The organism is Enterococcus sp. 2G9_DIV0600, assembly GCF_002140615.1.
Lineage (GTDB): Bacteria > Bacillota > Bacilli > Lactobacillales > Enterococcaceae > Enterococcus_D > Enterococcus_D innesii.
In genome coordinates this window covers 115344-173014 of record NZ_NGLL01000002.1, presented here as the reverse complement: position 1 = coordinate 173014, position 57671 = coordinate 115344, and the positions used below count along the sequence as shown (strand labels likewise).

Genomic DNA, 57671 nt, shown 5'->3' with positions numbered 1-57671 from the left:
GATGATGGAGCAGACCACCATCGCCCCACCCCAAGCAAAAATCGCAGATACCTGCTTCGTGGGAATCACAGAATCGATGATATACGCCAAAATCCAAGGCAATAGCAAGTCCATCAATGACCCGAAGAATTTGATGCTGACGCCAAGGGAGATGCGGCCGATATAGGGTTTTAAATATTGAGTCAAAAGATTCATTCCATCACCTCAGCTTTCGCTAAAAGCCGCTGGGAATTTCCTTTGACGATTTCCAGATCGGCGATCAACTGCTGCTGTTGGGCAGCAGAAAAACCTGCTACGACTTGTTCATTCCAGCTTTGAAGCAGCTGTTGGATCGCTGGTTGGACGGCGAGTGCTTTTTCGGTTGGATAAACCAGTAATTGTCGTTTGTCGGTGGGACTGCTGGTTCTAGTGATAAATCCTCGTTCTTCTAGGATCGCAAGTTGACGGGCAACATTGCTTTTATTCACAAAAATCTTCTTGGCTAAGGCTTCTTGACTGATCCCCGGTTGGCGGCAAATGTTTAAGATATAGGTATGATGCATCCCGCCTAAACCAAATTTTTTCAGTTCTTTTTCCCGATAAAGGGTGGCGAGACGGGCAATATGATTGATTGAGCGGATAATGGCTTCCATGAGCACTCCTGCCTTTCTTAGTTCTTCAAAGTGTCTTATCTATTATACGGAATAATCGTTGCGTGCGCAACGATTATTGTTTCTCTCGGAAAAAATAGGTACACTGTTGCTGATCAACAAAAAAAAGAACTTCAGCCCTCTCGCTGAAGTTCTTTTTTGATTCATTTTATTCAGATTCTTTCAATAAAGCTTGTACGACCTTACGACGACGATACAGCTGTCTTGTTTTCCAGCTGATAAAGCCGATGAGTAAAGCGAGCCAAGAAATGATCGTCAGCCATAAAGCTCCGTCGAAAAACCAAGGTGCGTCATAGTCAACGACTAAGACATTCTCCCCTGCTTGCTGTTGGACAGAAACGGCACCAATAGCACTCAAAGAGACATCTTTCTCAGTTAGTGGCTGCTGATTGAGGGTCAATTCAGTATATCGGTAATTGATGATCGGTAACGCCTTCCACGCCTCTTGATCACCTTGCCAACGTAAAGTAAGTTTCCCGTTTTCCACGGTTTTTGCCACGGTATCATTTTTTTCAATGATTTCTTCCCCGTACAAATTGTACTTGTTCTTCTTGGTCTCTTGATAGAGGGGCAGATAATCTGGGGTAGAACGTTGATACAGCGCTAAGGCTAAGGACTTGTCTTTACTAAAATAGGCTTCCTTCAATTGCGCTTCAGATTCCGCCGAGAGATAGGTGTGGTTTCGCAGTGAAACCGCCGCTTCATCGGAGTGCCAATCCTGCATTTTGACCGTGTTTTGGATCAGGATTTGACCAACACTCAAGACTAAAACGAGGACGAACCAACGCGGATTTGCCAATGGCTTGCCCCGATAATAAGGAACTAGCAGGCACAAACCGACTAAGATCAAAATCGTGGCCGGAACAAAGAACCGAAAAGGAAATTGCAGTAAATTGATCACACCATTGTCCAGACTGCCTAGCCATTGCCAAGGAACAGCGTTCGATGATAAAACGAAAAAGACTCCTGCAGCTACCGTCATTAATTTGAAGCCACCAGATAGTCGAGGCCATACACGGATCGCACCGCAAAAGAACAGGGCACATAAGATGGGTAGCAGGTACGGAGTCGTCCACCAATAGCTACTGGTTCCAGTAATGGTATTGTTCTGCATGTTGCGATTCACAAAAGGCGCGATCAACGTGTTACTCGTATAAAGATCCAACATCCCTAACCAAATATTGGCGGTCAGCAGCAAGAAGATCCCGATCGCTCCTGCTAAGCGCAGCACCAATTGTCGTTTTTCTTCGCCGGAAGTCCCAACAAAAAAGGCGCGTAAGAAAAAGGGCACATATAAGAGCACTAACAAGATGCTTGAAAACACATGGATTTGAAATAAGACCGCCACGGAAACTCCTACCGCAAAAGGCCGCAACCGTTTATGTTCCCCTAGTGCGATCAGTGGAATCAGGCACAGCGGCAGCACAGCCGCCCCCCAAGCAGAAAAGCCCTGCCGCTCAATCCAATACTGGACAGAATAGGTCGCCATAAACAGGATGCTCATCCCCACTGACAGCCAGCCATTGACTCGTAATTTCTTTAATAAGCCAAACATCGAAAACCCTGCTAGCAGATAGAGCAGCCCATTAGCGAGCAGCTGGTAAGAAAACCACGAAGGACTCAGCAAGACCAGCAGTCCTTGGAAGTAGGCAAAAAAGGGACCATATAATGCATTGACGATACGAGCAGATTGCTGAAACCCGTAGATAGAAAGAAAATATTGAAAATTGCCCTCTTTGATCTGCTGGCTAGTCTCATAAAAACGATTGAAGTGAAAGACCACATCAGAGCCCAAAATCATGCCTTGGCCTAAGATCTGCGGTAATAAAAAAACACCACTCATTGTAATCAGAATCACCACTTGCCAGAAAAGCGGCTTTTGTACTATTTTTTGTTTCAAAAAAAAACCTCCTTGCACCTTTTCGGTACGCTCATAAAAAGAGTACCAGATAGGGACGAGGAGGGGAAAAAGAAAGCTTAGTGAAAAGGGATACATGGTAAAAATTTAACCAATTACTAAACTTTTCTAGGTTTTAGGTGGTCGTTTCTTTGCTTTTTCTCAAATTTATTGGGTGATCGTTTGCCAGCTTTCCAGTAGTTCGCTTAAAAGCGGGACGACCGTCTCTGCAGGGGCTGCCTCTTTTTGGACATTGGCACTGACCAGCTGATCGTACATATAGCCATACAGCTGATCGAGATCTTCAGCAATAGCGCCGCCTTGCTCACGGTCTAAAGAGACCCGTAATTCCAATAAAATATTCTGCGCCTTGACAAATTGCTGATGGGCTTGGCTCAACTCTTCTTTTTCCAATGCGATCACTGCTAATTTGATATTTTTGATGGCTGCTTGCAACAGCATTTCAATCAGCTTGTTGGGGGAGGCACTCATTACTTGGTTCTGCAGATAGTTGTTTTGCATTTTTTGATAATTCATCTTTTTTTCCTCACTATAAATCAAATTCGACGAAGGCGGCACTGTCTTCTTGCTGCAAATACGTTTTGACAAGATTGTTTTTGCGGTTCAAACGCCCCAATTCTTGTTTGATCTCTTGCTGCTGGGCTTTGACCTGGTCTAAGAACGCTTGATACGCTTGGATCACTTGTTGCGCCAACGCACTGGTTTGTGGACTATGGCTCTGTTCTTCTGCTTGCATGGCTGCTATGACCGCTGCATTGGCTGCCATCAAACGACTGGCTTCCTCGCTGTCGCCGCGCCATTGGGCAAAACCAGTTAAGATCTGATTCAAACGTTCATCTAATGATACGTGTGGCTCCATAGGTTGTTTCCTTTCATGTTGACGAGGGTCTCTTATGCGAATGAAAAAAATGACTGCTTTAATCGGCTATCCTGCCTAGTTTGACGTATTGGCAAACTGATTGCTTAGGTAGCTCAGCTGATTTTCAGCCTCCATCATCACGGAGTCTAATTTGGTGAACATTGTGATGTAACGTTCTTTTTTCATTGCTAAAATATCATCAAACCGTGTGATCTGCTTGTTTAAATCCTTGATGGTACTGTCATAGGTCGCAGATTTGGTGGCAATGATCCCTTTATTGGCTGAAGTATTGACGACATAGCTGTTGGCTAATTCTTTTAGGGCTAGTGTATAGCCAGTCTCTTTCGTGCTCGCAGTGCCATCAGCTTCTTTGGTTTTCGTACTTGCATAAAAGAAAGACTTCACAGCAGCGGGGTCTTCCGCTAAGGCTTCTTTTAGCTTTGTCGTATCCAGTCCCAATGTACCATCATTATCGACGGTGGAGATGCCTAGCTTATTGGCGGTCAGCTTTGAGCCGCTGACGGCTGGAATGGTGATCAAATTTCGCAATTGGGTCTGTAGACGGGTCAACGCACTGTCTCCCACCAAGGTCCCCGTCTTGTTGTTTTCACTACTAGGATCTCCCACGGTCAAATTGTCGCCGATAAAACTCATCAAGCTATTGTATTGATCGACTAATCCTTGCACTGCATCAACGACTTTCGAGGTATCATTGGCTAAAGAAAGCGTCACATGCTCCTCGCTTTTTTTCGCTAACGTCAGCGTGACACCATCGATAACATCCGTCACACTGTTGCTGTCGCGAGTGATCTTCATGCCGTCTAGCTCAAAAATAGCCGGTTGGCCTTGCGTCGTTGCCGCAGTTGAACCGATCCCTAACCCTTCGGCGGCATTGCCGTCGATCAAAAAGTTCTTGTCGCCCATTTTGGTATTCGTTAAAATCAAACGGTTATCCACGATGCTCGCCGCGACGAAGGTCGTCTTGCTTTGGCTATTGATCTTGGCTGCCACATCTTTTAAGCTGTCTTCGGCCGTGATCTCGATCGAAGCGGTGATCGGTTTGCCATCTTCATCGACTTCCGAACTGGTCAATGACAGCTGACCACTGACATTTAGGGCCGTTTTGCTGCTTTGAGCTACTTGACTCCCCGTCACCTTCGTGGCGGTTGCTAGTTGGTTGACTTTTAGATCATAGGTGCCTTCTGGAGCTTCCGTTGTTCCTGCAATTGAAGCGATGCTGCTATTGGTGGTCGTCGCTTTTTTCGTTTGATAAGCATCATCTTTTTGTAATGCATCGACTTTTGACAAAAAGTTAGACAAGCGAGTGCTGATATCACTCCACGCCGTTTTTTGTGCTTTTAGCGACGTGATTTTATTCTCAGCGCGGGTCTTGTTGATCGCATCTGCCGCCAATAATTTTTCAATATCTTCTGAAGTCACGCCAGAATAACTCCCTAGCGTTGTACTGATTCCTGAACTGCTGGTTACACTTGCCATGTTTTCATCCCTTTCGATCGACCGCGATGCCCATGTCATCCCATATTTTTCCAATCACATCTAGCATGTTGGCGGGCGGGATCTCTTTGATCACTTCGTTGGTCTGCATATCCACTAAACGCACCATCGTACGCCCTGTGCGCTCATGTACTTCATAAGCTAATTTCATATCTTTGCCAAGTAGTCGCTGATTCACTTCCGCCACGGAGGCTGCGATCTTGTGCTGATCGGCTACTGAAAAATAGTGGATCGGTGGTTCGGTTGCCACTGTCCGTTCCTTTTTCTCCGCCAGTTTCCCCTCTTGCTGTTGCGGCTGAAGGTTAGCGGTCTCTTGATCTAGGGATTCGATCGGACGTGTTTTAGCGACCGACGCAACGGCTTCGATCGGGTGTATTCCTGACATTGGCTGAATATCCATCAGAGCTTCCTCATTTCTAAACGTTTTTGTGCTGCTATGTAAAACACAAGAACTGCGCTTCCCCTAGGCAGTCCTTGTGTCAGTGGTTCACTTGATCAAAAATTATCCTTGTAACAAGCTCAATACGCTGTTAGGCATTGAGTTTGCTTGTGCCAACATTGAAGTTGCTGCTTGAGAAAGGATGTTGCTCTTCGTAAAGCTCATCATTTCTTGCGCCATATCAACGTCACGGATACGTGAGTTTGCTTCAGATAGGTTTTCTTGTGTTGTACCTAAGTTGTTGATTGTGTGTTCTAGACGGTTTTGCGCCGCACCAAGATCCGCACGTTGTGCAGAAACTGCTTTGATCGCTTCATCGATTTTTGTGATTGGGTTGTTTTCAACGCTGACAGTTGCCGCTGCTGCTTTGCCTTCATCAGAAGCGGTAAATGTTGCTAAAGCATCATCGTATGTTTTTTGAGCTGTTGCTTTTGCTGTATCATCCGCTGCTGTATCGATGGCTGTTTGTAATTCAGCAACTGTTTTACCAGCTGCCGCATCAACTGTGCCGTCCGCTGCATATTTTGTTGTAGCATCTGCTTTGAAGGCAGTCGCTACTGCTTTATCTTTTGCTGCAGCAACAGCTTTAGCATCGCTTGTGTCAATGGCTTGTGTTAAATCTAAGCCTTTTACTTTCAAGGCAGATGAGCTCATGTTGTTGATTGAAACGCTCATTGTTTGGTTTGCGTTGGCACCGATTTGGAAAGTGAATGATTTCGCATCATCGCCTTCACCAGTTAACAAGCTTTTTGTATTGAATTCAGTGGTATTGCTGATACGGTCGATTTCATCAGACAATGCAGTGTATTCTTTGTTGATCGCACTGCGGTCGTCATCACTTAACGTACCGTTTGAACTTTGAACCGCAAGATCACGCATACGGCCTAAGATGCTGTGGGTTTCATTTAATGCACCTTCTGCTGTTTGGATCAATGAAATACCATCTTGTGCATTGCTTTTTGCTTGTGACAAACCGCCGATTTGGCCTTTCATTTTTTCAGAAATTGCTAAGCCAGCTGCGTCGTCGCCAGCTTTGTTGATGCGTAAGCCTGAAGATAATTTAGACAAAGAATTGCTTTTAGAAGCATTTGCTGCCGTTAGGCGTGAGTAAGTATTCAATGCTGAAACGTTTGTATTGATTCTCATGTGTAGTTCCTCCTAATTTTTATTCGCTAAGGTTTCCCTCTGCTACTATTTATCGGAAGAAACCGTTCAGGGTTAAGCCTTTTTTCTAAAAAAAATAAAAAACTTTTGCTCTCAGCAAAGAACAAAAGTTTTTGGGTTAATTTAAATAATCTAGAATGGACATCTGCATGATCTTTGTTCCCATCGCTAATGTTGAACGGTAGGCAGTCATTTGATTTTGATATTCCATATACTTTTCCGCAATATCGACGTCTTGTTTGTTAGACAGTGTTTCGGTCAAGTTCAGCTTTTCCGTCTCATTTCGACCAGCTGCCGCCTCCAAGCGATTGTAGAGGGTGCCGATCTGCGCCCGTACATTCACCACATTAGTGGCATGCTGGTCATGAGCGGTTAAAAGCTCGCCCCCTAAGGCATCTTTATCATCACTGCGCAACGCAGACAATAAATCATTGAAGTAGGTGCTTAAATTTTGGGGATCCGTAGCGGTGCCCGTCTCGTTCATCAGTCGATCACCGCTGGCTAACAGATCCACCGAGACCCCGTTTGCGATTTCTCGCGGCAAGTCTTCGCTGGTGCCATTGTATTTGATACCGACGATGGCGTCATTTTCTTTGACGATCTCAAAAGGCGCCGTCGTCGTATTCGTTCCGCTAAATAGATAGCGGCCATCAAAGTTGGTATTTAATGATTCAACGATGCCTTCGATCTCTTGCTCAATCTCTGAACGATTTGCCCCTAATTCCTCACTGCCGGCTGTCGCATTGGCAGAAGATTGAACCAATGAGCGAATCCGTAGCATCGAGGTACTGACGCTTTCTAAAGCAGAATCTTGGGCTTTTGTCCAAGAAATACTGTCTTTGATCGTATTATTGTAAGTTTTGTTTTGATTTAACGACACATTGAGATCCATGATTTTTGAAACCAGCAGTGGATTATCCGAGGACTTGCTGACTTCTTTCAAGCTCGATAGCTGATTCAACGTGGATTGGACTTTGGAGGCGTTGGTTCCTAGATTTCGTAAAAAATCATTGTAGGTGATTGAATTGGAAATACGCATGGTCTACACTCCTGTTCGATTGATCAATGTGTCTAACATTTCAGAAACGACCGATAATATGCGGGCATTGGCCTGAAATCCTTGTTGGAAACGAATCACATCTGACATTTCTTCATTTAATGAAACCCCAGACACCGATTGATTTTTGTATTCTAGTTGATTCAGCAGCGACAATTGGGCACTGACTGTATTGTCGGCTTGCTGTTTTGAGATCCCGTTTTTGGTGACGATGCTGTTAAAATAGCTGCTGACACTCATGCCAGATGCTGCATTGGCAAACGTCAATGTCTCAGAATCAAAAGAAGCGATCGTCTTTTCTGACAACGGGAAATCCAATTTGGCACTGCTGAGTTTCGCCATTGCAGCAGCTCTTGAACCATCTCCTGCTGCATTGCTCGTTCCGCCGGTCACCAGACTTGGGTTATCTAACAGTGCTTGGCTGACCCGAATCGTCGTCGCTGTGCCGGTATCATCTTGGCCGATCTCAAATAGTCCGCTTGTACGAGAAGCGCCGCCGGTAAAGACCATGTTCATGGCTTGCGCGATCGTCGTCGTAAAGTTGTTCAATTCCGTCAAGCGGCTGCCGATTTCACTAGATGATGCTTGCAGGCCACCAATCGCGCCTTCTTTGATCGGCAATTCTGTATAGGCGGTGTCGCCATTGTCGGTGGTTTTCGTCAACAAGACGGTTCCTGCTGGATAAGACCCTGTGATGGTTTCGGCAGGATTCAAGGCGTTGCCGTCTTTGGAAACCAAGGCGCCTGTGTCGCTTTGTCCCACCACCACACTAAGGGTATTGCGTTCCTCCGCACTTAAGATCGTCTGTCCGCTCATGGATACAAACCCACGGCCATATTGATCGGTCTTGGTTTCGATCCCTGCTAGACCCGAGAGATCTTTCAACAGACTGTCTCGACGATCTAAAAGATCATTGGGTGTCTCACCACTCGTCGTCAACCCATAGATCTGTTCATTCAAGGATTGTAGCTGTTTGACCTTCTCATTGAAGTCCAGCGCGGATTTTTCGATGGTATCCAGCGTATCGCTTTGCAACTGCGTCATTTGTTTGCCCATTTGGTTGATGGTATCGGCAAACGTACTGCTGTTTTCCAGCACGAGGGTCTTAGACGTATCCAGTTCAGGATTGTTGGCTAATGCGGTCCAAGAATCAAACATCGTTGCCAGCTGTTTGGACAGTCCGTTGTCAGAAGGCTCATTCATTAAACTTTCCAGCTGTCCTAATATGTCTGCTTTTTGTTCATAATATGTATAGGTAGAATTGGCATTGCGTACTTGTCCAATGACAAAATCATCGACGATCCGTTCGACACTGCCGACTTTCACACCCATACCGATGCTGCCGACACCCGCTAGATGGTAAGACGCTTCAGCTTGCAAGTTGACTCGTTGTCTTGAGTAGCCGTCTGTATTGGTATTTGCAATGTTGTGGCTGCTGGTTTGCAACGCTGCTTGATTGGCGGTCATGCCCCGGGTTGCGGTGCCTAATGAACCAAATAGTCCTGTCATAGAAGTACTCCTTACATTTTTTGATCGATGATCGCTGTTGAGACTGCTTGTTTTTCTTGATATTTCGAATAAGTATTTGCCGGTGTCTTGATATTTTCTTTGACTGCATCCATCAAAACAGTTTGGAAACTAATGGCTTGTTCCGTCAGCAGGAGATTCTCGGCTTGCTGCACTTGGATCTGGCGGATGAGTTCTTTGATCGCCACTGAAAGAGTTCCTTCATACGTGGAAAAAACGGGTACGAAGGCGGTTTTTTTCTCGACGAGTTCTGGTAATTTTTCTGCTTGATTTTTGATCAAGCAGGTCTTTTCTTTTTGCAGCAACCGCAAGAACTGCTGTAGCTGACGCTCAAATTCCCGTTCTGTCATCTAGTCGACCTGCTTTTCATCTTGTTGCAGCATTTTATCGGCGATTGTTTCGGCAGATACTTGGTAGGTGCCTTCTTTGATCGCTCGTTTCAATTCTGCCACTCGTTCACTGCGACTGGCTATTTGATTGGCACTCTTTTGAATGGCTTGAGCTGTTTCGGACAATTGAACATCGACGGTTTTTTCTGTCTGAGCAGCAGTTGGCTTTTCTTGTTTGACCGCTTCACGTTTGATGGCCTTGTCGCTGTATTCTGCGTACCCTCTTTCGATTTTCATAGGTTCTCCTCCGTTCTCATTCTTCTACCCTCTACTATCGGTCAAATCACAAAAAAGTTAAACCCATATGTTTAACTTTTTGCGATTTCTTCAAATTAATGCAAATTGTGGATGCGTTGTTTTTGCGAAAGAATGTTGGTGATCCGCACACCGAAGTTTTCATTGATGACCACGACTTCCCCAGTGGCGATCAGTTTGCCGTTCAACAAAATCTCTAGCGGTTCATCCGTCAGTTTTTCCAGTTCGATGACGGACCCTGTATTGAAAGATAAAATGTCCTTAATGGTTTTTTTGCTGCGGCCTAACACGACACTTAGATCCAATGGCACATCAAGGATCAAGTCCAAATTATCCCCATCGCTCACTCCGCTGGAGGTCAATGTTTGAAACGCCGGTTTGCTGACTTCTACGGGCTTTGATGCAGCCGCTGGTTCTGGCGTAGGTGCAGCAACGGGTGCCGTTGGCTGCGGTGTTGGTGTTTCCCGAGTAACGACAGTCGCTTCATCGGACAGCATCGCACTGGCGATATCGTTGACCACAGGATCCGTAAAAATCTGCATGATTTTGCTTTCGATCAGACCTTCGACGCGCAAAGAAAACGAGATACAGTAAATCTCTTCCTCTGCCTCGATCCCGCTATACTCAATGTTTTCTGGTGTCTCCCATAGTTTGACGATCGGCGGCAAGATATCCACTTTGCGGCTGATCATCGTTGCCATCGAAGTCGAGGCAGTCCCAATCATTTGGTTCATGGCTTCTGCCACAGCACTTAGCTCTAATTCCGTAAATTGAGTGTTGCTGGTTTCACCAGTTCCACCCATCATTAAATCGGCGATCACGATGGCATCTTTGACTTCTAACAGCATCAAATTACTGCCTAAAAGGCCTTCTTTAAATTCAACTGTCGTCGCTACTTTTGGTGCAACGAGGTCGTTTAAGATCTCACCAAATTTGATTTTAGACACCCGGGGAGTCGTGATGCTGACCCGACGATCAAGAATGGAAGACAACGTCGTCGCCGCTTGCGACATGGAGATATTGCCAACTTCGCCGATAATATCGACTTTGACTTGCTCTTCTAATCCTTGCGGCTGGGTTGGGGCACTTTGATTCAACAATGCATCGATTTCTGCTTGGGATAAACGTTCACTCATAGTTCTTGCTCCTCTTCTAACTTGTCTAATAATTCAATGGCTAAACGGTCCTCTTGCTTCCCAGGTTTTGCTCGGAAGTAAGGTTTTCCATCGATGAAGGTCTCTAATGGTTCAGTGATTTTTTTGTCTAGTTTGATGACATCGCCTTCTTCTAAGTGGAGAAACTCAGAAAGACTCATTTGAGCATGGCCCAGCAGAACTTCTAGATTCAATCCGACGCCATTCAAACTTTTTTGCAACTCGCGGCTATCGTCTTGGTTGACGGGCTGATTGCTATCAAACCAATTGCGGAAACTTAATTTATCAATGATCCCTTCAAAAAAGACATAGGGGATACATAGATTGATGAAATGTTTCACTTCAAAAATTTTGATAGTAAAGGTCACTAATACGACGGGTTCGTTGGGCGACATGTTTTGCATCAATTGCGGATTCGTATCGATTCCATCCAAAACTGAATCCAAGGCAACGATGTCCTTCCAAACATTTTGGTAGACCCGTACAAATTGTGCTACTACTTCTTCCAAGATCGCTGTTTCAATATCAGTAAAACTTTTTTTCTCGCTAAAATCCATTTCGATCGGCTTGTTTTGATAAACATCCAAGCCGCCGCACAACAACTCCACCAACATCATACACAGTTGTGGGTTCATCTCGATCATCTGGATCCCGCTCAAAGGCTGAGAATGAAAGAGCCCCAACAAAGTAAATTTTGGTATCGAATGGATAAATTCGTCATAACTGACTTGTTCGATAGCTGCCAACTGCAAAGAAACATTGGTTCGCAGTTGGGTAGAAAGCATGCTGCTGCTCATCTTCGAGAAATCCTCGAAGATCATGTGCAGGGTATTGACGTATTCTTTCGACAGCTTTGTTGGTCGGCGAAAATCGTAGGCTTTCACTTTGGCTTGTTTGTCTTCTATCTCAATAATTTCTTGATCGATCTCTCCGCTGCTCATCGCATTCAACAATAAATCAATCTCTTGCTGCGTCAATACCTGATCCACACTAATCCCCCATTTTTTAAAAAATCATGTGATCGATTTGAATCACACTGGCTACTTTTTCACCGATCGTCACGACCCCAACGGCATGTTCTGTCTCTTGATTGCCCAGTTGGATATCGTCTTCAGTGATATCAAGTACTTCAATTACTTCTTCTACGAGGACCCCTTTGGTCTCCTCTTGCTTCTTCATGATCAATATGTTTTTTTCGTAGGCTGGTTCCATGATGGGAATCAATTTTGCCAAACGAATCACCGTTACGACAGACCCCCGCAGATTGATCAACCCTTCCACCCACTCCGGTGCTAATGGCACCTTCGTAAAGGAAGGGGCATCAATGACCTCGTCCACCGAGTCCGCCGAGATCAAATAGTACTGCTGGGCCATTTTGAAAAGAATCATCTGCATGTCGCTATCCTCCTAGGCATTAGGCAAAGGCTTTGTCGATGGCAGTGATTACGCGGTCCGTGTCAAAGGGCTTCACGATAAAGTCCACCGCACCGGCGCGAATCGCATCCATCACCATTCCTTGTTGTCCCATAGCACTGCACATCACGACTTTGGCCTGCGCATCAAATGTGCGGATCATTTTTAATGCCTCTAAGCCGTCCACTTCTGGCATCGTGATATCCATAGTCACTAAGTCTGGTGTCGTTGCTTGGTATTTTTCAAAAGCCTCTTGGCCATTTTGGGCTTCCCCCACGACTTCATAGCCGTTTTTTTCTAAAATATCCTTTAATTTCATGCGCATAAATACCGCATCATCCACGATCAATACTTTTTTTGACATTGTATTTGCCCCTTTCAAATTCCTAATGAATCAAATATGTTTTCTAGTACACCGATTTCTGGAATCAAAAATAACGATGCCTCTAATGTTTCTTTGGCGTAGACGAACTCATTACGAATCACCATCACCTGCTCATCATACTGAGCCATCGCCAAATAGATGGAGCTGATCGCTGCGCCAAAGAAATCATAGCTGGCGCTTGGTAAAGACGCACTCAGCTGGGTTTCCAACAGTTGCCCGATCGCGATCAAAAAAGAATTGGTAAGGATGTTGGTCAACTCATTGATGACCGATTGCTTCAACTCTTCTGACGGATCGCTTTCTTGGATCATCAACTGACGCAATTTTGCGGCGGATTCATCCGTTAAGACAAACAAGAAGATCCCTCGAAACGCCCCTTCGATCTGGCTCATCACCACATGGACTTCTTTGTCTTCCGCCATGATCTGCTGATACAGGTCCTCATACGCTAGAATCTCGACTTCCGGTACCCGCATGTCGATCGGTTGTTGGACGAGCTTTGATAAACTCGTCGCAGCGTGACCACCGCCGATATTGATCAGTTCTTTTAGGCCATCGATCTGCAGCGCTGTATAGCTCATAAGCGGTCATCCTTTTTTTCCTGACAGATGGCATGAATGTCTAGGATCAGTGCGATCGAGCCGTTGCCCATAATCGTTGCTCCTTGATAGCGATTCAGCTTTTGCAGCAATGGATCGATTTTCTTGATGACGATTTCTTGTTGACCGATCAGCTCATCTGCCAAAATGCCGTGAAACTGCTGGTCATTGTTGACAATGATGGCGAATTTTTTCTCAGATGGATCGCCTTCGATCGCTAAGAGTTGATCGGTCCGAACCAAGGGAATCAACTCCTCTTGAAAACGATAGACTTCATCTGAGACCGTCTGGATGATCTCTTCTTCTTTGACCATCACCACGCGTTCGACGAGATTTAATGGGATCGCAAAGGTTTCTGCTCCGACGCGAACCATCAACGCTTGAATGATCGACAGAGTCAATGGCAATTTGATCACAAACTGCGTGCCTTTATTTGGCTGACTCTTCATTTCGATCGTGCCCCCTAATTGGGTGATCTTCGATTGCACAGCATCCATCCCGACACCGCGCCCAGAAATATTGGTCACTTCTTGCGCCGTTGAAAAACCAGGATGGAAAATCAGCTGCTGCAACGCTTCATCGGAAAGGCCTTCCGTTGCTAAGCCTTTCTTTTCAGCACTTGCTTTGATTACTTGCGGATCAAGGCCTTTGCCATCATCCTCTAAAGTAATGATCACGCGATTGCCTTCTTGATAGGCCGCCAAGCGAATCGTGCCCTTGCGCGGTTTGCCCAGTTTTTCCCGAACATCGGGTGCTTCGATGCCGTGATCGACAGAATTACGTAACAGATGGACCAGAGGTTCGCTCAACTCAGAAACCACTGTTTTATCCAATTCCGTTTCTTCCCCAAAAATGACAAGTTCCATTTCCTTTTGCAGTTCATTGGATAAGTCCCGAACCATTCGTGGAAAGCGACTAAAGACGACATTGACTTGCTGCATGCGGATCCGCAAGACCAAATCTTGCAGCTCAGAGGTCAATCGCGAAACTTGCTCTAAGGGGTCTTTGACTGCTTCGATGTTTTCCCGCTCACTGACATCTTCCAATTGATTGCGATAGACCACCAATTCGGACACGAGATCCAAGAATGAATCTAAGCGATTCAAGTCGACTCGGATCGATTGATTTTGGGCGGACGCATGATGCGCGGGCGCCGGCGATTTTTCTTTCGTTTCTGTTGTCGCTTGTTGAAGAGCAGAAGTCTCTGACTCTGGGGTCGGCACTGGTTGAAGCAGCTCTTCTGCCTCCTCCAACACAGCGGCTGATGGATCAAACGGTGCCACCACGAAGGCTTCGATCTCACTATTGCTGGCGATGTTTTGCTCGACATCAGCCAGTGTTTGCTGCGTCAAATACAGCAGTGAAAAATCTGATTCAAAGGTGCCTTCTTCGAGTGTTTGGGCATCTGGTTCTGTATAAAGAACATCCCCTGCTTGGCCAAGCTTTTCCATGATCAAGAAGGCACGAGCACCTTTTAACATGGATTGGGCATCTAAGCGAACAGCAATTTGGACCGCTTGATAGCCATCTCCAGCCGCTTGCTCGATCACATACAGATCAGAAGGATCGATCTGTTGAAGCTGTGGGGTTAACGCGCCCACTGCGGTGGGGTTTTGGCTTACTTCTGTCTCGGTTGATATACCGCCAGAATGTTCCGTTTGGTCAAGTTCGGCCAATAAATCGGCAATTTGAGCTGGCTGCAGGTCGCGTTCTTCCCGCAAGTCCTCCACAAGTTCTGACAGGCGATCCAGACATTTGAAAATCAATGAGATCGATTGCTGGGTCACTTGCAAGGTCCCAGTTTTAAATAACTCAAAAATATTTTCCATTTTATGGGTCAGCTGCGTCATGACGTCATAGCCCATCGTTGCCGCCATCCCTTTAAGGGTATGGGCAGAACGGAAAATATCATTCAGCAAGGCGCTATCTTTTGGATCGTTTTCCAATTGCAAGACATGATCATTCAACTGTGCTAAATGATCGTCTGTTTCTTCAAAGAAAAGGGTACGATAGACACTATTGTCATCCAAATGGGTCCCTCCTTTACAAAATTATACTTTTTGATAGATAAACGAATCGATTTTCTTGAGGCCGAATTGTTCCGCAAAATTGATCGTTTCTGTCGCTCCCGTAAACAAAATGCCCCCTGGGACCAATGCATCGCTGAATTTTTGATAGACGGCATCCCGAGCATCACTTTTGAAATAAATCGTCACATTGCGGCAAACGATCACATCAAAAGGCCCATTGTACGGGTCTTTCAAAAGATCGTGTTGCTTAAAATGAACCCGCCGTTTGATTTCTGGTTTGATCTGAAACTGGTTCTTTTCTTTTGCATCAAAAAAACGGGTACGTTCTGCCGCTGAGACATTCCGCAATTCGTGGTCTCGATAGAGTCCTTGCTTGGCTTTTGCCAAAATTTGCGTATCGATATCGGTAGCCAAAACATTGGCTGCGGCAATTTGGTTTTTTTCTAGCAGCATCGCGATCGTATAGGGTTCTGCCCCAATCGAACATGCGGCACTCCAAATTTTGGGCAGCGTGGTTTTCGGGAGAACAATGGTTTTCAAGACGCGTTCAAAAGCGTCAAACAGTTCTTTGTTGCGATAAAATTCCGTTACGTTAATGGTGATATGGGCTAAAAAAGCCGCCCGCACCCCGTCATCGCCTTCGATCAATTGCTGGTATTCCCTCAACGTTTTTGCCCCGCTGTTTTCCATGATCGTAAGGATGCGGCGCTGCATTTGATTTTCTTTGTATGCGGCTAAGGGAATCCCTAATCGGCGATCCACCCACGCATTAAATAAGGCAAATTCTTCTTCCATCTTCTTCACCTGACCATCTGTGCAATTTTTGCTTCAATGCCCTGCAATGGCAGGACTTCATCCACGACTCCTTGTTCAATGGCATACCGCGGCATCCCAAAGACTGTACACGTTTCTTTGTCTTGAACGATCGTATAGCCCCCAGCCGCTTGGATCTGTCGTAAGCCAGCGGTGCCGTCTTTTCCCATCCCCGTCAAAACCACTGCCGCTAGTTGCGGGCCATAGTAGTCAGCTGCTGAGGAAAAAAGATAATCGACGGTTGGCCGCGTCCCATGCCGTTTTTCTCGCTGGTCCAGCTGCAGGTGCCCTTGTTGGACCGTCATGTGGTAATCCCCTGGACAGAGATACACTTGATTTTCGATCCGCATGCCGTCGACTGCTTCTTGTACTCGGACGGTTGTCTCTGTGTCTAAGCGTTTTGCAAAGGAAGCCGTGAAGCCCGCTGGCATATGCTGAACGATCAAAATCGGGCAACGCAAACGTGCAGGCAGACGGCGAATAATTCCCAGCAAAGCACGTGGTCCGCCTGTTGAAGCACCAATGACTAGCGCATCAAGTGATACCGGCAAGCTGTTTTGTGTCAGCTTAGTGGGCTGGGCAATCGTTGGTACTGGCGGGTGAACCGTACCGACTTCATGATCCATCGCCAAAATCTTTTGATGAAATTCAGCGATCCATTCTTTTTCGATCATCGATAGACTGACGGGTTTTTCCACAAAATCTCGGGCGCCAAGCGCCAAAGCCTCAATCGTGGTTTCTTGATTGGTTAATGAACTAAGCATGATGACGGGAATGGCTGATTGCTGTTTCATCCTCCGCAAGGTCTCTAATCCGTTCATCACTGGCATCTCCACATCCATTACTACCAAATCGATCGCTTCTTTGGTCAGATAGTCCAATGCTTGTTTGCCATTGCGGGCAGCGACGGTCACCTCGATATCAGGCAGCTGATTCAATAAATCTGTCACTACTTTCCGCATGAATGCCGAATCATCGACGATCATTACTTTTTTCATGTCCCTGTACTCCTTTTACAAATAAACGATTTCTTGTTTGACTTGCCGAACCATGGTCTTGAAATCCTGAAGATCTACGATCATCGTTCGACCAGCGCTGCCGCCAACATGTTTGGCTACGATCGGAATGTTTAGCCGAGCCAAGACTTCCTCGACGGCTTCAATATTGCGCTGACCAATATTGCTGGCAGCGTTAAGCGTCTGGAACTGAAACATATTGGCGCCGCCAACGATTTTCGCTTGAAAGCGAGGCCGACGGATCTTTTGTTCCAGCTCAGCCACCATCGCTGGCAATGCCAAATCCGCAAACTTCTCGGGCTTGATTTCCCGCTTGTGCAAAAAAGGCTGACTATCTGGCAGCATAATATGACTCAAGCCGCCGATATGACTGGCTTCATCGTAAATGATCGTGCCGATGCAAGAACCTAAACCCACCGTGATCAAACGCGTTGGCGCTTGGGCGATCTTATACTCCGAGATCCCCACATGCAGTTCCTCATTCACGGTCATCATTGTCATGGTCTTTGGCGGCTGCCAATTCCTCTGTCTGATAGGCGTCTAACTCCGCCGTCATCTCAGCGGCTTGTTCATAGCTGAAGAGAAACGGCAGCTCCAATGCCAACACAAGTTCATCGTCTTTTTTCAGAAAGGCTTCGATATAGTTTTGCTTGAGTCCTGATGTATTTAGTTCCGCATTGCTAGGACTTTCAACTAGCGGTAAAATGCCGACGATCTCTTCCACGTAAAGGCCGATCGCCTGCTCTTGCCAGTGACACAACAAGACCACATTTTGCCCAGTTTCCGGTGTAAATTCATCAAACAGCTTTTTGCGGATGTCAATGATCGGCACCATCGCCTCTTCAAAAGGCTGGATCCCCAGCACGAAATCCGCCACTTCTGGCAGCTGGGTAAAAGGAGCAGCCTCAATGACTCGTACCACATAGTCGATACGCAAGGCAAAGAGTTGTTGATGACTTTTAAATACAACGTATTGTTCCATTGGCGTCACTGCTCCTTTTTAGAATTTGAAACTATCCACTTGGAATTTAAGGATAGTGGCGATCGTTTCGATCTCTTGCACATTCCGCTCAAAGTCTTCGATGACTAAGTAGAAGTCCTCTAAGTTTGCCGTTACTTCTTGGGTGCCGGCAGAGGTTTCCGAAACAGCAGCCGAAATGTTGCTGACGGAAACTTGAACCATGTCTTTTTTCTCAACGATCCCGGTAATATGGGCTTCCACGGCTTGAATACTTGAAACCAATTTTTCGACAATATCAGAGATCTCATTGGCTGACTCGATCGCTTTGTTGATATTGTTGGTTTGTTTTTCGCCGCTTTCAAAGGAATCCGTCACTGCAGAGACCACTTTTTCCGATTTTTTGCGGATCGTTTCAATGATCGAACGAATGCTTTTCGTTGATTGACTGCTTTGTTCCGCCAAGCTACGGACTTCTTCCGCAACGATGGCAAACCCTCGGCCCGCTTCTCCAGCTCGAGCTGCTTCAATAGATGCATTCAATGCCAGTAAGTTGGTCTGATCAGAAATGTCATTGATCAGCTGAACGATCTTACCGATGCTTTGGACATCTTCGTTCATGTCGTTCATGCTTTCCACTAATTCCGCTTGGTTTTGCCGTTCGATCTCCCAGCTTTCAAATACATGGAACATCATTTCTGAATTGTGGACATTGCTGCTTTGGGATTGACCGACATAGCCATTCATCAATTCGATCTCTTTGTGGATCTCTTCGATACTTAAGGCTAGCTCGTCCATATCAAAGGAGGTTTGTTCCGCTTCGGAGGCTTGTGAACTAGTGGCATCTGCGATGGCATTCATCGTCTGACGCACATTTTCAATTGAATTTTTGGCATTTTTTGAGGTTGTCGTTAGGCCGCCTACCATTTTTTCCATTCGGCTGCTTTCTTCGTGCATGCCAACGATCACCGCTTTGAAGGTGTTTAAAACCCCTTGAAAACGATTTTGAACTTGCCCAAAAAGGGAAGTTTGGTCGCTGCTGCCGATCTCATCGATATGCGACAGATCGCCAGAACCGACTGCTTCTAGTTCTGTCAACAACGTATCCATGCCCGAGTGGGTCTCTTTTTTTACCAAATAGGTCATTCCTACTAACACTGCGATTTCTAGCAGCAATACGATCACTGAAAAAATAAAGAAACTTTTTGCTGCTTGTCCGTCTCCGTGGGTGCGGATCACGAAGAAATAGCATCCTAATAATACGATCAGGGTAAACCCTAGCGGAATCAACGCCGCCAAACGGATTTTTTTGATGATAGCTTGTACCTTCTTCTTCATAACAGTATCCTTTCCTATGCAAAATGATCAGTCGTGCTGTTTATCAAGATTCGCTCTTCACTTGATAATCGTTGGGTCACTCCTTCTTTATCCGATTATGAAAACAATCTTCTAGTTCTTTAATCGGATCTTTTGCTAGAAAAGTTAAGCATCTTCACCAGACATATGTATCTTTTGGATCAGCAAAGCGCGTATAGCCGCCTTGGTATTCATCACGAACCAGACGACCGTTTTGCAGCTCGACTACCCGATTACGGACCGTATTGACCATCGTGCTGTCGTGGGTCGCCAAGAGGATCGTGGCACCGACTTGATTGATCCGCAAGAGTAGTTTCATGACTTCAACGGCTGATTTCGCATCCAGATTGGCGGTGGGCTCATCGGCGATCAAGACTGCTGGCTCTGTGACGATCGCCCGCGCGATCGCTACTTTTTTGCGCTGTCCCACGGAAAGCTCCTCGGGATAATGATCCTTTTGAGGAAACATGCCTACCAGTTGCAGTGCTTTGGCGGTTTTTTCCTGACGCATCTTGCGGGGAGTGCCTAGTACTTGCAGCGCATAGTCGACGTTTTTGGCAACCGTCAGATAAGGAAGCAAAAGGTCTTCTTGTCCGACGATACCGACTTGTCGTCGAACCATATAGAGATGACGGTCTTTGAGTTGTTCCAACAAGACATTGCCGACTTGGATAGAACCAGCCGAAAGCTCTTCTTCTTTCAAGAGCAATTTGAATAAGGTCGATTTGCCCGCACCGCTAGGACCCACCACATAGATAAATTCTCCTTGAGGGATCGCAACAGAAATATCGGCCAATGCCAACGTACCATTGCTGAATTTTTTACTGACCCTGGTTAAGCGAATCATGTTCTTTCTCCTCTAATCTGTAAAACGATTGATCACAGACCACATCTCATCGGCTGTCTGCATGGCTTTCGTATTCAATCCATACGCACGCTGAGTCGTTAACAAGTCTGTCATGGACGTCGCTAGATCCACCGTCGACTGTTCTAACTGTCCTTGCAAGACGCTGCCAAAGGCTGCCGGATTGGTTTGCGAAGTAAGCAACGCTTGATCACCGGCACGGTACAGTTGGTTGCCCACTGGTGTGATGTTTTCTGTATTCGTCGGCTGATAAAGGGTCAGCTGTCCCAACACGCGAGTCTGACCATTTTCTTCCGTCGTCAACTGACCGCTGGCATCTATTGCGATTTGCTGCGCATCTGGCCACTGCGCGGTTGGTACGTTTGTGGTCATTGCCACAGGGTACCCTTCACTATTGACTAATTGCTTGTTCTCACTTAAATGAAAATTGCCTGCTCGACTCAGCAGTAATTGACCAGTTTGGTCCCGAACCCCGAAAAAGCCATTGCCTTGAATCGCGAGATCTAATGGCTGAGCAGTGCCCGCCAGATTGCCTTGGGCAAAACTGGTAGTCGTAGTCGCTTTTGCCCCCATTGACGCACCATATTGGGCGGCGTTGCCATTAAATAGCGTTTCTTCTGCACCGATGGCATTTTCCATCAATGCTTGAAAGTGCGTCGTTTGTGCTTGGTAGCCATTGGTATTGACGTTGGCGATGTTGTTGGCTGTCGTGTCTAAGTTTGTCTGCAAATGATTCAACCCAGAACGGCTGATTCCTAATAATCCACTGATATTCATTGACTCATCCTCAAATCTTTCCTAATTCGTTGACCGCTTTTTGCAATGTTTGATTCGTTGAACTCAAGACTTTCTGATTGGCTTCAAATTCCCGAGAAGTCTGGATCATCGCCACCATTTCATCGGCAACCGCTACATTGGCTTGTTCTAAGGCACCTTGCTGGATCACGGGTGCATTCACCGTGGTTCCTGCTGCGTTGCTAGTCACGTAGTTTTGACCAGCTGTAGTCAATGCTTCTGGGGGGAATGTTTGGATCTGAAAGTTCGCTGGTCCTAAGGCGCTGACTGCTTGTCCATTGGCACCTAAGACAAGATAGCCTTCTTGTGTTACGTATTGATTCTGCTGATTGACGGTAAAGTCGCCATTTCTCGTATACAACCGCTGCCCCGCATTGTTTTGAACGACAAAGTAGCCTTCGGAAAGCAGTGCAAAATCGCTGGCTTGTCCCGTCTGTTTGACGGCGCCTTGATCTTGACTGATGGTACTGCCTGCCAATTGGGTCCCTAAAGACAATCCACCAATGTCACGGCGGGTATCCGCATTGGGCCCGCTTTGGTAATTATGCAATGCCACTTCATCTAGCGCCGACTGGAATAAGGTTTTTGCTTGATATCCTGTTGTATTGACATTAGCAATATTGCCGCTCGTCGTCTCTTGTCGCTTTTGTAATAATGAAATGTTCCGTGATAAGACATCCAATCCTCGAATCATGCCAGTTCCTCCTCAATCAATGTGCGCAATTTGGCAATCGTTTTGCCATGAATTTGTGAAACTCGTGGAATCGAGACTTCTAAGATTTCAGCGATTTCTTTTAACGTCAGTTCCTCGGTATAATACAAACTTAAAATCAATTGTTCCCGTTCCCCTAATTTTTTGATACACGCCACCAAAGCGGTGCGTTTTTCTTCGGCGACCAAGGTATCTTCGACATTCTCGGCAGGATCTCGAACCATATCTTTTAAGGTCATGCCTTCTTCTTGGTAAGCAAACAAGGTATCTTCCAAAGAGACGCTGGCTAAGTAGTGCAGACTCTCATAAATATCCGCTAGTTGACTTTGGTTGATTCCCAGCTGTTTGCAGATCTCGGTGTCGGTCGCTTCTCTTTTGAGGCTTTGCTCCAACTCTTGCCGTGCTTGATAAAACTGATTGACTGCCGCCATTTTGTATCGGGAGATTTTGGCGTGCTTGCGTACTTCATCAATGATAGCCCCTTTGATGCGAATCGCTGCATAGCTTTCAAAAGGAACTTTTTTTGAGGGATCGAATTTCCGCAAGGCATCCATCAACCCAATCACTCCAATATTGTAGAGATCGCCTGATTCATAATCGGCGGTTTTGATAGACAGGCGCTGAACCACCCGTTCCACTAGCGGCAGATACTTGATGATCTCCGCTTCTCGATCGACTTCATACATCGGCGATGCCCCTTCCTAAGAAAATTCTGCTTAAATGTCAATACTGCCCACCGTTTCGATCGCAATTTCATTGGGAATCTCATTTAGAGAAAGAACGGCGATATCTGGAAAATTAAAAACGATCATTTTTTTAAATGCTAACCGGATCTTAGGCGATGCCAGAATCACGAAATTGATATTTTGAGCGATCGCTGCATGTTGGATCCCACTGATGGCATCCAACAGCTTGGTCACGGTATCTGGTTTTAAGACCGGGTACGAGCCAGTTGCGGTTTTTTGGATACTTTGAGCGATGATTTCTTCTAGTTTCGGCTGGATCACCGCCACTTGCAGCTCGTGGTTCTCATTGGCATACTTGGCAGCGATCGTCCGTTTCAGTGCTTGGCGAACATATTCTGTCAAAACTTCTACGTCTTTCGTGACAACACCGTAATCGGCTAAAGTTTCTAAGATCGTTGCTAAGTCATTGATGGGAATTTGTTCATCCAATAAATTTTGCAAAACTTTTTGGACCTCGCCGAGCCGCAAGATATCGGGGATCAATTCATCGATCACGACATTGTACTGCTCTTTGATGCCCTCCAATAATTTCTTGACTTCTTGGCGACCTAACAGCTCTGGTGCATGGGCATAGATGATTTCTTTTAAGTGTGTTGCGATCACGGTCAACGGCTCGATAATCGTAAACCCTTGCAGATCCGCCATTTCCTTATCGGATTCATCGATCCACATAGCATCCAGATGAAAGGCTGGTTCTTTTGTTGCGATTCCTTGAAAAGGAAACGGCTCTTCATTCGGACTGATCACCATGACTTTATTCGGGTAAATATCGCCGCGGCCGACTTCGTTGCCGCGGATCTTGATCACGTAATCGTTGGCATCCAAATAGAGATTGTCGCGAATACGAACGGGACTGACTAAGATCCCTAATTCTCTAGCACTCTGTTTACGGATCGCCACGATGCGGTTCATCAAGCTGTTGTCGATCGAACGATCCACGATAGGGATCAGACCATAACCGATTTCCACTGAGATTGGTTCCACTTGGAAGGAAGCCACGGAATCGTCTTCTTCCTGTGCTTCTTTTTTGCGTTCCAGTGCCAATTTTTGTTCCCATTGTTTTTGTTCCACTCGCTGCTTTTCTTCTTTTTGCGTAACCAGAAAGCTGGCTGCGAAAAGACCTAAGCCAATCAACACAAAAGGCACAAAAGGAAACCCAGGAACTAAGGCTAAGACGAAAAGAATCGCCCCCACGATCCGAAAAAGTTGGGGATTACGCATCACATCTGCCGCAATATCCAAACCAAAGGAACTATCGTTATCGGAACGAGTCACGATCACCCCAGAAGCAATCGAAATCAATAAAGAGGGAATCGAGCTGACCAAGCCATCCCCGATCGCCAGTTTCCCGAATTGGGCGAAGGCTTCCATGACGGTCATTTGTCCGCCCATGGAGAAAATGATCGCCCCACCGACTAAATTGATGACAGTGATCAAAATCCCTGCGATCGCATCCCCTTTGACAAACTTGCTGGCACCATCCATCGAACCAAAGAAATCAGCTTCTCGCTGCAGATCTTTTCGTCGTCTGCGGGCATCCGCTTCCGTGATCAATCCGGCATTTAGGTCGGAATCGATCGCCATTTGCTTGCCGGGCATCGCATCTAATGTGAAGCGAGCAGTTACCTCGGAGACACGCCCTGCACCATTGGTCACGACGACTAGCTGAACCACCATGATGATCACGAACAAAATGATCCCCACGATGTAATTGCTGCCGGCAACGACATTGGCGAAGGCATCGATCACGTGTCCGCCATTTCCTTGGGTCAAGATCAACCGAGTGGAAGATAGGTTCAAACCTAAACGAAACATCGTTGTGATCAGCAGCAAGGTTGGAAACGTAGTGAATTCCAATACTGATTTGGTAAACAGGGTGATCAGTAAAATGTTGATCGCAATCGTCAAATTGATAATGATCAGAATATCTAATAGTGCACTCGGTAATGGAATAATAATCAAACCAATAATAGCTAGGACGATCACCGAGATTAAGATATCCGCCAGACCAATGCCTTTTTTCGGTTTTGAGGCAGCCTCATTCATTTTTGTTCCTCCTGTTTCCTTAAATCTTGCCGCGTTGGCTTTCTTCTAACTGATAGACCAAAGCGATGATTTCGGCAATGGCTTCATACATCTCAACAGGGATCAGATCCCCGGGTTCTACTTGGCGATAAAGGGCTCGTGCCACTTCACGATTTTCGATCTGTGGAATATTTTCTTTCAGGGCTTCTGCTTTCATCCGCTGCGCCAGCTGATCTGCTCCTTTGGCTAGGACCCGCGGCACCCCTTCACTGCTGGCATCGTACCGAATCGCAATGGCGAAATGGGTAGGATTGGTGATCAAAACCGTCGCTTCTTTGACGTTGGCGATGGCATTTTGGGTCATCGCACGGTACTTCGCTTTGCGCTGTGCTTTGACTTGCGGATCACCTTCCATTTGCTTGAACTCTTCTTTGACTTCCTGCTTGCTCATCATCAAGTTCTTACGATGGCTATAGCGTTGGTAGCCGTAGTCGACTACGGCCAATATGATCAAGAAAATCGAGATCTGTAAAAACAATTCTTTGGCTCGCAGCAGCATGAACAGGATCGTTTTTTCCAACCCCACTTCACTCAAACCCAGTAAAACAGGGAAGGCGGCTAAAAATTGTTGGTAGCACAAGTAGACGATCACGCCGAATTTCGCCAATGTTTTGCCTAAATTCATCAACGAGCGCAAACTGAATTGCTGCTTGATCCCGCTGATAGGGTTCAGTTTTTTAAAGTCTGGTTTGACGGCCTTGCCAGAAAACAACAGACCAACTTGGGCATAATTCGTGATAAGCCCGACTCCGAGCGCGACCAGAAAGACGGGCGCACACAACAAAAGCAGCAGCAAGATACTCTGCACCCCCAGTTTCGGCAGATCCGCCAAACTGGTTTGATAATCAGCCAGCTGCGCCAAACTTCGGGAAAAATAAGGCAAAAAAGAAGCGGCGAAAAACTGCCATAAAGACAGGATCAAAAACGAGAAGACCAATAGCGAAACAGCTGCTGCTAATTCCTGGGTCTTAGGGACCTCCCCGCGTTTGCGGGCATCCCGCAGCCGCTTGGCACTAGGTAGTTCGGTTTTGCCATCTTTTTCTGCCATCTTCTCACCTCCTGCTGGCTACCTGTTACTTTATTGAAAGGACTCGATAAACTCCTGCAAATAGCGGACCGTATCTGGCAAGTGTTTGCCTAAGTACGAAAGAACATTGGGTAGTAGCAAGAGAAACACCACAAAACTGATGGCGGTTTTCATCGAAAGACTCATCATCAAAATATTGATCTGGGGAATCGACCGAGAAATCACACCTAGCACCAGGTCCACCAACAGCAGCGCAATGATCATTGGTGCCGCAAGATTGACTGCCATCACCATCATTTGGCTGAAAAGTTTGACGATGCCTTCAACCGTCGTTCCTTGGATCACCACAGAGCCTAAGGGCACGATCCGAAAAGACAACAGCAATGCTGTGATCAGTCGATGATGCAGATCAAGTCCAAAAAACACAGCGATCGTCAGCCAATAGTACGTTTTGCCATACTGGGAAGAGGCGATTTGCAACGTCGGATCATAGGCTTGCGCCATCGAAAAGCCTACTTGAAAGTCGATCAGTTGACCCGCAATTTCCACACCAGTAAAGACCAGCTGACTCAAATAGCCCATCGCCATCCCAAACAGTACTTCCTTGATGACGAAAACCGTCAGCATAAAGAGGGAAAGCTCGGGAATCGCAGGTGTCGTCGGCAGACATAGGACCGTCAACGCCATGCCGATCACGATTTTTGCCAGTGACGGAAAATTTTGCTGTGAGAAGATCGGACAAAGGACGACAAACGCCAATATTCGACAAAAAATCAACACCGTCGCTTGAATCGGCGCCATCAGGTTTCCTCCTTACATTGCCGCAATCATCTTGAAAATCATTTTGGTAAAATTCAACAAGAGATTCAGCATAAAATTCCCCGCCAAGATCAAGGTCAAAAAAATCGCTAATAGTTTCGGCACAAAGCTCAACGTTTGTTCTTGGATTTGGGTAGTGGCTTGAAAAATACTGATCACCAATCCAACGAGCATGCCGACCAATAAGGCGGGGCCAGATATCGCTAGAATTCGAAGAAAGGCTTCCCTTAGCACATCAAGTACCATTTCTACTGTCATTTCCTCTTGGCTCCTTTCTTAGCGGCTATTGAAAGCTCTTGATCAGCGACTCCACGATCAGATACCAGCCATCCACTAAAACAAAAAGTAAGATCTTGAAGGGCAGTGAGATCATGATCGGCGACAGCATCATCATCCCCATCGACATCAAGATACTAGAGACGACCAGATCAATGATCAAAAAGGGGATAAAAATCAAAAAGCCGATACTGAAAGCCGTTCGTAACTCACTGATAATAAACGCCGGTACCATAACGGTCAGAGGAACATCGTCAGAAGAATGATACTTTTCGGTCTCCCCATCAGCTTCCGCAAACAAGGCAATGTCTTTTTCCCGTGTCTGTACCATCATAAAGGCCTTGATCCGTTTTTCTGAGCGGTCAAAGGCTTCGGCTTGGCTGATCTCTTGTCGATCAAACGGTTCAATCGCTTGCTGGTAGACGTCGGTATACACAGGTTTCATAATAAAAAATGTCAAGAATAAGGCCAACCCGATCAACACTTGATTGGGCGGGTTTTGCTGTGTACCTAACGAACTGCGCACAAAGGACAAAACCATGATGATACGAGTAAAAGAAGTCATCATGATCAGCAAGACTGGTAAAAGGGAAAGCAGCGTCAGCAACAAGAAAGTATTGATCGTATCACTTGAGCCATTCCCATTCGACAATAAATTGTTGATGGTGGAACTGACGTCTTCCGTGTCTAAGGCAAACGCCGTCTGCGGAAGCATCAGACTGCTGAAAAGGACCGCAGCCATGATCTTGATATTTCTGCCTTTGCTCTTCATTTTTGCTTGCCTCGTTTTCCAGCAATTTCCGCCTTGGCTTTGTTTAGCCATTCAGAAAAGTCTTTGCCAGCTTGCACTTGGGTGCTTTCTAGGCTTTGCTGTAAAAAAGCGGCCGTTTCTTCTGGCGTCAACTCTTTGATGATTTGGTTTTGCTGTTCAGAAAAGCTCATGACATAACATTTGTCCATGATTTGGACGATCCCGATCGAAGACGACTTGCTGACGGCGATTTTTTGCAAAATACGCAGCTGGTGATTGTGCTGGTTCGTGTAACGATTCAAATATTTCAAACTGATGTTGATCAAATAAAGAATAAGCAGCAAAAACCCAATCATTTTGACCAGCGATAAAAATGTTTCCATCAACATGCCTCTTTCTATTGGATCACTAAATCCGTCACATAAACATCCTTGGCGATTTCTGATCCGTATTCCTGATTAATTGTTTCTTTCAATGCTTTTTTTAAGTTCGGTACACTTTCGGCGGAGCTCAAAATACCGCTGGCCTTTTGTTGGCGCAATAAATTTACGACGCTGTCACGAATGACGGCCACATTTTTCGTGGCTTCCGCGCTTTTTTCCTCATCCGCCACTAAAATCGATAAATTGACCTTCATGTATTGCTGCTCTTGGTTGCCTTCTTTGGCCAGATTGACTAAAAATTCATCCAATGCCACGATCGCTTCGTCTGAGGAGATTTTGCTGCTGTCTTTTGCTGTTTCAGCAGCTGCTGTTTTTTCCCCCGTCAAAAAGTGATTCGTCACTAAGGTCCCGCCGATACTGCCGCCGACTACCACGATCAAGAGGATCGGCAGTAAAACAACCATACTCAAGCCTTTTTTCTCTTTTTCTGCTTTTGGTGCTTTTTCTTCTTTTGCCATCTTTCCCACCCTTACGTTTTCACTTGGTTCGAATGGATCACCGTATGATACTCGATCACCCGCTGCGCAACTTCTTGCGCAGCTTCCGTCACCACTAATGTTTTGCCGTCTGTCAGTGTGATCAATGTATCCGGCATTTCTTCGATCCGATAAATCAATGTTGGATTTAAATAGAATGGCTTGCCATTCAATGCTGTCACTAGAATCATGGTCAAACTCCTCTCAATGGTGAAGCGTCACGTTCTTAACGTTTTAGATTCAATAATTCTTGCAGCATTTCATCAGAAGTCGTAATACTTCTTGAATTTGCTTGATAGGCACGGCTCGCAATGATCATTTCGGTAAATTCTGTCGAAAGATCGACATTGGACATTTCCAAGGCACCTGCTTGCAGCGTTCCTGCGCCATTGTTGCCAGGTCCTGCAACGATCGGATTCCCTGAGTTGCTGGTTTGGATATAGTTGTTGCCGCCGACTTTTTCTAAGCCTTCTGGGTTATTGAAGGTTGCGACACCGACTTTTCCCATCACAAAGGTTTGATTGCCGTATTTTGCCAACACTAAGCCATTGGCATCGATCGCCATGGAGTTATAGGTCAAGGTTTCCCCATTGACTGTCAGTGTGCTTGGGATCGACAAGGGAGATACCGCATCTTGTCCGCTCAATGCCGTGTTTTCATCAAAGTTGTCATCATAGACAACTGGTTGACCGCCATTGACTGAACGACCTAAGACTTGCATCCCATCACTATTGGTCAAGGTTCCGTTGCTGTCGCGCACGAATGCGCCATCTCGTGTGTAATAGGTTTCGCCATTTGCTCCTGGTCCTTGTACCATAAAGTAGCCCTGTCCGCTGATATAAAAATCCATGCTGCGACCTGTCGATTGCGGGGCACCGACTGTATTGATAGTATCGATGGAGCCCGTCTGAACCCCTAAACCGATCTGCGTTGCGTTGATCCCGCCTAAGCCATTGCCTGGCGCAGTTGCGTTAGACATCGTTTGGCTCATCATGTCTTGGAAAAGGACTCGACTTGATTTGAATCCAACCGTATTGACGTTGGCGATATTATTGGAAACCACGTCCATTTTCGTTTGAAGATTTTTCATTCCACTGACACCTGAATATAATGATCGTAACATGCTTGTTTTCCTCCTTATGGTTGGCGTATTTTCCTCTGTCATTCAGAAAATACTTGCAGCCCCTTTTCAGTCCAGCTGCTATTTGATAAATGTGGCGCTGTCAATATTGGTGACGGTGTGAAGCTCATTCATCCCCATCGCCGTAATGATGGTTCGTGAATGGACATCGGCGATCAAGCCCATATCTTTGTACACGAGCAGTGATTCTTTGCTGCCTTTTTCCGCGAGCTCACTAAGCGCCGTTGAAAGGGATTGATAATCATCGTCTTGTAAGGTCAATTCTCTTGCGGTCAAACGCTTTTGCGCATGATGGGAGACTTTGATGTCGCTTTGTTTTTGTTCAAGCATTGCAGAAAAGGCTTGTTTGTCCACGCCTTTGCGGGGATGTTGATAAGGCTCCCCGGCAACTTTTTGCAGCCCCTGTTGAATCGTCAAACTCATTTTGCTTCGCCACCAATCTCTTGGATCGCACTCATACTGTATTCTTTGCCATTTACGACGATCGTGGCGTAGCCATTGGCAAAGCGGACTTTTTCGATGGTTCCTGACAATGTTTCTGTGCCGTCCATCAGAGTGACTTGTTTATTGATCAAGCTAAAGGCTTGCTGCTGTTGCTGTAAAATCACCGAGGTCGTCAACGTTTCGCTCAATTCATTCAAGCTCTCTAAGGTCGTAAATTGAACCAGTTGCGAGATATAGTCGGTGCTACCACCACCAGAAGAATCGCTGCCTCCCATCGATGGGTTGCTCATAGATGCGGCTAAGATCTTCAAAAAATCATCCATGGAGATATCTGAAGATTTTTTTGTTTGCGTTAATGCCGATGTATTGGCAATACCGGCCGCAGCTGCTGTAATTTCATCTGCCATAGGTCTCCTCCTTTACACTAAAATACTGATCGCATGATCGATCGGTGCTAATTGCTGCTCTTCTTCAGCCGTATTGCTTTGATGAAACGGCTTTTTACTTTGTCCTTTTTGGGCCTGTAAAAAACGTTGTTGGCTTAACTGACTGTCACTTGCCATCATACTGCCGGCAAAGGATTGATTTGCCAGCGAACTAGCCTGCTGGACAGAAGCTAACGTAGGTTCTTTGATCGCTAGGATCGGCTGCTCTTGCTTTTGCAAAACTTGCTCTAGCTCATGCTTGATGGACAGCAATAATTCTTTGGCTTGTGGCTGCTGAACGGTCAGTTCTAAGCGGCTGCCTTGGGCATTCGTTTCTAGGGAAAGCTGGATCGTGCCTAATTTTTCGGGAACGAATTGCAGCGTGATTTTTTTCTCGCTTGCCGTGCTGCTCGTTTGGACGAGTTGGGCAGTCGCTTTTGCTAAGGGTAGGACCGCTTGTTCCATATTCGCTTTTGTTGGCGTTGGTCCTTGCTTGGTCAAAAGGGGAGAAACATCAAGCAGCTGCAGTGCTGGTGCCGCCATTTCATTGTCAGTTACTGCTGAAGAAGCAATGGCTTGTGCAGAAACAGCTTCCGCTTTTTTGGCGACTGTTTTATTCGTGCGTTGCAAGGTGCTAGTCGTATCCGTCGCTTGGTTGGTCACTGGCGACACTTGATTTAATGGTCCCGTTTGGCCCAATTGCGCGGTCCCTTCGGTGGACTGTTTCCGCTGTGCTTCTGTCGTCTGCGCAATCGCGGCTTTTGTTACTGAATCGATTTCCTTGAAAGTCGCGATCCCTTTTGCCGTGGACTGCTCTTCGCTTACTAAGTCTTCTGGCAAAGGCGTTTCAAGCGTTGGTGCTGCGGCTTCACTTCTGTCATTTGTCATCAAATCCAGACCTTCAAGCGTAGACTCGGAGGGGTCGATGACTGTGGTGGCTACGTCTATTGGTGCTAAAGTTGCTGTGGCGCTCGTTTGGTTCTGCTCCGTCGTTGCCATTGATGCCTGTGGCGCTTCTTGAACCAAGCCTGCAAAAGGTGCCTGGCTGATCTGGCTCATTCCTGGCGCTTGTGTCGTTGCAGGTTGTTCGACTGCTGGAGTGATTTCTGGCTCCTGCGGCAGATGTTCCATACTGCTGGCAACCCCCATTTCTGGTGCGGCGGCGGTTTGCTCCGTCATCCCTGATGGTTCGATAGGGGCTGGCAGGTTGCTGTCTGCTTGAGCTGTCAGCTGTTGCATCAGCAAACTGAAGACTTCTGGTGACGCATCCGTCTTTTTTGATTTGCTACCGACAGGTACAGCGGTTACGGCACTTGTTGTGATCTCTTTCATTGTTCACCTCCTCTCAGCTGATGCTTTGAAACCAAGGTCGTCTCATCACTAAAACCATTAGTGCTTTAAGAAAATAAGGCGCGATTGCCGAACTCATCCAATTGTTTTTGCTCTTCCAATTGCTGTTCATAGGTGTATTCAGCAAATTGTTTTTCTCGCAGCTTTTCCACGATCTTGCGTTCCTGCTGCGCTTCTACCACCACCGATAAAGACTCTGCCAATTCTTGCTTCACGTGAAACATTTTGTTCTGAACCTCATCGATGGTGGCATTCAACGCAAGCAAATAGCGTTGCTGCACTTGCATCCGCCCAATGGTCATCTCATTGACATCAAAAAGCTGGGCTTTTTCCTGTGTCAGCGTATTCAGGTGCTGTTCTTGCTGAATCAACAATTGTTGTTTTTGGGCGTAAGCGCGTTTGGCTTCTTGCTCAATAGTTTTTCGGTGATCCAATACTTTTTCTAAGGAAAAGTGAAATGCTTGCATAGCTGCTCCTTTATGATCTGTTTTACATGGTCGAACGCTGGCGCTCGATCAGCGCTTCTTCACTGAACAAATGCGCCAGTTCAAAAATCGTTTGTTCAAATGGGATCCGCTCATCCACTTTTTGCTGTAAAAACCGTAGGATGGGGTGATGCAACGCGATCGCTTGGTCGGTCAACGCATTACTGCCACTCTTGTAAGCACCAATATCGATCAAATCCTTGGCCTCTGCATAAACGGCCATGTTTTCTTTTAGTTCCCCCGCATGTTCATGCTGTTCCTCAGAAACGAGGGTCTTCATCAAACGGCTGAGGCTGTTTTGAATATCGATGGCAGGATAATGATTTTGAGCGGCGATTTTTCGGGACAACAGAATATGACCGTCAAGAATCCCCCGCACCGCATCAGCGATCGGTTCATTCATGTCATCCCCTTCTACCAAGACGGTATAAAAGGCCGTGATCGAACCTTTGTCCGACATCCCACTGCGTTCTAACAACTTCGGTAAAGCTGTAAACACAGAAGGGGTATAACCTTTGGTCGTCGGTGGTTCACCTGTCGATAGACCGATCTCCCGCTGCGCCATCGCAAAACGGGTCACCGAATCCATCATCAATACGACTTTCTTACCTTGATCGCGGTAATACTCAGCGATCGCTGTTGCCACATGAGCCCCTTTTAATCGTACGAGAGGCGGCATATCGGAGGTGGCACAGACAACGACCGACTTGCGGTAACCTTCTGGGCCTAGATCATTTTCAATAAATTCTTTGACTTCTCGTCCCCGCTCGCCGATCAAGCCGATCACGATGACATCGGCTTCGCAATAACGAGCCAACATCCCCAATAAAGTACTCTTACCGACCCCGCTGCCGGCAAAAATGCCGATCCGTTGGCCAAGGCCGACGGTCAAGAGACCATCGATCGCCCGGACACCTGTCGGCATGATCTCAGCGATTTTCTGACGGCGAAAGGGGTCAGGAGAATCTTGACTAACTGGATATTCTGGCGCACTTTCCAGCTCCAGCGCCATATCTAACGGTCGCCCTAGTCCATCTAAGGTGTGCCCTAGCAGCGTATCATCGATTTTTACCGTCAATGATTTGCCAGTTGGCCGCACCAAACAGCCGGGTCCGATGCCTTCTAGCTGATCAAGAGGCATCAGGAGCACGGTTTTTTTCACAAAGCCCACGACTTCGGCTAAGGCTGTATGCGTCTTGTTTTGCAATGCGACTTCACAGATTTCCCCTATGAAAACCGCCAGCCCTTCGACTTTGATCAGCAGACCTACGACTTCGCTGACTTTGCCGTAAGTGGTAAAAAACGGCTGTGCTTGCGCTGTTTTGCGCAGCGCTGTGATCGGTAATTCAAACGTCATTCCTTCACACTGCTTTCTAGAAATTGGCTCAAAAAGCGCGCGATTTCTTTCCTCAGTTCAAAAACCACCAAAGCATTTTCAGATTCGATACAAAAATCATGTTCCGCCAAGCTGTCATCTGCCATGAGTAAATAGCGAAACCCGCTGATCGTCTGCTTTTTGGTTTCCAACAATTCTCGCAACCCTGCGAGATGCTGCTCTTGGCTGCGAACAGTCACAAATTGATCGGGTTGTTCAAATTGCCATAGCACAGACTCCACAAAAGGCAGGAAGCCTGCTTGTTCGTCTGTAAAACGTTGATTGATCAAGGCTTCGGCGATTGCCGTGCCGTAAGCGATCATTTCTTGCTTTTTCTCTGAGCGAAAGGTGTTGATTTCAGAAACGGCTTCAGCGACATTGGCTTGGGCTTGTGTCATCAATGCTTGCGCGGCTTCTTTGCTGGCATTGAGTCCTTCTTGATAGCCTTGTTGAAAGCCATCTGCTTGTCCTGCTTGAAAGCCTTCCGTTCTCGCTTCTGCTAGAATTTGCGCCGCTTGCGCTTGTGCATCGGTCAAGATCTGCTGCTTCAAGGCTTCCATTTGCTGCAGATGCCGTTCCTGCTCCAACTGGCGTGCACGTCTAGCCGCTTGCAGTTCTGGATCCAAGCTCGGTTTCTCAATCGGCGCTTTGATGGTCGTATCCGTCAAAATACTGCGCGCAGCTTCAGTCGTTTTGACCGCCTGCTGCTTCAATAAACTGCTATTTGACCACTGCATCTTGGTCGCCCCTTCCGATGTAGATCTCACCGGTTTCATCTAGCCGTCGAATCACAGCCACCACACTTTGTTGGGCTTCTTCTACAGCAGACAAGCGGGTAGGACCCATAAATTGAATTTCTTCTTGCAGATTTTCCACCGCCCGTGATGAGAGGTTGGAGAAAATAAAGTTCTTGATGTCATCGGTCGTGCCTTTAAGCGCTAAGACTAACACATCGTTTTGAACATCTCGTAAGACTTTTTGAACATCCAAGCGATCGAGGGTCACGATATCCTCGAAAGTAAACAAGCTGGATTTCACTTCGTTGGATAGTTCTGGTTGCCGCTTTTCTAAGTCGTTCAAAATGTTCTTTTCGGTGCTGCGGCTGACTGAGTTCAAGATTTCTACCAGTGTGTGCACACCACCGACATTTTCCGTATCGTTCTCAATGTAATTCGAGAATTTGTTCTCGATCACTTTTTCGATCCGTTCGATCACCAAAGGCGACGTACTGGAGATCGTCCCGATCCGTTCAGCGATCTCCACTTGCAAATGATCGGGAAACTGCGACAAGACGCTGGCCGCTTTGTCCGGCTGCATGTAGCACAAAATCAACGCTACCGTTTGTGGATGTTCGCCGATCAATAGATTGGTCAACTGTTGAACATCGGCTTTGCGAGCGATATTAAAGGGCCGCTCCCGCAGCTGGATCTGAGTCAATACGTCAATGACTTCTTTGGCTTTTTGAGGGCCTAATGCTTGGTTCAGCAAATTTTTGGCATAATCGATCCCGCCGTCTAAGACATATTTGCGGGCCGTTGCGGTATGAGAAAATTCCTCCAATACTTGATCCCGCTCTTCGGGACTGACAAAGTCGATGTTGGCGATCTCATAGCTCACTTTTTGTATAAATGATTCTGGCAGCAGCTTCATGATCTTTGCAGAGGTATCTGATCCTAGAGAGATCAGAAGAATCGCTGCTTTTTTTACCCCGTCTATTGTATCCATGGCTGCCCCCTTATTTTTCTTTCATCCAAGCTTTGATCAATTCCGCCGCTACTTCAGGATTGCTTTCGGCATAATTTCTAGCCGTTTGATCCAATGTTGGTTCTCCTGAATGTTCTGCTGCGGCTTCTTGTGTGGATGCTTCTGGCACCGCTGGTTTCGTTTCAGCAGACCGATTGCCGACACCGCCAAAAACGACTTCTTGTGCAACTGACGGACTTGTACCAGTGCTAACTGCGGACGGTTGTGCAAAAGTGACCATTTCCTCCGTCACATCGACTTCCAGCTCGTCTTCTTTACGACGACGTCGGATCACGCCAACGATCATTAAAATCACTAAGAACAAGGTCAACACGATGCCGCCGATGATGGCATACTTGAGATAACCTTTGGCAGCTGCAATCGGTTCATTCCCTTGCGGATCAACGGCTGGATCAACCTCTGCTTGGGCAAAGTCAAATCCTTGGATCGCGATTTGATCACCACGGTCATTGTCATAGCCGACGGCACTAGCAATCAACTGCTGCAATTCTGCTTGATCCGCTTGCGAAAGGTTCGCATTGATCACGATCGAGCTGGTCATTCGTTCGATCATGCCAGGGGCCGTAATGGTCGTGGTGGTCTCGGTATCCAATTCGTTTTCCACCGAACGGCTGTAGGAATTGTTTCCCTCTCCATCTGTGCCCGTCACATTGGAGACATTGTCATCTACCGTCCCTGTTTGGGCTTCTTGGACGGTCCCTTGCGAACCAGCAGCCTGCACTGTCTCACTCTTGATCTCTGGGTCATCATAAGTGACTTTCTTCCGCTCGATCGAGTCAAAATTCAAGTCTAAATTGATCGACACTTGGAATTTGTCTGCGCCATAGATCGGTGTCAGCAGCTTCGTTACTTTTTCTTCTAGCGTTTTTTCATAGGAATCTTTGATGGCAATGTATTTATTGTTCAGGCCACTTAATTGACTGGCTTCATCTTCGGTTCTCGTCAAGGTATTGCCCGCGCTATCAACGACTTTTACATTTTCAGGCTTCAGCTTTTCCACTGCCCCTGAAGTCAAGGTAACGATTCCTTGCACGGACTCGTCTGAGATCTGCTGATTTTTCAAGGTCAACACGATGGAGGCGGTTGGCGCACTTTCCTCCGAAGAAAAGACACTTTCTTCTGGCATCACGAGTAAAACTTTGGCGGATTTGACCGCATCGATCGACTCGATTGCTCGCTGTAGTTCGCCCGTTACTGCCCGCTGATACATGATCTTGCGGTCTTCGTCCGTTGTCATCATGTTGGCATCATCAAATAATTCAAATCCTGTACTGGTATTTGGTAACTTATTGTCCACGGCAAGATTGATGCGGTATTCATCGACTTGGTCTTTATCGATCAAAATCGTCGTCCCATTGTCGGCTAATTTGTAGGCGATCTGCTGTTCGTCTAAATCCTTGCTGATCGTTCCCGCATCGGCATCGCTTAGATCCGTAAACAAGATACCGTATTCAATTCGCGTATTTAAATAATACACAGCTGCTGTGATTCCGAGAACGCTGATAACGGAAAGAACAACGATCATTTTCTTTAAAGAGCTTTGCATTTGCCAACGGTCTTTGAGTTGTTCTGTCCATTCTTTCACTTTATCCATCATTTATCCTTATTCCCTCACCCACTGCTAAAACTGCATATTTTTCACGTCATTGTAAGCTTCTAAACACTTGTTTCGTACTTGAACGGCTGTTTGTAGCGCCAGTTGCGCCTCTGTCATACGAATCATCACATTGCCTAGATCGCTTTCATCGCCGGTGATCAAATTTACAGTATCTTGATCCATGACCGCCGTTTTTTGATTCAACTGATCGACCGCATGGGTCAAGTAAGAAGAAAACTGATTTTCCTTGGCGCCTGCAACACTGGTCTCGTTTGAAGCAGCCCCCGTGCCTAGTGTCCGCAAAACGTTTTGGTAGTCTGTTAATTCTGTCGTTAAAAGTCCATCCATTTTCTCGTTACCCCTTTGATATTTCTAATGCTTTTTTCAAGATCGTTTTGTTCATTTCTGAAGCAGAAACATTGGCTTCGTACGTTCGAACCGCTTGCAACATTGCCACCATTTCATCGGCAATATCCACATTTGATTGACCGACATATCCCTCGTCGTTGGCAGCGGGATTTGTAGGATCATAGGTCAGCTTTTCTGTCTCATCGGCAGCGATCCCCGTCACTTTGACACCGTATGTAGCCGGTGTACCTTCACGGCTATTTTTTAAATTTTCTGAAAAAAGAATACTCTTTTTTTGATAAGCCGCGGTTGTTTGTGTTTGATTCGTATTTACATTTGCGATATTGCTGGAGATCGTATCTAGTTTTAACCGTTCCAATGCTAAACCGCTCGCGTTGATCGTTAGTCCGTTAAACATACCCATTTGTTTTTCCTGCGCTTTCTATCAATTACTCAATACAAGGTTCATCATTTGCAAGCGTCCGTTGACTTGTGCGGTCAATGCACTGTAATATAACCCATTGGCTGCTTGATCCAACATCTCCACTTCAAGATCCACGTTATTGCCGTTGTCTTTGATGCTGGTAGTTGCATTTTCAGTGATTTTCGGTTTTACTTGAGAAACTGACGCTTCGGTTGCAGCATCGGTCCCTGACGAAGCGAGTGCCTGCTTTAATTCGCTTTCAAACACGATGCGTTTTGCTTTGTACCCATCCGTGTTGACATTGGCGATATTAGACGAAATCAATTCTGCGCGTTGTGCAGAAACGTTCATGGCTGTTTTTAATAAATCATAGGTATCCAACAATAATTGCTCCTTCCACCTTCTGTACCAAACGTTTTTTTCATCGATGGAACAGAAACAAATATATTTATTGATTTTTTTGTTATAGATTAAAAAAACAAGAAGACGTGATGTCATTATAGTAGAATTGTTTTTATTTTACAATTTGATTTTTGCAACTTTACGGATATGACATTTAAGTTACAGGTATGTTATGTTATTTGTTAAACACTGTTTCATCGCAATTTCGTTCCCAGTTATAAAAAGTAAACGATCGATATAAAGCGTTTTACAAGCATATCTATACTTTTTGATCAAAATCATTTTTTTGATAAAAAAACAAGCATTATTCGAAAAATTGATTAAAACATTTTCATTTGTGTTTGATGGTATGACAAACCCTGAGAAATACTTCACGAAAAAAAACGGTACCATCTATAAATATTCACAAAAATTGCAAGCTGTACCATTTTAAAAATTTGACGAAACTTGTCAAAAAAAGAACAAAAAAAAAGAGAAGCAAAAAATTTATTTTAGTTATTTTTTGGATTATTTTTTTTTGCTATTAAGAATGATTTTAATTCACCGATAAAATAAATGAGGGTTTAAAACCTGGAAATAGAATTTAGGAGGACGCAACAAATGGATTTTTTCTTGCTGATCGGTATTATTTTAGGATTGATATCTGTGGTGGTTGGGATGATTGTAAAAGGTGCCAATGTGGCCGTTTTGATTAATCCGGCAGCCGCGATTATCATTTTCGTCGGTGTGATCGCAGCCGTTATCAATTCATTTCCCAGCAGTGATATCAAAAAAATCCCGAAGATCTTCGGCGTTCTGCTGAAAAATAAAGAATACGACTTAAAAACAACCATCAATACCATCGTTGAATTAGCCAACCAAGCTCGGCGCGATGGCCTACTATCTCTTGAAGGTGCTATCCAAAACTTAGAAGATCCTTTTTTAAAAAAGGGCTTGGAAATGGTGGTGGATGGCATCGCTGCCGAACAGATCCAAGAAATCATGGAGAATGAGATCTATGGGATCGAAGAACGACATCGCATCGGCTCGGCTATTTTTAAAACCGCCGGCACGAGTTCCCCGACCTTAGGGGTGTTAGGAGCCGTGATCGGGCTGATTGGGGCGCTAGGTAATTTAGAGGATGTAGAGGCACTGGGTCATATGATCTCGGCGGCTTTCGTGGCGACCCTTTACGGTATTTTCTTCGGCTATGTCCTGTTCATTCCCTTTAGTTCACGACTGACCTTAAAATCGGAGCAAGAGGTCCAAATGATGTCGATCATCGTTGAAGGGGTCTTAGCGATCCAAGCCGGACAATCACCGAAAAGCATTGAGAAAAAATTATACAGCTTGATCGATCCGAAAAAACGGCAAGAACAATTATAAAGGGTGAAGCGACATGAAACGAAAAAAGAAACATGAAGAACATGTAGACGAAGCGTGGCTTTTGCCTTACTCGGATATGTTGACCTTACTGCTGGCTTTGTTCATCGTCATGTTTGCCATGGCGAAAGTCGATGATGAGAAGTTCCAAGAAATCCGAAGCGAATTCGGCACCATCCTTTCCAGCCACCACAGCAATGCCTCCGTCATCGGGTCAGTGATCGATATGGGCGAGACCACGCCGCGAAAAAAAGCCGCCACTTCTGCCGAAGCACAAGCGCAAGAAGCAGCAGTTCGGACCCAACTGGAAAATCAACAGCTAGAAAAAATCAGCGACCAGCTGTCACAAGAACTCGCCGCTTCTGGCTTAAAAGACCAGACAGAAGTTCGCTTGGAATCTGATGGCTTGCATATCACGTTAGCTAGCAGTATTTTGTTTGCCTCTGGCAGCGCCGAGATCACGGACACCACTCGTCAGTCACTGGATCTACTCTCGGACTCACTGAAAAAACTAAAAGCTAACAAAATCGTGATCGCCGGGCATACCGATAACGTACCGGAAAAAGGCAATGGCCGCTACCAATCTAACTGGGATCTTAGTTCCGCTCGTGCCATTACCGTTATGGAATACTTCATCAGCAAAGGCGCTGTTTTAGAAAAAAATGCTGCCATTCAAGCCTTTGCCGATACCGAACCGAAAGCCGATAACAACACCCCCCAAGGCCGCTCGGAAAACCGCCGCGTGGAGATGATCATTCAGCGGACTGAAACGGCACAATAGTCCGTAATAAGGTTTTATAAATATCATTATGAATAGCCAAGACGACCAATATCCGTCTTGGCTTTTTTGTAGTCTCCTATTCACTAAACAAAAATCACCCACGAGCCATTCTTGCGAATAGCTGATGAGTGATTTTTTTGCTTGGTTTATTTTTCCACTTCAAAACGATTGGTCAATCGCTTCAACTCTTCTGCAATGTCTCTGAGGTCTGCCACATGGTTGGTAAATTCATCCATGGTTGCCAAGACTTCTTCTGCATTTGCGGAAACTTCTTGTGTACCAGCGGCATTTTCTTCCGTTGATGCGGAAATGTTTTCTAAGTTTTCCAGTACACTGTTTTGAATATTTTCGATACGGGCACTGGCTGCTTCAATATGATGGATGCCTTCGATCATATAGCTGCTGCGTTGGAAAACTTCTTTTGAAGACGAGATCGCTTCTTTGATCAAGTTGGTTTGGCGAACGCCACCTTTGACAGACGCCGACGTTTGTTTAACCATTTGACTAGATTGCTCACGAATTTCTTCAATGATCGCTTCGATCTCTTTGGTAGAGGCTTTGCTTTGTTCCGCCAATTTTCGGATCTCAGCAGCCACGACGGCAAAGCCTTTGCCCGACTCACCTGCACTTGCGGCTTCGATCGATGCATTCAAGGCTAGCAAGTTGGTTTGGTAAGAAATATCGTTGATGACCCCAATGATCGAGTTGATGTTTTGGATACTATCATTCATTCCCGTCATGTTCGACATCAAGCGCTCCATCTGTGCCAACTCTTGTCGCCAGCTGTCATCGACTTGATCCATGATCGTTAAGTTTTCTTGATTGATCTTCGTAGATTCTTGCGACTTGCTGCTCATGCCGCCAACATTTTCTCGTAATTCTTTCACGACCTGCGACAGATTTTGCATTTGGGACACGCTGTATTCTGTTTCTTGGGCTTGAGCACCGGTCACTTCAGCAATACCCGTAATGGTTTGAGAGACTTCTTCTGTCGCAATATTGGTTTGTTTTGACAATTCTAATAAAGAATCCGACATTCCTGCGACACTGTTGCTTTCTTTTTGTACTTTTTGGATCAATGCACCCGTGCCTTCGATCATCACATTGTAATTGTCCGCCATTTGCTGGATCTCATTGCCTGCTTTGTCTGGATAAACAACTCGGCGTGCCAGTTGATCCCATGTCCATTTTTCGCCTTTGGCTCGTTTGGTTTTGCTCATCTTCTCTAGTTTGCCTTCACCGACTTTTCTAAAGTAACGATTGAAGCAATCGATGATTGCTGCGACTACTTTGATCGCGGCATAAGAAACCAGTCCTACAAAGAGCAGCATCAAGATCGTAACGATAATGGTGGTGCGGACTAACGCCCCTAACTCTTTGTCTAGATCACTAGCTTTGACTTCGGAGTACGCCCAAACATTGGAATCAGCAGACTTGTCATACAACACATCGTTGACTTTATTCGAGTCGCCTAAACCAACCATGCCTGTCGGGTTTTTAGCTTCTTTGATTTTTTGGAACACTTCTTCTTCTTTGATATTCTTACCGATTTGTTTGGTGTTTTTTGAGGTCACGATGACCCCAGATTCTGAAACTAAGGTGACATTCCCAGTCCGCCCTACGGTAAAGGAAGACAAGATATTTTGAATGCTTTCATAGGAAACATCGACGCTTAAAACCCCCACTTGATTATGGGAATTTTTGACCCTGATCGAAGCCGACGTCACAAATTGATTCGACACTGTATCTAAATAAGGTGCTGTCCAATACACTTCTCCTTCGGCTTTTACGGCCCCTTTGTACCATGGCCGAATCGTAGGCTTATAATCATCTGGTAAGGGATTGAAGGTCACATACTCATCATCTTCTGTTCCAAAAGTCACCGCTAAGAAGCTGTTGCTCCCAGCAATCGCTAAAGAAAGATCTGAACGGATGCGCCCCATGCTGAATTCTGTTTTCATCGCTGGCAGTTCAGCCATTGACTTCAATTTGCTTTCCGTCGATCGGCGCAAACTCTTTTCTTCCGCCAAGATCAAATTGACGGCACTTTCTTTGTTCAAATCATTTCGTTCAATCAATAAGTTCTTGGTGGTTAAATAGGAACTTGTCAGCATGACAATGATCGGGATCCCCGCAACCAGCATCAAGGTGATCATCACATAAATTCCTATCGTCTTTTTTCTTTTTTTCACAACTGTGCCACTCCTTCATTTCCAATTTCACACGATCCAATGAAGACTCGTCCGTAGACGACCCTTAGTAAGGATAATCGGTTATTTCTTTGAATGATTAAGAGGGTTCATTGGCAGAAACGGCTGCAAGCGCATTTTATTTTTTGCTAAGGCTTACGGTTGCTGTTGTAACGAATAGAAAAGCTCCTCAGTCATAAAGGAGCGTTGCGACTGCATAAAAATAGCCAGCACGGAAGTTTCCGCACTGGCTGTAGGGTCACATTTAATGGGACTGCTTTTTATTATCTATAACTCTTTGATGACAGCTTTTTCTTCCGCCGTCAAAGCGAAATCAAAGAGCGCTAAATTTTCGGCTTGATGTTTTTCTGAATGGGATTTCGGAATCACGATCACCCCACGCTCGATTTGGTAACGCAAGACCACTTGGCTCCAGGTTTTTTGATATGCTTCACCGATTTGGGTCAAGGTTTCCCGTGCCGCTTCCGAAATCCCGGAAAGCGGACCCCAGGCTTCTGGCACTACCTGATTGGCTAAGGAATAGGCGATGATCGCATCATTCCACTTGCCTGGATGCGATTCGATCTGATTGACCGCTGGTTTGATCCGACTGTTTGCCAATAAATAGCTAAGTTCTTCTTCTTGGAAATTGGACACCCCGATCGCTTTTAAGACTCCTTTATCGACATAAGCCTCAAGAACCGCCCAGACAGCGGCGATCTCTGCCAAGTTGTCCCACGGATGATGGATTAAATAAAGATCGATCGATTCCGTCTGCAAGGCTGCTAAACTCGCTTCGACAGACGCTTTCACGGCAGCTGCATCTTGCGTATGCTGTGGTTTGCCAGGAATCTTAGAAGTCAGGAAAAATTCGCTGCGGTCGATCCCGCTTTCCTTGATGGCTTTGCCTACCACGGCTTCGTTGCGATAAGAAATCGCCGTATCAAAATGCCGATACCCAAGCTTGATGGCAGTCAATAGCTCTGTCGTATCATCATTGATCGCACCTTGGTATTCTCGGTTTTCTTTCCCAAATGTATTCGTCCCACTGCCGATCACTGGAATCTGAATGCCGGTATTCAATTCAATCGTTTCCATGTTGCTCCCCCCTTTGTGTTGTTTCTAGTCTATCAAAAAAGCAGGAGTAAGGGGAAGAAAAACTCTTATTGCCGCTAAAAAACGGGGAAAAGCACAAAACGCATGTTCAAGCTGCCCCTCCTCCGTTATACTGAGGGTAAGACACGAAACACCCAAATAAGGAGGGTTACTTTTGAAAAAAACACTATTTTTTCTTTGTGGATCACTGACATTCGGTTTAGGTACGTTAGGAATCTTTTTGCCTTTCTTACCTACAACCGTCTTTTACTTGCTGACGGCTTATTTCTGGCTGCGGAGTTCCGATACCTATTATCAACGCTTGGTTCAATCAGAAAATTATCAAAAATACATTGAAAAACCACTCGTACAAAAACAGCTGAGCACCAAAGGAATGCTCCGGATGTTTGCCATGATGCTGATAGTCTTTGCAATTCCTGCACTATTGATCTCCAATCTGCTGGTACGTTTCGTCCTCGCTGCCATCTACCTCGCCCATGTCATTGGGATCACTTGGTATTTAAAAGGACGCAAACCTGCGATCCAAAAAACGGATCAGCCCCTGTAAGTACGACGCTAAACGAACACGCCGTAATCCACCAAGCAAGCGAACCTTGCTAGTGGACTGCGGTGTATTTTTTTCTCCTATTTTAGCGGGTGCTCACTGACGCCTCTTCGATGATGGGGGCCGATTGGGCGATCGCTAACCAGGCAGCAGGGATTCGGTATGGGGAGCAAGAAACATAGTCGATGCCGATCTCTCGCAAAAATGCAATGGAATAGGGATCGCTGCCGACTTCGCCACAAACACCGATCGAGTGCTCTGGCTGACGATCTCTTACGCCGGCGATCGCTTGACGCATCAACGCGCCAACACCTACCTGATCTAAGTGCTGGTAAGGGTCTTCTTGTAAGATCCCCGACTGCAAATAGGCTTGAATAAAGCTGCCGGCATCATCCCGCGAAAAGCCAAAGGTCATTTGGGTCAAGTCATTGGTACCAAAACTAAAGAACGCCGCCTCTTCAGCACACTCCCCAGCAATCAAGCACGCTCTAGGTGTCTCGATCATCATGCCGATCTCGATGCGCAACGGTTGCTGCAGGGTGGCTTCTGCTTGAGCGATCACCTGTGTCAACGTCTCTTTCAACACCTGCAACTCTGCAGGCAAACTGATCAGGGGCAATAAGATCGCCGCCTCTACCTCGACTCCTTGCTGCCGCAACTCCACAGCCGCTTCACAAATCGACGCTGTTTGCATTTCATAAATTTCTGGATAGCTCAGTCCTAAGCGGCTGCCGCGATGCCCCATCATGGGATTGACCTCTTGCAGTTCGTCAATTCGCCGCTCGATCTCCGCCAATGATTTTTGACTACGGCGGGCCATCTCAAGACGTTCATGCTCATGGGGCAAGAATTCATGGAGTGGCGGATCTAATAAACGGATCGTGCACTTCTTTCCTTGCGCGGCCTGCAGCATTTCTTTGAAATCGGCTTTTTGATACGCCTTGATCTCAGCCAACGCCGCCAATCGTTCCGCCTTCGTTTCTGCCAAGATGACTTCCCGCATTTTCCACAAACGCGCTTCCCCAAAAAACATATGCTCCGTCCGTGCTAAGCCGATGCCCGCTGCACCAAAGGCCAGCGCCGCCTCAATGTCATTTTTCGTTTCCGCATTTGCGTAAACCTTTAGATCTGCCTGGGCTTGCGCCCACGTCAAAAGCTGATCCAATAAGACCCGTTCCTGCACACTGGTCATAGGCAGCTGCCCTTGATACAGTTTGCCAGTACTGCCGTCTACCGAAAGCACGTCACCTTCTTCAATCAGCAACTCACCACAGCGAGCCTGCTTCAAAAATACATCGACACTTAATGCCTCGCATCCTACCACACAGCAGACCCCCAGACCACGGGCGACCACCGCCGCATGCGAAGTCATCCCCCCACGAGCGGTAATGATCGCTTCACTCACCACCATACCTTCAATATCTTCAGGTGAGGTTTCCTGCCGCAGCAGCAGGACTTTTTCTCCTGTGCGGCTGGCTTTTTCTGCTGCCTCTGCAGTGAAATAGACATGTCCTGAAGCTGCCCCTGGACTAGCCGGCAAGCCTTGCGCAAAGGCTTCGGCTTGCTGCAAGGCTTCGGGGGCAAATAACGGGTGCAACAATTGATCGATCATTTCTGGTGTAATGCGATCTAGTGCCTGTCTGATAGTGATCCGACCTTCTGCGACCATATCCGTTGCGATTTGCGCTGCGGCAGCGGCGGTTCGTTTGCCGTTTCTTGTTTGCAAGACAAACAACTGACCGTCATCGATGGTAAATTCAATGTCTTGCATGTCTTGATAGTGATCCTCCAAACCCTCAGCCAGTTGCTTTAGTTCCTGATAGATCATGGGATGCTGCTGTGCCAACGCTTGGATCGGTTGTGGTGTACGAATGCCAGCAACCACATCTTCCCCTTGGGCACACACTAGAAATTCGCCGAAAAGTCCCGGTTCCCCGGTTGCTGGATTGCGGGTAAAGGCGACACCCGTCCCACTATTTATCCCACTGTTGCCAAAAACCATTTCTTGAATCGTTACGGCAGTCCCTAGATCGTCAGGGATCCGATGGAGGGAACGGTAGGTCTTGGCCCGTGGGTTGTTCCATGAACGAAAAACCGCCGTGATGGCTGCCAACAATTGCTGAAACGGGTCTTGCGGAAACGCTTCTTGAGTATGTTCCATATAAATACTTTGAAACACGCGGCAGATCATTTGCCAATCATTGCCGGTCATCATTTGGTCTGACGCATAATTCTGCTGTTTCTTATAATCTGTCAAGTAGGCTTCAAAGTGCTCTTTTGCTACACCTTTCACCACATCCCCATACATCTGGATCAAGCGGCGGTAACAATCATAAGCAAAGACGGGGTCCCCTGTCTGCTGAGCCAACCCTTGGACGGTTTCATCATTCAACCCAAGGTTTAAGATCGTATCCATCATCCCTGGCATGGAAAACTTGGCACCACTGCGGACAGAAACCAACAACGGCGACTGCAGTCCGCCAAATGTTTTGTTCCTGCGGACTGCCAATTCTTCGATGGCAGCTTTGACTTGCTTGATGATCGCCTCAGGAAGAACCTGTTCTTCTAAATAGGTCAGGCAAATGGTGGCCGGGACGATAAATCCTTGAGGAACAGGCAAACCCAAATTGGTCATCTCCGCAAGATTTGCCCCTTTCCCGCCTAATAGTGCTTTTTGCTCTTTCGTGCCTTCTGAAAACCATACGACTGCTTTTTCCATCATGTTCCTCCTTTTAAATGTTATATACTATTTCGATTAATTAGCAGTATATAGTATGACACATTTAATCGTCAAGCCAAAAAAAGAAAACTTTTAAGGGATTTATCCTTTTTAAAAGAGAAGGATTGCCTTTTCATTCGGAAAATCATATAATCAATAGCATAGCACATAAAAGAAAGAAGGTGACACATTGAAATTAAGCCAAAGACAAATGAAAATCATTGAGATCGTCAAAGAGCATCAGCCAATCAGTGGGGAGACCATTGCGAAGCAGTTAGGTTTGAGCCGCGCAACCTTGCGGAATGACTTATCGATTTTAACCATGACCGGTTTATTAGACGCCCGACCGAAAGTCGGCTATTTCTACACAGGACAAACCGTTGAGCCTTTGCTTTTCGAAAAACTCTACCATACCAAAGTTGCAGAAGTCATGATCCCACCGTTGCTGATCTCACAAACGGTCTCCGTTTATGAAGCAGTCACGACTTTGTTTATGTACGATGTCGGTTCCCTCTATGTCAAAAATGACCAAGACGAACTGATCGGGGTACTCTCCCGCAAAGATTTGCTGCGCTTTGCGATCAGCAATGCCGCACCAGAAAAAACACCCGTAGCGATGATCATGACTCGCATGCCAAACATCGTGACCATCACACCGGCAGAAACGATCTTGACGGCTGGTACGTTGTTAGGACGACATGAAGTCGATACCTTGCCTGTGGTCGATCCGCAGGAACCAAAAAAAGTCATCGGCAAAATCACGAAGACACGGCTGATGAATTACTTTATTCAAGCAGGTAATGACAGTGACAACACACACTTTTAGGGGGCAAAAACAATGAAGAACGTTCGAATATATTTGATTTCAGATTCCGTAGGCGAAACGGCACAAAAGCTGATCGCCGCCGTTTCCGCGCAGTTTCCCACGATCGACCTTTCAGATATCCAGCTCTTTCCCTTTACTAATGATGAAGAGAGCTTAGGCGAGATCCTCAAAGATGCCTTGCTAGACAAATCGATCGTCGTTACCACCTTAGTCAATAAAGAATTAGTCGCTTTTGTTGATGCCTTTGCCAAACGGACTGGTTTGCAGTATGTCGATTTTATGTCGCCTTTGACCACGATGCTAGAAAAAACATTCGGTGTAGAAGCCGTCCAAGAGCCTGGTGCCTTGCATCGCTTGAACCAAGCATATTTCAGCCGGGTGGCAGCGATGGAATTTGCCGTAAAATACGACGACGGCAAAGACCCACGGGGATTTCTCGATGCTGACTTTGTCCTCTTAGGGGTTTCGCGAACCTCAAAGACCCCATTGAGCCTATACATGGCAAATCGTGGCTACAAAGTGGCGAATCTGCCTTTGATTCCTGAAGTCGCTTTGCCAGCCGAAGTGCACCAAGTAGACCCACGGAAAATGGTCGGTTTGACTACGAATCCAGAATCCCTTACGGAAATCCGGCGGTCCCGGATGCATTCATTGGGCTTGAAAGAAGAGACCCATTACACCAATTGTGAACGAATCGAAGCAGAATTAGCCTACGCGAATGAATGGTTCAAAAAGCTGAACATTCCGGTGATCGATGTCAGCAAACGCTCCATTGAAGAAAGCGCGATGCTGATTGAAGAACAAGCCAAAGAACAGGCCCATGTTCAATAAAGACACCTTGGCAAACCTGACCGAGATCATCAACTTGGAAGCCATCCAGCAGCTGCCGAAAGCTACCGAGCATTTTGTCAGCGATCTGCATGGCGAATACGATGCCTTTGACCATATTTTGCGGAATGGTTCTGGCAGTATTCGAGAAAAAGTCGAGACTTTGTTTACCGGTGTCTTGACGAAAGAAGAACAGACTGAACTCTGTTTTGTCATTTATTATCCAGAGGAGCTATTACAAGAACAGGCCTGGACCCCTGCCGATTGGCGCTTGAAGATGGCACAGCTAGTGAAAGTTGCCCGCTTTACTTCCAGTAAATACACACGCTCCAAGGTACGCAAAGCATTGCCGACTTCTTTTGCTTACATCTTAGAAGAACTGTTGTACCAATATGATGCCGACTTCAATAAAGAAGCTTACTATCAGGCGATTTTTGATAAGATCATTGAATTAGAGGCAGCCCCGCTTTTTTGCCAAGAACTGGCGTACTTGATTCAGCGTTTCGTAGTGGACCATCTCCATGTCTTAGGCGATATCTATGATCGAGGACCGGCGCCAGACAAAATCGTCGATCGCTTGATGACTTTGCCTTCACTGGATATTCAGCTAGGCAACCATGATATCTTGTGGATCGGTAGCTTTTGCGGCTCGCTGCCCTGTTTGGCCAATACGATCCGCATCGCTGCTCGCTACGGCAATCTGGCATTATTACAAGATGGTTATGGGATCGATTTATCAAAAGCACTGGCTTTTAGCCAAAAATATTACACAGAAAATGCCGGCTTTTATCCGCAAAAAACAGTGGACCCTTTATCAAGCCAGCAAAAAAAAGCCGCCATGCTTTTGCAGCAGGCATTTGCCATCATCCAATTCAAAGTCGAAGCAGCCGTGATCCAGCGGCGACCGGCATTTGCGATGGCAGAGCGCTGCTTATTGCATCGCTTGTCTCAAGATCGGCAACAAATCCAGCTAGACCAGACCTATCCTTTGATCAACGGCTGTTTTCAACTAGTAGATCCCGATGATCCTTACCGTTTGACAGCCGAAGAACATGAAGTATTGCAAGATTTGCTGCGCCAATTTCAACGCTCGCCCCGCTTAGCTGCGCATATGCGCTTTTTGGTCGAGCATGGCACATTGTACCAGCGCTTCAACGACAACCTACTGTATCACGGCTGCCTGCCTTGTCGGGAAAACGGCGATTTCCTGGCCTTTACTTTCCAGCAGCAGCCCTTAGCAGGCAAAGCGTTGATGGACTTTTTTCAGCAATGTTTGCAGGAAAGCTTTGCCCAACCAGAAAACCAAACAGACCTTGCCACCGATATGATCTGGTATCTTTGGTGTGGCGAAGGCTCTTCCCTCTTCGGCAAAAAAGCCATGAAAACCTTTGAGCGCTACTTTATAGCAGATCGCAACACCCATAAAGAACAAAAAAATGCCTATTATTCTTTAAGGGAAAACGAAGACTTCTGCTGCCGTGTCCTAGCTGCCTTCGGTCTGCCGCCGACAGGCCACATCATCAATGGCCACACCCCTGTCAAAGTGCGTAAAGGCGAGACGCCCATCAAGGCAAATGGTCGTTTATTGGTAATTGATGGCGGACTTTCCCGCTCCTACCAATCCGTCACAGGCATTGCTGGTTACACGCTGTTGTCAAATTCCTTCGGCATGACCTTAGCAGCCCATCAACCCTTTACAGATCGCCAGCAAGCCATCCAGCAGCGACGTGACATCGTCACTCAGAAAAAAATCGTCGTGCGGCAAACGGAAAGAACCACGGTAGGGCAAACAGATATCGGCAAGCGGCTGCAGCAAGAAAGCCGCGTGCTTTTTGAAGAATTAAAAAATCATCCGATCCCTTGACGAGTCATTCGTCAACCAATCGGATGATTTTTTTTTACAGTCCTTTGGAACTATGAAAGGCTTTGAGTTTTTCCAACGCCTGCAGCACAATGATCAAGACCAAGATCGCTAAGGCTAAAAAGAGCGTTTCTAACCCTTTTCCCTGCGCTAAAAGCAACTCCCTTAAAATCGCTGTGATACTGATCAAAATCAAGTAGCGCACCGGAATATGGTGACCTTCTTTTACGTAACGCAATAACATCAAAATAATTTCCAGTAAAATAAACAATGTTGCGATCTCTTCGATCAATAAAGAAAGATCGCTAACTTCATGCAGTGGGATCACATGGACAACGATTTTATAGATCGCTTCCGCCATCACCACCAAAACCAACAGAACCAACAGTCCTAACATAATATCAACCACAACACTAATCAATTTTTCGAAGTGCTTAAAATACTTTCCCATAACACCCCTCCTCGCACTTATTATAGCGAAACTACTCAGAATCACTTTATGATATGCTTGCAAGTCCAGCTTTTTTTATGGAGGCAGTGAATAAAAACGTAAGACGGCTCTTTTCTGTTCCAGCAATCCGCCAACAAAACCTTTCTCTTTGCTATTTTTTGATGTCTCAGAGTGAGAAATCGCGCATCTTTCGTTCACTTGGTGTGTTCATGGCTCTGAACATAAGCAAATAAAAAAGCTAGGCACAAGGCCTAGCTGAAATGGTCCCTTTAGATGAGATTGATTTTTACAGTCAGGCTCAGTGAGCCCCTTCGACTGTTAGATCAACATTTTCACTCGTATCTTCCGCGGCTTCCTCGTCGCTATTGGAGGTTTCTGAAGACGGCTCAGTCGTTTCACTGCTGGAGCTGCTTGTTGTAGTACTGGTCGAACTCGTACTGGAAGAGCTTGAAGAACTGCTACTAGCGCTACTGCTAGAAGTATCGCTGGTGGTGGTTGATCCGCCACTGGGCGCGGTACTCGAACTGCTTTCGCTACTTGCTGAAGTGCTGACGCTAGGCTCTGTCTCTGCTTCACTTACGGAAACAGACGTGCCTTCATTTGTCGACGCTTCGATCGAGCGACTAGTCGTTGAAGACGGTGTGTAAGAACTAACACTGGCTTCATAAAAAATCTGACTGGAATCAGAGGTTTCTTCAATACTGCTGCTTGCTGTCTGGTAAGGTGGCTCAGAGGAACTACTGGAAGAATCTCGTACAAAGGGCGCGGCAACAAAGGCATTGGCGTCTTGATTGATCGCCACACTCAAAAAAACCGCAACAAAACAACTGACTAATGCCGACTGCATATTGAACTTGAATTTCATCGCACTCCCCATCCTTTCCCCAAAAAAGTGGTTGGACCTTCCGACAACGATCTATCTCATTCTTATATTATACAAAAAAAAGCAACCGTCAACAAATTAAGTTTTATTTTCAAAGATGACAAAGACATGATTGTCCGTTGCACAAAAAAGCCCGAGGACAACTGCCGATCACCTGCGGGCCCATCCCTTCACTAAGGGTTGGCAGATACGACGGATGCTTGTTCCTCTGGCTTTAATGGTTCCTTTACTTAAGAAATTCTTTTACTTATAAGTTTCGCAGATGATTCGGGTCATGGATCGGTGCTTCAATATCACTGTCTCCCATGCGCGGTGTTGGATGAACGGACTCATCGGGCATCGCTGTTTCACCTGGTAACGGTTGATCGATGATTGGCCCAGTATCTGCATCACGATCCGTTATTTTGTCCATCGGCTGATAATCGTAGACGCCGACAACGAGTTTGTCTCGTTCAAGGTCATCACGATAACCATATAACGGATCATGCTCATCATGCCTATGATCGGAATCGCCAAAAGAAAACGCATCTTTGATTTTTTCCCAAAGCGAACGATCTTCGTCTTCACTAGCAGCATGCTCCACTTCCACATCATCGATGGATTCTAACCCAAATTGATCGATGACTGTTTGATTCGCATACAGCACGATATCGTCTTTGCCATAGCCTTCGTTTGTCAATTGCTCAATAACCGGTAATACTTCTGTTCGAGTGTCGTAACTGCCAATAATCGTTAGGTTTCTGTTGTGCATGTGAAATCCTCCTTATTTTGTGTACGCTTCGATTGTTCTGGTTCTGAAGCAATTCTTTTAAAACTAGCAATTTCTATTGCTTCTTTCATTCTAACGCAGGGTTCTATGATTGACCAAATAGTTTGATTGCGCTTACGAAAAACAAGTAGTTTCTTGAAAAACCGCTAATAGCTTAGTAAAAGCTTGATCCAGCATAAAAAAACTGCGTGAGCCAATGGCTTGCACGCGGTTTTTTTGCTTGTTACTTGGAAACGATCAGTTTTTGTCCGACAAAGATCGTATAGCTGCTGTTGATGTTGTTCCATGATGCGAGTTGACTGATACTGGTGTTGTATTTTTGTGCCAGTGACCATAAGCTGTCACCTGATTTCACCGTATGCGTCTTCGTTGAACTACTGCTGCTGGTATTCGTATTAGAAGACCCACTGCTAGCAGCTGTCAAGTAGGCACCGCTGACCCAACCTTTGCCAGAAACATAATACCATTTGTTCGTGCCATTGACGGTCGTCCCGGTTTTTGTTGAGGTAACCGTGACGGTTGCCCCTTTGCTTAAAGAACCAGTAATACTGCTGCTGGTAGAAGCATCGGAACGAACATTTAAAATCTCGGTGGTTTTCATTTGCTGATTTGTGGTTGTTGAACCGTTATTATTGGAAGAGCTGCTGGTTGTTGTCAAGTAGGCACCACTGACCCAACCTTTGCCAGAAACGTAATACCACGTTTTATTGCCTTCCACTGAAGTGCCGTTCTTTTTCGCTGTCACGGTAACGGTTACCCCTTGACCAAGCGTTGTCACGACACGGCTGCTAGTAGAAGCATCGGAGCGAACATTCAATGCGGCCGTCGTTTTCATTTGTTGATTGATACTTGAACCATTGTCTTCTTTTTCCGCTTCAGAAGCATTATTGTTGGTCACTTCAGTAAGGTAGGCGCCGCTGACCCAACCTTTGCCAGAGACATAGTACCAATTTTTATTGCCGTTGACTGATGTACCGGTTTTCATAGAAGTGGCAGTAAAGGTCGTGCCTTTGCTAAGTGAACCAACCACTGATCCGCTAGTGGACGCGCTAGAACGAATATTCATCGCTTCCGTCGTCTTCATTTGCTTATTGATCGTCGTACCAGAATTGCTATTGTCAGAACCGGTGTTGCCTGATCCGCTATTGTTGTTTGAAGAGTCGGTCGAAACCTTCGTCAAATACGCGCCGCTGACCCAACCTTTGCCAGAAATCTTATACCACGTGGTGTTGCCATTGACGCTGGTGCCGGTTTTGGTCGCCGCTGCCGTAAACGTCGTATTAGCTGCTAACGAACCAGTAATAGAGGCACTGGTGGAAGCATCCGAACGAATATTCATAGAGGCCGTGGTTTTCATCTGCTGATTGATCGCTGTTTCATCACTGACGATCGTTTCATTGCTATTGCCGCCACCTGTGTTTGAGCTGCCGGTATCATATTGCGTTAAATTATACGTACTGATCAAATTGTTTAATTTGCTGGCATAAGAAGTATCGGTTGCATAACGCCCTTGTAGCCAAGCGGTTGCTTGCGTGTAAGAGGTCGTATTGCTTTTCCATGCACCGCTGTAATAGTAGTTGCCGCTAGAAAAACTCGTGTTGCGCAACACATATGCATTGTCTTCAAAAGACTCTTTTAATGATGGGTATTTCCGAAACTTAGCGCTGATCAAATAATAATTGCCGGAACCATCATCTTCATACGTATCCATTGTCACATATTGGCCATTGTAGCTGCCTTTGATCCCAAACATATTGTTGGCCGTGGTCGTCAAAGTCGAGGCGCCCCAACCAGATTCCAAAATCGCTTGTGCCATCATAACAGAGGCATACAGATCGTTTGCTGCCGCCACTTCCGTTGCATAGCCGCAAATCTGACTGATAAAGGCAGCCGGATCGATCGTTGCCCGTGAAAATAATGCCCGACTAGTCAAATCAGAAAGGGCTGATGGTACTTCATCTGCTTCTAAGACTTCATCACTAGCGACTGTTGTGCTTTCTGTCGTCGCTGTTTCTGATCCCTCAGTAACTGCTTCCGTCCCTGACTCCTCCGTCGTTTCCGAGGTTTCTTCGGTCACAACAGGTGCTGGCGTCGATTCTGTGGTTTCCTCAACTGGCGTGCTGTCGGTTTCAGGTGTACTGCTGATTGTTGTTTGTTCAACGACCTTAAGGTCATTGCTAGTTTCTGTCGTTGCCGTTTCAGCCGCATGCCCTAAGGTCGGGATAAACGTTGATCCCGCTACTAAAGTAGTAGCCATCGTAATACTTTTTTGGGTATATTGCGTGCGCTTCAAGCGCTTTTCTAAGCGGCGTCGTTCTTTACGAATTGTCATTTAATCCCTCCGTCGTATTAGCCTTTTTTTATTGTAACACGATTTATTAAAAAATGGGGGGTTAAGATGAAAAAACAGTGAAATCAACGAGATAAATTCTTGCTATGAAACAGTTTTCTCTTTTGCTTCATCTGCCAATACTCTGTTCTAAAAAAAGAAAAAAGAGTGGTTTTGGCACCAAAAAAGCAGCCTTTATCAAAAAGACTGCTTTTGGTGAATTGTTATTTAATAACAGGTGCGGGCTTTTGGGCTTTTTTTAACATCGCATAGCCTATGTTGAGAACAAGCCCAAAAACGGCCAAGAAAATTGCCGTATAGAAGGCTTTTGTATAATCTCCTTGGTTACTTTCTGCGATTGCTGCTGCCACTCTAGGACCAAAGAATGCCGCCGTAGAATAACCAACAAAGACGATTCCATAGTTGACCCCTTGATTGATCGGTCCGTAATTTTCCATAACGATCGATGGGAAAACCCCCATCACGCCCCCGAAGCACAGTCCTAAACCGATGATCCCGACAGTGAAGATCACAGTTGTTTGACCAAGCGTCAATAGGAATAAGGACAATGCCACCACACCATAGATGATCATCAACGTATTCTTCCGACCAATTTTATCAGAAACGGTGCCCCAAAGGACACGACCAAAACAGTTGCTCAATGAGTACAAGCTGACATAAAAAGCAGCGGCAGCCGCCGTCAAACCAAACATACTTTGCCCGATCACTGAGGCGTTAGAAGCAATCATCAAACCTGAAAAAGCCCCTACCCCTAACATAACAATAATCAAGTAAAAAGTTGGTGTCTTCAGCATATCCAGCCAATTCAGATTGATTTGAGGACCATTTTTTCCTTGATCCGCTGGTTGCCAACCTGCTGGACGGTAATTTTCTGGTGCTTTACGAATAAATAGACTAGCCACCAAGACGATCACGATATAGGCAATTCCTAAAATCCGAAAGGCTGCTAAGACATCTTGTGATTCGATCAAACGATTCGCAATTGGTGCGGCAATAATCGCTGCTCCACCCATGCCTGCTGTGATCAAGCCCGAAGCCAGTCCCCGTTTATCCGGAAATAACCGAATCGTATTGCTTAAACAAGCCGAATAGGCAAAGCCTTGCCCTAAACCAGCAAAGACTCCATAAGTCAGGTACAACATGGCGGGTGAGTTGACCAATCCCGTCAGGAAGAAGCCCGCTCCGAACAAAACGCCTCCACCAGCGATGACCCATCTAGCAGCTCCTCGGTCTGTCAGCAAACCACCCAAAATCATGGTAATCGGGCCAACTGCGGCATTGATGGTAAAGGCTAGCATGATCTCTTCCATGGACCAACCTTTTAATTGACTAAGAGGTCCTGCAAAAACACTAAAGGCGTAAACAGCGCCCGTACACAATAATACAGCGGTCGAAGCGATCAGAATCAGCCAACGATTGATTTTTGTTTCCATTTTTTCTCTCCTTTGTTTTAAGCATGTTACTTTATTCACATATTATTTCAAAAGCTAGCGCGCGTGACGATTCACAACGCGCAAGGCTTTTTATTCGAGATGTTCTGCGACTGCTGTCTTTCCAGCAATCCGGCCAAAAGTAAAGATGTCTGTCAACGAGTTGCCGCCTAAGCGATTGCCGGCATGGATCCCCCCAGCAACTTCCCCTGCTGCATACAGCCCTTCAATGATTTGATCTTCCTTCGTCAACACGTGGGTTTGCGGGTCTATCTTCAATCCCCCCATCGTGTGGTGAACCGCTGGTTTTCTTGGTGTGGCATAGAAAGGCGCTTTTTCCACTTTCAAGTCGAAGACATCTTTGCCAAACTCTGGGTCTTTCCCAGCATCCACATAGCTATTGTATTTCGCAACGGTCGCCTCTAAGACGGCTGGATTAACATTGATCTGCTCTGCCAGGCCAGCCAAGGTCTCACTGCGGAACAGCGTACCAGCAGCTACTTGCTTATCGATTTTTTCTTGGCTCGTGTTATAAGCGGTTTTCTTGATTTCTTCATCCGCGATCAAATAGAACAATCCGCCATTATCGATCGCCGCTTGGGTCAATACATCGCGGCTTTCGTACTCATTGACAAAGCGCTCACCCTTTTGATTGACCATCACAAAGTTAGCTGGTGGCACTTGCAGCCCACTGAATAAAGCCCCTGTGTTTGGATCAGATACGGGCATCATTTGCGAAAAGCCCATGCCAACAAGGTCCGCGCCAGCACTTTCTCCTAGCTTGATCCCGTCACCAGTGATCGCTGGTGAATTTGACGTTTTGATATCGTCTTCGATCTCTGTCCAATAGGTATTGTATTGTTTCAACATTTTGGTGTTCGCTCCGAACCCGCCGGAAGCTAAAATCACTGCTTTGGCATGGATCGTGACTTTTTGACCATTACGGCCTTCCCCGATGATTCCAGTAACCTTGCCATCTTCGATCAATAATTCTTTGACAGGCGTATCAGTTAAGATCGTTCCCCCATGCTCTTTCACGAATTGATGCAAAGCAGAGACAAAGGCATACCCTTCGTTTTTGACTGGTTTATGTCCTCGGCGCCATTTCGCTCCTACTGGCATATCGACATTGTTCATATCAAATTCTACGCCGATTTCTTCTAGCCATTTCACTGAATCCAATGCTTGATCCGTTAAGATCTTCACTAGCTCGTATTTCCCATAGATCGGTTGCCCATTCAAATCTTTGCGTTTTCCGCCTAAATAGGTTTGAATTCGATGCCACAAAGCAGAATCAAACAAGTATTCTTTTTCT

General features: G+C 46.1%; 62 protein-coding genes (2 of these 62 cut by a window edge). 6 read left to right on the top strand and 56 right to left on the bottom strand.

The genetic code is table 11. From position 1 onward, the window contains the following. The 47 genes from A5870_RS14355 to flgB all read right to left on the bottom strand — a co-directional run. On the bottom strand, positions 1–195 hold the 5' portion of the coding sequence (locus tag A5870_RS14355) for an ABC transporter ATP-binding protein (protein WP_086293620.1). The gene continues 1548 nt to the left of window position 1, outside the view; 195 of the gene's 1743 nt are visible here — the first part of the coding sequence; it begins with the start codon at positions 193–195; its stop codon lies beyond the left edge, outside the window. Beyond that, positions 192–632, bottom strand: a complete 441-nt coding sequence (locus tag A5870_RS14350) for a MarR family winged helix-turn-helix transcriptional regulator (protein ID WP_086293589.1) — start codon at positions 630–632, stop codon at positions 192–194. Before A5870_RS14350 ends, A5870_RS14355 begins: the two co-directional genes overlap by 4 nt. 166 nt (positions 633–798) lie before the next feature. Beyond that, positions 799–2550, bottom strand: a complete 1752-nt coding sequence (locus A5870_RS14345) for a hypothetical protein (protein ID WP_081117666.1) — start codon at positions 2548–2550, stop codon at positions 799–801. Positions 2551–2715: 165 nt separating this feature from the next. Beyond that, on the bottom strand, positions 2716–3084 hold the full coding sequence (gene fliS / locus A5870_RS14340) for a flagellar export chaperone FliS (RefSeq protein WP_008376567.1): 369 nt from the start codon (positions 3082–3084) through the stop codon (positions 2716–2718). Positions 3085–3097: 13 nt separating this feature from the next. Next, complete coding sequence (locus A5870_RS14335; protein ID WP_081117664.1) at positions 3098–3427, bottom strand: hypothetical protein; 330 nt, start codon at positions 3425–3427, stop codon at positions 3098–3100. Between the two features lie 75 nt (positions 3428–3502). Further along, positions 3503–4924 carry a flagellar filament capping protein FliD gene (gene fliD / locus A5870_RS14330; protein WP_077453099.1) on the bottom strand — a complete coding sequence of 474 codons (1422 nt, stop codon included), beginning with the start codon at positions 4922–4924 and terminating at the stop codon, positions 3503–3505. 4 nt (positions 4925–4928) lie between these two features. Continuing rightward, positions 4929–5342 carry a flagellar protein FlaG gene (locus A5870_RS14325; protein WP_077453101.1) on the bottom strand — a complete coding sequence of 138 codons (414 nt, stop codon included), beginning with the start codon at positions 5340–5342 and terminating at the stop codon, positions 4929–4931. Between the two features lie 102 nt (positions 5343–5444). Continuing rightward, a complete protein-coding gene (locus A5870_RS14320; RefSeq protein ID WP_005226642.1) occupies positions 5445–6527 on the bottom strand; it encodes a flagellin N-terminal helical domain-containing protein in 1083 nt (360 codons plus the stop codon). Positions 6528–6663: 136 nt separating this feature from the next. Further along, the gene (gene flgL / locus A5870_RS14315) at positions 6664–7584 is read right to left on the bottom strand and encodes a flagellar hook-associated protein FlgL (RefSeq protein ID WP_086293587.1); all 921 of its coding nucleotides are present in this window, start codon (positions 7582–7584) and stop codon (positions 6664–6666) included. A gap of 3 nt (positions 7585–7587) precedes the next feature. Then, positions 7588–9111, bottom strand: a complete 1524-nt coding sequence (flgK, locus tag A5870_RS14310) for a flagellar hook-associated protein FlgK (protein ID WP_016619540.1) — start codon at positions 9109–9111, stop codon at positions 7588–7590. Positions 9112–9122: 11 nt separating this feature from the next. Continuing rightward, positions 9123–9479, bottom strand: coding sequence for a hypothetical protein (locus tag A5870_RS14305; RefSeq protein ID WP_016609029.1), 357 nt, complete (start codon positions 9477–9479; stop codon positions 9123–9125). Beyond that, the gene (flgM, locus tag A5870_RS14300; protein ID WP_086293585.1) at positions 9480–9755 is read right to left on the bottom strand and encodes a flagellar biosynthesis anti-sigma factor FlgM; all 276 of its coding nucleotides are present in this window, start codon (positions 9753–9755) and stop codon (positions 9480–9482) included. A gap of 95 nt (positions 9756–9850) precedes the next feature. Then, positions 9851–10909, bottom strand: coding sequence for a flagellar motor switch phosphatase FliY (gene fliY, locus A5870_RS14295; RefSeq protein ID WP_086293583.1), 1059 nt, complete (start codon positions 10907–10909; stop codon positions 9851–9853). Beyond that, positions 10906–11916, bottom strand: a complete 1011-nt coding sequence (gene fliM / locus A5870_RS14290) for a flagellar motor switch protein FliM (protein WP_005232756.1) — start codon at positions 11914–11916, stop codon at positions 10906–10908. Before fliM ends, fliY begins: the two co-directional genes overlap by 4 nt. Positions 11917–11932: 16 nt before the next feature. Further along, entirely contained in the window at positions 11933–12322 is a 390-nt protein-coding gene (locus tag A5870_RS14285; protein WP_005232757.1) for a chemotaxis protein CheW, read from the bottom strand. A 19-nt stretch (positions 12323–12341) separates the two neighbouring features. Then, the gene (locus A5870_RS14280) at positions 12342–12704 is read right to left on the bottom strand and encodes a response regulator (protein WP_003129084.1); all 363 of its coding nucleotides are present in this window, start codon (positions 12702–12704) and stop codon (positions 12342–12344) included. A 14-nt stretch (positions 12705–12718) separates the two neighbouring features. Next, positions 12719–13306 (bottom strand): chemotaxis protein CheC, encoded by a 588-nt coding sequence (locus tag A5870_RS14275; RefSeq protein WP_005226634.1) that lies wholly within the window; start codon positions 13304–13306, stop codon positions 12719–12721. Then, positions 13303–15354: a chemotaxis protein CheA gene (locus A5870_RS14270; RefSeq protein ID WP_086293581.1), complete on the bottom strand. Its 2052-nt coding sequence runs from the start codon at positions 15352–15354 to the stop codon at positions 13303–13305. The genes A5870_RS14275 and A5870_RS14270 overlap by 4 nt, the downstream gene beginning before the upstream one ends. A 21-nt stretch (positions 15355–15375) precedes the next feature. Next, on the bottom strand, positions 15376–16149 hold the full coding sequence (locus A5870_RS14265) for a CheR family methyltransferase (RefSeq protein ID WP_005226631.1): 774 nt from the start codon (positions 16147–16149) through the stop codon (positions 15376–15378). A 5-nt stretch (positions 16150–16154) separates the two neighbouring features. Beyond that, complete coding sequence (locus A5870_RS14260) at positions 16155–17165, bottom strand: protein-glutamate methylesterase/protein-glutamine glutaminase (protein ID WP_016609024.1); 1011 nt, start codon at positions 17163–17165, stop codon at positions 16155–16157. 15 nt (positions 17166–17180) lie between these two features. Further along, complete coding sequence (locus A5870_RS14255) at positions 17181–17678, bottom strand: chemotaxis protein CheD (RefSeq protein WP_005232766.1); 498 nt, start codon at positions 17676–17678, stop codon at positions 17181–17183. Next, on the bottom strand, positions 17662–18165 hold the full coding sequence (locus A5870_RS14250; RefSeq protein ID WP_086293579.1) for a chemotaxis protein CheW: 504 nt from the start codon (positions 18163–18165) through the stop codon (positions 17662–17664). Before A5870_RS14250 ends, A5870_RS14255 begins: the two co-directional genes overlap by 17 nt. A gap of 18 nt (positions 18166–18183) precedes the next feature. After that, on the bottom strand, positions 18184–19479 hold the full coding sequence (locus tag A5870_RS14245) for a methyl-accepting chemotaxis protein (protein WP_005226627.1): 1296 nt from the start codon (positions 19477–19479) through the stop codon (positions 18184–18186). A gap of 154 nt (positions 19480–19633) precedes the next feature. After that, positions 19634–20344, bottom strand: coding sequence for a cell division ATP-binding protein FtsE (locus tag A5870_RS14240; RefSeq protein ID WP_086293577.1), 711 nt, complete (start codon positions 20342–20344; stop codon positions 19634–19636). A gap of 12 nt (positions 20345–20356) precedes the next feature. Next, on the bottom strand, positions 20357–21139 hold the full coding sequence (locus A5870_RS17760) for a flagellar hook-basal body protein (protein WP_077453117.1): 783 nt from the start codon (positions 21137–21139) through the stop codon (positions 20357–20359). Positions 21140–21149: 10 nt separating this feature from the next. Continuing rightward, entirely contained in the window at positions 21150–21851 is a 702-nt protein-coding gene (locus A5870_RS14230; RefSeq protein WP_086293575.1) for a flagellar hook-basal body protein, read from the bottom strand. After that, positions 21848–22555, bottom strand: coding sequence for a sigma-70 family RNA polymerase sigma factor (locus A5870_RS14225; protein ID WP_015508736.1), 708 nt, complete (start codon positions 22553–22555; stop codon positions 21848–21850). The genes A5870_RS14230 and A5870_RS14225 overlap by 4 nt, the downstream gene beginning before the upstream one ends. Before the next feature lie 30 nt (positions 22556–22585). After that, positions 22586–24661 (bottom strand): flagellar biosynthesis protein FlhA, encoded by a 2076-nt coding sequence (gene flhA / locus A5870_RS14220; protein ID WP_086293571.1) that lies wholly within the window; start codon positions 24659–24661, stop codon positions 22586–22588. 19 nt (positions 24662–24680) lie between these two features. Beyond that, the gene (locus A5870_RS14215; RefSeq protein WP_086293569.1) at positions 24681–25748 is read right to left on the bottom strand and encodes an EscU/YscU/HrcU family type III secretion system export apparatus switch protein; all 1068 of its coding nucleotides are present in this window, start codon (positions 25746–25748) and stop codon (positions 24681–24683) included. Between the two features lie 30 nt (positions 25749–25778). After that, positions 25779–26528 carry a flagellar biosynthetic protein FliR gene (fliR, locus tag A5870_RS14210; protein ID WP_086293567.1) on the bottom strand — a complete coding sequence of 250 codons (750 nt, stop codon included), beginning with the start codon at positions 26526–26528 and terminating at the stop codon, positions 25779–25781. A 12-nt stretch (positions 26529–26540) separates the two neighbouring features. Next, positions 26541–26804 (bottom strand): flagellar biosynthesis protein FliQ, encoded by a 264-nt coding sequence (fliQ, locus tag A5870_RS14205; protein ID WP_005226613.1) that lies wholly within the window; start codon positions 26802–26804, stop codon positions 26541–26543. A gap of 25 nt (positions 26805–26829) precedes the next feature. Next, complete coding sequence (gene fliP, locus A5870_RS14200; RefSeq protein ID WP_086293565.1) at positions 26830–27594, bottom strand: flagellar type III secretion system pore protein FliP; 765 nt, start codon at positions 27592–27594, stop codon at positions 26830–26832. Beyond that, positions 27591–27956: a flagellar biosynthetic protein FliO gene (locus A5870_RS14195; protein WP_005231716.1), complete on the bottom strand. Its 366-nt coding sequence runs from the start codon at positions 27954–27956 to the stop codon at positions 27591–27593. The genes fliP and A5870_RS14195 overlap by 4 nt, the downstream gene beginning before the upstream one ends. Positions 27957–27970: 14 nt before the next feature. After that, positions 27971–28474 carry a flagellar basal body-associated FliL family protein gene (locus tag A5870_RS14190; RefSeq protein WP_086293563.1) on the bottom strand — a complete coding sequence of 168 codons (504 nt, stop codon included), beginning with the start codon at positions 28472–28474 and terminating at the stop codon, positions 27971–27973. Positions 28475–28485: 11 nt separating this feature from the next. Further along, positions 28486–28683 carry a flagellar FlbD family protein gene (locus tag A5870_RS14185; protein WP_005226609.1) on the bottom strand — a complete coding sequence of 66 codons (198 nt, stop codon included), beginning with the start codon at positions 28681–28683 and terminating at the stop codon, positions 28486–28488. A 35-nt stretch (positions 28684–28718) separates the two neighbouring features. Continuing rightward, complete coding sequence (locus A5870_RS14180) at positions 28719–29615, bottom strand: flagellar hook-basal body complex protein (RefSeq protein ID WP_010748537.1); 897 nt, start codon at positions 29613–29615, stop codon at positions 28719–28721. 78 nt (positions 29616–29693) lie between these two features. After that, complete coding sequence (locus tag A5870_RS14175) at positions 29694–30056, bottom strand: flagellar protein (protein WP_015508733.1); 363 nt, start codon at positions 30054–30056, stop codon at positions 29694–29696. Further along, a complete protein-coding gene (locus A5870_RS14170) occupies positions 30053–30484 on the bottom strand; it encodes a flagellar hook capping FlgD N-terminal domain-containing protein (protein WP_003129052.1) in 432 nt (143 codons plus the stop codon). Before A5870_RS14170 ends, A5870_RS14175 begins: the two co-directional genes overlap by 4 nt. A 12-nt stretch (positions 30485–30496) precedes the next feature. Continuing rightward, on the bottom strand, positions 30497–31834 hold the full coding sequence (locus A5870_RS14165; RefSeq protein WP_086293561.1) for a flagellar hook-length control protein FliK: 1338 nt from the start codon (positions 31832–31834) through the stop codon (positions 30497–30499). A gap of 65 nt (positions 31835–31899) precedes the next feature. Continuing rightward, the gene (gene fliJ, locus A5870_RS14160; RefSeq protein ID WP_005226592.1) at positions 31900–32319 is read right to left on the bottom strand and encodes a flagellar export protein FliJ; all 420 of its coding nucleotides are present in this window, start codon (positions 32317–32319) and stop codon (positions 31900–31902) included. A 22-nt stretch (positions 32320–32341) separates the two neighbouring features. Beyond that, positions 32342–33694 carry a flagellar protein export ATPase FliI gene (gene fliI / locus A5870_RS14155; protein WP_077453131.1) on the bottom strand — a complete coding sequence of 451 codons (1353 nt, stop codon included), beginning with the start codon at positions 33692–33694 and terminating at the stop codon, positions 32342–32344. Beyond that, positions 33691–34449 carry a FliH/SctL family protein gene (locus tag A5870_RS14150; protein ID WP_081117649.1) on the bottom strand — a complete coding sequence of 253 codons (759 nt, stop codon included), beginning with the start codon at positions 34447–34449 and terminating at the stop codon, positions 33691–33693. The genes fliI and A5870_RS14150 overlap by 4 nt, the downstream gene beginning before the upstream one ends. Next, complete coding sequence (fliG, locus tag A5870_RS14145; protein WP_005226586.1) at positions 34433–35437, bottom strand: flagellar motor switch protein FliG; 1005 nt, start codon at positions 35435–35437, stop codon at positions 34433–34435. The genes A5870_RS14150 and fliG overlap by 17 nt, the downstream gene beginning before the upstream one ends. 10 nt (positions 35438–35447) lie before the next feature. Further along, positions 35448–37070, bottom strand: coding sequence for a flagellar basal-body MS-ring/collar protein FliF (gene fliF / locus A5870_RS14140; RefSeq protein ID WP_170924054.1), 1623 nt, complete (start codon positions 37068–37070; stop codon positions 35448–35450). A 27-nt stretch (positions 37071–37097) separates the two neighbouring features. Continuing rightward, a complete protein-coding gene (gene fliE / locus A5870_RS14135; RefSeq protein WP_086293557.1) occupies positions 37098–37421 on the bottom strand; it encodes a flagellar hook-basal body complex protein FliE in 324 nt (107 codons plus the stop codon). 7 nt (positions 37422–37428) lie between these two features. Beyond that, complete coding sequence (gene flgC, locus A5870_RS14130) at positions 37429–37845, bottom strand: flagellar basal body rod protein FlgC (protein ID WP_003129038.1); 417 nt, start codon at positions 37843–37845, stop codon at positions 37429–37431. A gap of 21 nt (positions 37846–37866) precedes the next feature. After that, a complete protein-coding gene (gene flgB, locus A5870_RS14125) occupies positions 37867–38226 on the bottom strand; it encodes a flagellar basal body rod protein FlgB (protein WP_017144455.1) in 360 nt (119 codons plus the stop codon). A gap of 621 nt (positions 38227–38847) precedes the next feature. Here flgB and motA point away from each other — a divergent pair. Then, entirely contained in the window at positions 38848–39612 is a 765-nt protein-coding gene (gene motA, locus A5870_RS14120; RefSeq protein WP_005232810.1) for a flagellar motor stator protein MotA, read from the top strand. 13 nt (positions 39613–39625) lie between these two features. Next, positions 39626–40390: an OmpA/MotB family protein gene (locus tag A5870_RS14115; protein WP_086293555.1), complete on the top strand. Its 765-nt coding sequence runs from the start codon at positions 39626–39628 to the stop codon at positions 40388–40390. Between the two features lie 146 nt (positions 40391–40536). On the opposite strand, the gene A5870_RS14110 is transcribed toward A5870_RS14115, so the two are convergent. Both A5870_RS14110 and A5870_RS14105 read right to left on the bottom strand, forming a co-directional pair. Further along, positions 40537–42582, bottom strand: a complete 2046-nt coding sequence (locus A5870_RS14110) for a methyl-accepting chemotaxis protein (RefSeq protein WP_005226571.1) — start codon at positions 42580–42582, stop codon at positions 40537–40539. 285 nt (positions 42583–42867) lie between these two features. Next, positions 42868–43677, bottom strand: coding sequence for an aldo/keto reductase family protein (locus A5870_RS14105; RefSeq protein ID WP_086293553.1), 810 nt, complete (start codon positions 43675–43677; stop codon positions 42868–42870). A 172-nt stretch (positions 43678–43849) separates the two neighbouring features. Here A5870_RS14105 and A5870_RS14100 point away from each other — a divergent pair, with 172 nt between their 5' ends. Beyond that, on the top strand, positions 43850–44242 hold the full coding sequence (locus A5870_RS14100) for a YbaN family protein (RefSeq protein ID WP_086293551.1): 393 nt from the start codon (positions 43850–43852) through the stop codon (positions 44240–44242). Positions 44243–44324: 82 nt separating this feature from the next. Here A5870_RS14100 and ppdK read toward each other — a convergent pair whose 3' ends face one another. After that, entirely contained in the window at positions 44325–46958 is a 2634-nt protein-coding gene (gene ppdK, locus A5870_RS14095; RefSeq protein WP_086293549.1) for a pyruvate, phosphate dikinase, read from the bottom strand. Between the two features lie 190 nt (positions 46959–47148). On the opposite strand from ppdK, the gene A5870_RS14090 reads away from it, so the two are divergent. The 3 genes from A5870_RS14090 to A5870_RS14080 are packed head-to-tail and all read left to right on the top strand — an operon-like array spanning position 47149 to position 50476. Further along, complete coding sequence (locus tag A5870_RS14090; RefSeq protein WP_086293547.1) at positions 47149–47784, top strand: helix-turn-helix transcriptional regulator; 636 nt, start codon at positions 47149–47151, stop codon at positions 47782–47784. A 12-nt stretch (positions 47785–47796) separates the two neighbouring features. Beyond that, positions 47797–48615 (top strand): pyruvate, water dikinase regulatory protein, encoded by an 819-nt coding sequence (locus tag A5870_RS14085; RefSeq protein ID WP_005226564.1) that lies wholly within the window; start codon positions 47797–47799, stop codon positions 48613–48615. After that, positions 48605–50476 (top strand): fructose-1,6-bisphosphatase, encoded by a 1872-nt coding sequence (locus A5870_RS14080; protein ID WP_086293545.1) that lies wholly within the window; start codon positions 48605–48607, stop codon positions 50474–50476. Before A5870_RS14085 ends, A5870_RS14080 begins: the two co-directional genes overlap by 11 nt. 34 nt (positions 50477–50510) lie before the next feature. Here A5870_RS14080 and A5870_RS14075 read toward each other — a convergent pair whose 3' ends face one another. From A5870_RS14075 to A5870_RS14045, 6 genes are all read right to left on the bottom strand, one after another. Next, positions 50511–50924: a phosphate-starvation-inducible PsiE family protein gene (locus tag A5870_RS14075; RefSeq protein ID WP_005232820.1), complete on the bottom strand. Its 414-nt coding sequence runs from the start codon at positions 50922–50924 to the stop codon at positions 50511–50513. 298 nt (positions 50925–51222) lie between these two features. Then, positions 51223–51789 (bottom strand): hypothetical protein, encoded by a 567-nt coding sequence (locus tag A5870_RS14070; protein WP_086293544.1) that lies wholly within the window; start codon positions 51787–51789, stop codon positions 51223–51225. 265 nt (positions 51790–52054) lie between these two features. Beyond that, positions 52055–52558, bottom strand: a complete 504-nt coding sequence (locus tag A5870_RS14060; protein ID WP_081117640.1) for a general stress protein — start codon at positions 52556–52558, stop codon at positions 52055–52057. Between the two features lie 241 nt (positions 52559–52799). Then, positions 52800–54908 (bottom strand): SH3 domain-containing protein, encoded by a 2109-nt coding sequence (locus A5870_RS14055; protein ID WP_086293542.1) that lies wholly within the window; start codon positions 54906–54908, stop codon positions 52800–52802. Positions 54909–55129: 221 nt separating this feature from the next. Then, a complete protein-coding gene (locus A5870_RS14050; protein WP_086293540.1) occupies positions 55130–56359 on the bottom strand; it encodes an L-lactate MFS transporter in 1230 nt (409 codons plus the stop codon). 90 nt (positions 56360–56449) lie between these two features. Next, positions 56450–57671, bottom strand: the 3' portion of a protein-coding gene (locus A5870_RS14045; protein WP_086293539.1) for a flavocytochrome c. 1205 nt of this gene lie beyond the right edge of the window; only the last 1222 of its 2427 coding nucleotides appear in the window; its start codon lies off the right edge, out of view; the stop codon is at positions 56450–56452.

Excerpts from the sequence above, each read along its gene's own strand:
- A5870_RS14350 (WP_086293589.1), bottom strand. The coding sequence starts at position 632 with ATGGAAGCCATTATCCGCTCAATCAATCATATTGCCCGTCTCGCCACC.
- fliS (WP_008376567.1), bottom strand. The coding sequence starts at position 3,084 with ATGAATTATCAAAAAATGCAAAACAACTATCTGCAGAACCAAGTAATG.
- A5870_RS14335 (WP_081117664.1), bottom strand. The coding sequence starts at position 3,427 with ATGGAGCCACACGTATCATTAGATGAACGTTTGAATCAGATCTTAACT.
- fliD (WP_077453099.1), bottom strand. The coding sequence starts at position 4,924 with ATGGCAAGTGTAACCAGCAGTTCAGGAATCAGTACAACGCTAGGGAGT.
- A5870_RS14325 (WP_077453101.1), bottom strand. The coding sequence starts at position 5,342 with ATGGATATTCAGCCAATGTCAGGAATACACCCGATCGAAGCCGTTGCG.
- A5870_RS14320 (WP_005226642.1), bottom strand. The coding sequence starts at position 6,527 with ATGAGAATCAATACAAACGTTTCAGCATTGAATACTTACTCACGCCTA.
- flgL (WP_086293587.1), bottom strand. The coding sequence starts at position 7,584 with ATGCGTATTTCCAATTCAATCACCTACAATGATTTTTTACGAAATCTA.
- flgK (WP_016619540.1), bottom strand. The coding sequence starts at position 9,111 with ATGACAGGACTATTTGGTTCATTAGGCACCGCAACCCGGGGCATGACC.
- A5870_RS14305 (WP_016609029.1), bottom strand. The coding sequence starts at position 9,479 with ATGACAGAACGGGAATTTGAGCGTCAGCTACAGCAGTTCTTGCGGTTG.
- flgM (WP_086293585.1), bottom strand. The coding sequence starts at position 9,755 with ATGAAAATCGAAAGAGGGTACGCAGAATACAGCGACAAGGCCATCAAA.
- fliY (WP_086293583.1), bottom strand. The coding sequence starts at position 10,909 with ATGAGTGAACGTTTATCCCAAGCAGAAATCGATGCATTGTTGAATCAA.
- A5870_RS14285 (WP_005232757.1), bottom strand. The coding sequence starts at position 12,322 with ATGCAGATGATTCTTTTCAAAATGGCCCAGCAGTACTATTTGATCTCG.
- A5870_RS14280 (WP_003129084.1), bottom strand. The coding sequence starts at position 12,704 with ATGTCAAAAAAAGTATTGATCGTGGATGATGCGGTATTTATGCGCATG.
- A5870_RS14275 (WP_005226634.1), bottom strand. The coding sequence starts at position 13,306 with ATGAGCTATACAGCGCTGCAGATCGATGGCCTAAAAGAACTGATCAAT.
- A5870_RS14265 (WP_005226631.1), bottom strand. The coding sequence starts at position 16,149 with ATGGAAGAAGAATTTGCCTTATTTAATGCGTGGGTGGATCGCCGATTA.
- A5870_RS14260 (WP_016609024.1), bottom strand. The coding sequence starts at position 17,165 with ATGAAAAAAGTAATGATCGTCGATGATTCGGCATTCATGCGGAAAGTA.
- A5870_RS14255 (WP_005232766.1), bottom strand. The coding sequence starts at position 17,678 with ATGATGACCGTGAATGAGGAACTGCATGTGGGGATCTCGGAGTATAAG.
- A5870_RS14250 (WP_086293579.1), bottom strand. The coding sequence starts at position 18,165 with ATGGAACAATACGTTGTATTTAAAAGTCATCAACAACTCTTTGCCTTG.
- A5870_RS14245 (WP_005226627.1), bottom strand. The coding sequence starts at position 19,479 with ATGAAGAAGAAGGTACAAGCTATCATCAAAAAAATCCGTTTGGCGGCG.
- A5870_RS14240 (WP_086293577.1), bottom strand. The coding sequence starts at position 20,344 with ATGATTCGCTTAACCAGGGTCAGTAAAAAATTCAGCAATGGTACGTTG.
- A5870_RS17760 (WP_077453117.1), bottom strand. The coding sequence starts at position 21,139 with ATGAATATCAGTGGATTATTAGGAATCAGCCGTTCTGGGTTGAATCAT.
- A5870_RS14230 (WP_086293575.1), bottom strand. The coding sequence starts at position 21,851 with ATGATTCGAGGATTGGATGTCTTATCACGGAACATTTCATTATTACAA.
- A5870_RS14225 (WP_015508736.1), bottom strand. The coding sequence starts at position 22,555 with ATGTATGAAGTCGATCGAGAAGCGGAGATCATCAAGTATCTGCCGCTA.
- flhA (WP_086293571.1), bottom strand. The coding sequence starts at position 24,661 with ATGAATGAGGCTGCCTCAAAACCGAAAAAAGGCATTGGTCTGGCGGAT.
- A5870_RS14215 (WP_086293569.1), bottom strand. The coding sequence starts at position 25,748 with ATGGCAGAAAAAGATGGCAAAACCGAACTACCTAGTGCCAAGCGGCTG.
- fliR (WP_086293567.1), bottom strand. The coding sequence starts at position 26,528 with ATGGCGCCGATTCAAGCGACGGTGTTGATTTTTTGTCGAATATTGGCG.
- fliQ (WP_005226613.1), bottom strand. The coding sequence starts at position 26,804 with ATGACAGTAGAAATGGTACTTGATGTGCTAAGGGAAGCCTTTCTTCGA.
- fliP (WP_086293565.1), bottom strand. The coding sequence starts at position 27,594 with ATGAAGAGCAAAGGCAGAAATATCAAGATCATGGCTGCGGTCCTTTTC.
- A5870_RS14195 (WP_005231716.1), bottom strand. The coding sequence starts at position 27,956 with ATGGAAACATTTTTATCGCTGGTCAAAATGATTGGGTTTTTGCTGCTT.
- A5870_RS14190 (WP_086293563.1), bottom strand. The coding sequence starts at position 28,474 with ATGGCAAAAGAAGAAAAAGCACCAAAAGCAGAAAAAGAGAAAAAAGGC.
- A5870_RS14185 (WP_005226609.1), bottom strand. The coding sequence starts at position 28,683 with ATGATTCTAGTGACAGCATTGAATGGCAAGCCATTCTATTTAAATCCA.
- A5870_RS14180 (WP_010748537.1), bottom strand. The coding sequence starts at position 29,615 with ATGTTACGATCATTATATTCAGGTGTCAGTGGAATGAAAAATCTTCAA.
- A5870_RS14175 (WP_015508733.1), bottom strand. The coding sequence starts at position 30,056 with ATGAGTTTGACGATTCAACAGGGGCTGCAAAAAGTTGCCGGGGAGCCT.
- A5870_RS14170 (WP_003129052.1), bottom strand. The coding sequence starts at position 30,484 with ATGGCAGATGAAATTACAGCAGCTGCGGCCGGTATTGCCAATACATCG.
- A5870_RS14165 (WP_086293561.1), bottom strand. The coding sequence starts at position 31,834 with ATGAAAGAGATCACAACAAGTGCCGTAACCGCTGTACCTGTCGGTAGC.
- fliJ (WP_005226592.1), bottom strand. The coding sequence starts at position 32,319 with ATGCAAGCATTTCACTTTTCCTTAGAAAAAGTATTGGATCACCGAAAA.
- fliI (WP_077453131.1), bottom strand. The coding sequence starts at position 33,694 with ATGACGTTTGAATTACCGATCACAGCGCTGCGCAAAACAGCGCAAGCA.
- A5870_RS14150 (WP_081117649.1), bottom strand. The coding sequence starts at position 34,449 with ATGCAGTGGTCAAATAGCAGTTTATTGAAGCAGCAGGCGGTCAAAACG.
- fliG (WP_005226586.1), bottom strand. The coding sequence starts at position 35,437 with ATGGATACAATAGACGGGGTAAAAAAAGCAGCGATTCTTCTGATCTCT.
- fliF (WP_170924054.1), bottom strand. The coding sequence starts at position 37,070 with ATGGATAAAGTGAAAGAATGGACAGAACAACTCAAAGACCGTTGGCAA.
- fliE (WP_086293557.1), bottom strand. The coding sequence starts at position 37,421 with ATGGATGGACTTTTAACGACAGAATTAACAGACTACCAAAACGTTTTG.
- flgC (WP_003129038.1), bottom strand. The coding sequence starts at position 37,845 with ATGGGTATGTTTAACGGACTAACGATCAACGCGAGCGGTTTAGCATTG.
- motA (WP_005232810.1), top strand. The coding sequence starts at position 38,848 with ATGGATTTTTTCTTGCTGATCGGTATTATTTTAGGATTGATATCTGTG.
- A5870_RS14115 (WP_086293555.1), top strand. The coding sequence starts at position 39,626 with ATGAAACGAAAAAAGAAACATGAAGAACATGTAGACGAAGCGTGGCTT.
- A5870_RS14105 (WP_086293553.1), bottom strand. The coding sequence starts at position 43,677 with ATGGAAACGATTGAATTGAATACCGGCATTCAGATTCCAGTGATCGGC.
- ppdK (WP_086293549.1), bottom strand. The coding sequence starts at position 46,958 with ATGGAAAAAGCAGTCGTATGGTTTTCAGAAGGCACGAAAGAGCAAAAA.
- A5870_RS14085 (WP_005226564.1), top strand. The coding sequence starts at position 47,797 with ATGAAGAACGTTCGAATATATTTGATTTCAGATTCCGTAGGCGAAACG.
- A5870_RS14080 (WP_086293545.1), top strand. The coding sequence starts at position 48,605 with ATGTTCAATAAAGACACCTTGGCAAACCTGACCGAGATCATCAACTTG.
- A5870_RS14075 (WP_005232820.1), bottom strand. The coding sequence starts at position 50,924 with ATGGGAAAGTATTTTAAGCACTTCGAAAAATTGATTAGTGTTGTGGTT.
- A5870_RS14070 (WP_086293544.1), bottom strand. The coding sequence starts at position 51,789 with ATGAAATTCAAGTTCAATATGCAGTCGGCATTAGTCAGTTGTTTTGTT.
- A5870_RS14060 (WP_081117640.1), bottom strand. The coding sequence starts at position 52,558 with ATGCACAACAGAAACCTAACGATTATTGGCAGTTACGACACTCGAACA.
- A5870_RS14055 (WP_086293542.1), bottom strand. The coding sequence starts at position 54,908 with ATGACAATTCGTAAAGAACGACGCCGCTTAGAAAAGCGCTTGAAGCGC.
- A5870_RS14050 (WP_086293540.1), bottom strand. The coding sequence starts at position 56,359 with ATGGAAACAAAAATCAATCGTTGGCTGATTCTGATCGCTTCGACCGCT.